This is a genomic window from Acidimicrobiia bacterium (genome assembly GCA_040880805.1).
Classification (GTDB): domain Bacteria; phylum Actinomycetota; class Acidimicrobiia; order IMCC26256; family DASPTH01; genus DASPTH01.
The window spans coordinates 45870-88110 of the sequence record JBBDHW010000019.1; the positions used below are offsets into that span (position 1 = coordinate 45870).

Genomic DNA, 42241 nt, shown 5'->3' on the forward strand with positions numbered 1-42241 from the left:
GGGTGTCCTCCATCCTGAGGACGGGGGTGTCCTCGGGCTTCTGGAAGCCGGCGTCGACGATCTCGCCCAGGAACAGCGTGTGCTCACCCACCGAGACCGACTCGCGCACCTCGCAGTCGAGGTAGGCGACGGCCTGGTCGAGGATCGGCGCGCCCGACAGGCCGTCATGGAAGGGAAAGCCGTTCAGCGTGTGCGCGGCGAGGTCGACTTCGACCGGCTTGGTGAACTTGCGCACGATGGCGCGGTCCTCACGGTCGATGAGGTTCAGGCTGAACACGCGGCCCTCGGACACGAGCTCGTGCGTCAGCGCACCGAGCTCGATCCCCACTGCGAGCATCTTGGGGGCGAACGACACCTGCGTCGCCCAGTTGAGCGTCATGCCGTTGCGGCGCTCGCCCTTGTCGGTGCAGCCCAGCACGTAGATTCCGCTCGGCATCGTCCATAACACCCGACGGCGCAACCGGTCGTACTCGTCGGGGTCCTTGCCTGCGGGAAACGGACCAACGGGTCCTTCTTGGACGGGCATGAGGCGCAGGCTACGCGCGCTGATCTCCCGCTACGGCACGACCTGCGTGTCGACGATGGTCAATCTTCGCCGAACGGCGACAAAGTCCCGTTCCCGGGCGATGCCTTCCGCCAGCGGGACGTCGAGAGCGGCCCACGCCAGCGCTTTGGCGGCCCGGACCGCTGCGGTCGGTCGGACGGCGATCCGGTCGGCAAGCTCGTCGGTGTGCGCGCGGAGGTCGGCGCGCGGCACGACTTCGTCGACGAATCCGCGCGCCAGCGCGTCGTGCGCGGGGATGCGGTCGCTGAGGAGGATCGTCGAGAGCGCGGCGCTGGTACCGACCACCCGCGGCAACGTCTGCGACGCGCCACCTGCGGGGATCATGCCGACGCCCGCCTCCGGGAGTGCGACGACACAATCGTCCGCCGCGAGGCGATAGTCGCACTGCAGTGCGAGCTCGAAGCCGAACCCGACCGCGTACCCGTGCATCGACGCGAGCATCGGCACCGCGACCGCGCGCAGCAGGCCCCACACATCTCTGCCCCATCGCGCATCGCGCATCGCCCACACTGACGGCGCGGTGCCGAACTCCTTCAGATCGGCGCCGGCGGAAAAGTGATCACCTGCCGCGCTGAACACCACCACCCGGACGCCCGGGTCGGCGATGACACCAGTCAGCACGTCGCACAGCTCGTCGCGCGTCGCGACGTCGTAGATGTTGATCGGCGGGTGATCGAAAACGATCTCGGTGATCGCACCGCGCGCGGACACGTGCAGCCGGTCAGCCACCGCGCGCCTCCACGCTGAACAGGTGCCCCACCGCGTCTTCGAGCGACACGCGCTCACGCGCGCGATCGCGACCGGACAAGAGCACGTTTGCGGCGACCAGCCCGGCAAGCAGCCCGGCCACCGGATCGGCGACCGACGAGCGCCCGAGGCGCGGCGGGTCGTACCGCGACGCCCAACCGCCGCGGCACTCCGCGGCGACCCCGTACCCCGGCCGGTCCTCGTGCGCGAACGCAGAGATCCGTACGACCGACAACGGCGGATCGGCGAGCCCGACGTTCGCGAGCACGCGGGGCGTGGTGCCGTCAACGAGGAGATGCGCGCCGTCGAGCAGCTCCTCGAACTGGTCGCGCTGGGCATCGTCGCCGAGGTCGAGCGGCACTTCCTCCTGATCGCGCATGAGCGCGTCGCGTAACGGGAACGGATCCGGACGGCTCGGATGCGTCACCCGCACGACGTGCGCACCGAGTGTCGCGAGCACGAGCCCGGTGAGCGGTGCGGCCCAGGTGGCGCCGAGCACGACGACCCGCGCACCGCCGAGTTGCACCCGCGCGTCGGGGAAGAGAACCCGTGGCGCCGCCGCAGGCGCGGCGCGCACCGCGACCGCCGGAAGGCGCCACGCACCCGCCTCGGCGTCGACCGCCTCGGCGGCGAGCGTCGAGAGATCGCCACCGAGTGCGTCCACCATCGCCGTGAAGTCGTCCCACGCGGTGGGCGGGCCCGGGTGCACCCAGCCGTCGGCGGCGCGCAGGACGATCGGCGGCGGGAGCAGGCCGACAGAACCCGGCCGTGCCGGCCGGAGCAACGGAATACCCAATGCGTCGCACAGCTCCCGCGCCGCGCGTCGCGCGATCGCGACACCGGGCTCTCTCGTGGTGAGGGCGGTCATTCGCCCTCGAACTCCGGTGGACGCTTCTCGAAAAAGGCGGCGATCCCCTCGGCTCGGTCACGCGTGGTCGAGAGCAGCAGGTTGAGATCGGACTCGAGGCGATGCCCGTCGGCAATGGTGAGGTCGCGCCCACGTAAGACGGCCTCACGCGCCGCTGCTTGCGCGCGCGGCGCGCCGGCCGCGAGCCGAGTGGCGAGCTCCTCCGCATGCGCGCGCGGGTCATTGCCACACACCGCGATCCCACTGCGCTCGAGCCCGCGCGCGTCCACCACCTCGCCGACGACGAGCATGCGGAGCGCGAGCGCGACACCACCCGCGCGGGTGAGTCGTTGGGTCCCCCCCCAACATGGCAGCTCCCCGCGCCCGACCTCGGGGAACTGCATCGTCGCCTGCTCTCCGACCACGCGAACATCGGCCGCCAAGAGCACTTCCGCGCCGGCACCGACCGCGGGACCGTCCCACACCGCGATGGTCGGTGCAGGGAACGCGGCGAGCAGCGTGGCAGGATCGGTGAGGCCCTTGGGCGTGACCGCTCGTGGCTCGTCGGTTCCCGCGCCGTTGCTCGCGTCGAGCAGCAACGCGCGCGGTGGGTCGGCAGCGAGGCGTGTCAGCTCGGCGAGCAGCTCCGCGCACGCGGGCGCGCGCACGTCGGCCAACGGGCCGGGTGCGAGCGTGATCGTGGCGACGCGCTCCACACCTCTCCCGTCCGCTCGGTCAGCCGCCGACGTTCGCGAGCTCGCGCACCTCGGCGCGCTCGGCGTCGGTGAGCACCCACGCGGTCGTGGCGGCGGCGTTGGCCTTCACCTGCTCGGGCGACGTCGCGCCGGCGATGACGCTGGCGACCGTCGGCGTGCCCGCGAGGTACGACAGCGCCAGCTCGGGGAGCGTGTGGTCGTGGTCTTTCGCGTACGCGGCAAGACGGTCGACCGCATCCATGCGCTCGTCGGAGAGCATCGCGTTCGCGCGATCACCCCACGCTGCCAGGCGCGTGCCCTCGGGCGCCGCCTCGCCACGCTTGTACTTGCCGGTGAGGACTCCGCTGGCGAGCGGGAAGTACGGCATGAACGTGATGCCGAGCTTCTGGCACGCGGGGATCACCTCGGCCTCCGGAGTGCGATCGAGCAGGCTGTAGTGGTTCTGCACGTTCACGAACTGCGGCGCGCCCAACTCCTTGGCCGCGGCAGCAGCCTCCTCGACCATCTGGGCCGAGAAGTTCGAACAGCCGATCTCGCGCACCTTGCCCGCGGCGACGAGCTTGCCGAATGCCTCGAGCGTGTCGCCGATCGGGGTATTCGCATCGGGCATGTGCAGGAGATAGAGATCGATGTAGTCGGTGCCGAGCCGCTGCAGGCTGTTGTCGATCGCCTGTGCGATCCACTCCGGGCTACCCCCCGAAACGCCCTCGGGCGCGCCGAACCCGCTGACCTTGGTGGTGATCACCGCACCGCTTCGACGGCTGCCCAGCGCGCGGCCGAGGAACTCTTCCGACTTCCCTCCCCCGTAGCTCTCGGCGGTGTCGAAGTTGTTCACCCCGGCGTCGAAAGACGCGTCGACGACGGCCTGGGTGCGCTCCTGGTCCATGCGCATCCCGAAGTTGTTGCAGCCGAGCCCTGCCACAGTTACGTCGAGCGACCCGACCTTGCGTGTCTCCGCCATCCCCGAACCTCTCTACGAATCTGGTCTACGTGTGTGGTGTCTGCGTGTCTGTTTCCATCCACGCTACCGCCGATGCCCGAGGGGGGTCACTGGTAGGGTCCGCGAGCAGGCCGTGAACAGCAAGGGGGGTCCGATGAGCATCGTGCGCGAACGCCGCGACCAGGTCGAGATCATCCGCATGAACCGGCCGGAAGCAAAGAACGCGATCAACGACGAGGTCGCGCACGGCATCGAGGAGGCCCTCGACGGCGTGGAGCACGACTCCGCCGTCCGAGTGGTCGTCCTCACCGGCACCGGCGACGTCTTCTCGGCAGGCGCAGACCTCAAGATGGTCGCTGCCGGCGACTCGCGGGGTTTCGTCACCGAGCGCGGGGGCTTCGCCGGCATCGTGACGCGCGACTTCCCGAAGCCGATCATCGCCGCCGTCAACGGCACGGCAGTGGCCGGCGGGTTCGAGATCGCACTCGCCTGCGATCTCATCGTCGCCGCAGACATCGCGTGGTTCGGACTGTTCGAAGTGAAGCGGGGCCTCTTCGCCGGCGGCGGAGGTCTCATCCGTCTCCCGCGGCGCGTCCCGCTCGCGCTCGCGATGGAGCTCGCGATCGTCGGTACCACGATCGACGCGGCGCGCGCGTACTCCGTCGGGCTCGTGAACCGGGTGGTACCCGTGGCGGAAGTGGTCGACACCGCCGTCGGCCTCGCGAACGAGATCGCCGCGAACTCGCCGCTCGCGGTCCGCAACACGCGGCAAATGGTGCGCGAAGCGGGTGATCTCACCGAGGAAGAGGGCTGGAAGCGGAGCGCGGAGCTCTCGCGGGAGGTGTACGCGTCGCCCGACTCGGTGGAGGGAGCCCGCGCGTTCGCCGAGAAGCGCGCCCCCGTCTGGCAGACCTGATCATGCGTCGCTCGCTGCGAGCCGGGATACCCGGCCCGCGGCCGCTCGCTCCTGACGTGGGAAACTGGGGCCGGATGAACGAACCCGAGATCCAGCGCGCGCGACGGGTATCGATCGAGCTCAAGTACGCGATCATCACGATCCTCGTCATGATTCTGTTCATCGCGCTGCACATTGCCGACGCGTTCTCGGGCGTGAACAACACCGTGAAGAGTGGTGTGGACTGGCTCGCCGGGCTCGGAAGCATCGGCGTCTTCTTCCTCGCACTGGTCGCCAACGCGTCGATCATCATCCAGATCCCGTACACACTTCCGCTGCTCTCGGCCGCGCTCGGAGGGGCCAGCTTCGCCGGCATGATGCTCCTCGGTGTCGCATCGGGCCTCGGCGCGGGCATCGGGGCACTTGCCGGATACAAGGTGGCCGACGCGCTCGTGGGCCGCAGCCCCACTCCGCCGGACGGGCGGGTGTTCCGTTGGATGGCAAGGAACGTCGATCGCCGGCCGCGGCTCACCACGTTCGTGATCTTCGGGATCGCGGCCTCGCCGCTCCCCGACACCACCGTCGTCATGCCATTGGCGCTCGTCCGCTACGGCATGCGGCGAGCCGCGCTGCCACTGTTTCTCGGGAAGTTCGTGCACAACGTGTTGCTCGCGCTGCTCTTCTACGGCTTCGCATCCTGGTCGGCGGAGCACGTGTCGGAGCAGGCGAGCACCGACCTCGCCCTCGCCGTCGCCGTGGTGTTCATGCTGCTGGTCCTCTACTCGGCGGAGAAGGCCCGGGCCGGGGCGGCCGGGCGCCGCAGCAGTCCGGAGACCGGCGGAGAGCTCGCCGAGCCACCCGCCTGACGTCAGGCCTCGCGCCGGGGAATTGGCTGGGGAAGTGACCGCGGGAGCAACTGCTCCTAGAATGGTTGCTCATGGAAGTAGTCGCCGGGGCCATCCGTGTGGAGGAGCTCGCCCGCCGCGCCGACGTCTCCGTCGACACGATCCGCTTCTACCAGAAGCGCCTCCTCCTCCCCCCTCCCCGCCGCGAGGGACGCGTCGCGTGGTACGACGCCGATCACGAGGATCGGCTCGGCCGCATCAAGGAGCTCCAGCGCCAGGGCTTCTCGCTCGCAGTCATCCGGCGGCTCCTCGACGGCGAGCTCGACGCGACCGACGCGCCGCTCGCAGCCGCGGTTGCCGGCGCGCAGCAGGGCGACGCCGAGCTACTCGACCTCGACGACCTCGCCACGCGCGTCGGAATTCCCGCTCCGTTGGTGGAGGCGATTGTCCGCGAGGGACTGCTCGTCCCGCAGCGGCGCGACGGGCGCACCGGCTACACCGTCGACGACGTCGACGTGCTGCGTTCCGGCCTGCGGTTGCTCGAGGCGGGCTTCCCACTGAACGACCTGCTCGCGCTCGCGCGTCGCCACCATGAGTCGACGCGTGCGATCGCGAGTGATGCCGTCGAGATGTTCGACGCGCACGTGCGTCATCCACTCCAGGCTTCGGAGCTGTCCGACGACGAGAAGGCGGAGCGTCTCGTCGAGGCGTTCCGCACGCTGCTTCCCACAGTCACCACGCTCGTCGCGCACCACTTCCGCAGCGTGCTGCTCGAAGTCGCGCAGGAGCACCTCGAAGCCGTCGGCGACGCGACCGAGCTCGCCGCAGCAAGCAACGAGCCCGGATGGGAGCAGGTATGAGCTTCATGGCCGCGCTCCGACGCGACGGCTCGTTGCCGGAGGGCGACGAGAAGCACCGCACGGTCGAGCAGATGTTCGACCGACTCGCGCCGCGGTACGACCGTATGAATCGCGTGATCTCGCTCGGCCTCGACCGCGGCTGGCGCAGGCACACCGTCTCAGAGCTCGGGTTGCCGGCGGGATCGCGCGTGCTCGACCTTGCGTGCGGAACCGGCGATCTCTGCAACGACCTTGCAGCGTGTGAACACCGCGCGGTCGGCGTCGACTACTCGGCCGGAATGCTCGCCGCTGCACACACGGGCGCCGCCCTCGTGCGAGGCGACGCCGCGCAGCTTCCGTTCGCTCAGGGCAGCTTCGACGGCGTCGTCTGCGGGTTCGCGCTCCGCAACTTCGTCGAGCTCACGGCGGTGTTCAGCGAGATCGCGCGCGTGCTCCGCGCCGGCGGCCGGTTCGTCGCCCTCGACGCCACGGTGCCCACGAACCCGCTGCTCCGCGCCGGGAACACGATCTGGTTCCGCGGCGCCGTACCACTGCTCGGCCGCGCGCTCGCACACGACCCCGACGCGTACTCGTACCTCCCGAAGTCCACGGCCTACCTCCCGTCGCCGCCCGTGCTCGTCGACGCGCTCGGCGAAGCCGGCTTCACCGAGGCGCGCAATCACACGCTCACCGGCGGCTCCGTCCTCGTGCTCACGGCAACCCGCGCATGACCACCACCCCGGCACCCGCGCGTCTGCGCGCCGTCACGAGGGAGCTCGACCCGGGTGGCGACCTGATCGCCGCGGTCGACGCCGAAGGCTTCGCGTGGCTTCACCACAAGACGCGGATCGTGGCGTCAGGTGTCGCGGCGCGTCTCGCGCCCGACGACGTCGCGGCCGCGCTCGCCGCGATCGAGACCGACGATCCACTCGGCCTCCCGGGCACCGGTGCGCTCGCGGTGGGCGGGTTGCCCTTCGACCCTGCCGCCGGCGGCGAGCTGGTGGTCCCGGCGCGGGTCGTCGGCGAGCTGAACGGCTGCGCGTGGGTCACGGAGATCGAGCCGCGGCCGTCCGACGCAGTCGACGCGCGAACCCAGCCCACACGGTTCTCGGTCGTCGCCCCGCGATCACGCGAGCAGTGGCGCGCCATGGTGCAGGCCGCGCTCGCCGCGATCGGCAGCGGGGAGCTCGAGAAGGTCGTGCTCGCGCGGGAGGTCATGATCGAGGCCGATACGCCATTCGACCTTCGCGCCATCGTCCGTCGGCTCGTGTCGCAACAGCCAGGTTGTTTCGTATACGCGTCAGAGGGCCTCGTCGGCGCGAGCCCCGAGCTGCTCGTGCGTCGCATCGACGACGAAGTCGAGTCGCTGCCGGTCGCCGGGACTGCGGTTGCCGACGGCGACGACGCCTCGCTACGCGCGTTGGCCGCATCGGTCAAGGACCACCGCGAACATCGGTTCGTCGTCGACGCGATCGTCGAAACCCTCGAGGAGTATTGCGACGAGCTCGATGCAGGCACGGTTCCCGAGGTCGCGGTGTTCGGTCACGTCGCCCACCTCGCGACGCGCGTGAGCGGACGGTTACGTGCGCCTGCTCCGAGCGCGCTCGAGATCGCACGGCGGTTGCATCCGAGCCCGGCCGTCGGCGGCACACCGAGGCAGACCGCCGTCGAAGCGATCGGCGCCCTCGAAGGATTCGATCGGGGCCGCTACGCCGGGCCGGTCGGTTGGGTCGATGCCCGCGGAAATGGAGAGTGGGCGATCGCGCTCCGCGGCGCCGAGCTCGACGGTTCGCGCGCACGTCTCGTTGCGGGCGCGGGGATCGTGACCGGATCGGAGCCCGACGCCGAGTGGGCCGAGACCCAGGCAAAGCTCGAACCGATGCTCCGGGCCCTCGTACGACCGTAACGCAACTACGCGGCGAAGTTGCCCAACCACTCGGCAGCAACCGCGTCCAGGCGGTCTACGTCGAGCGCATAGACACGCTCCCGGCCGCGACGGGTCACGGTGATCAAGCCTGCGTCGACGAGCACCCGGAGGTGCCCTGTCGTCGTCGGCCACGAGCACGCGAAGCGCCCCGCGATGTCGCCGGCCGTCATCTCACCTCCACGGGCGTGGAGCACGAGCAGGATCTGTCGCCGCGACGCGTGCGCGAGCGCGCCGAAGACCACTTCAATGTCGTCGAGCTCTCGTTGTCCGCGGGTAGTCAGGTCGTTGCCACCTGGCGGAAGTGGAGGAACTCCCACTTCGGCAGCTCGCCGCGGTCCTCGAGGCAGAGCTCCATCGGTTCCCAGATCGCGATGACCCGCGGGTGCTCGTGCGCGCGCTGGAAACCGCCTTCGGCCCACGTGAAGATCTCCACGTACGTGGGTGGCTCGGCGAGCGAGCGGTAGGCAATCGCTGGTTGGTCGGTGACCGTCCCGAGCTCGTGCAGCGTGGGCCAGTGCCGGGCAAGCAGCTCGCGGAACTCGTCCTCTCGGTCGGGACGGACGAGATAACGGCAGATGACGGTCTCTTCGGCCATGGGCCCGTTATTTAGCCATCTACCTAAATAAATGTCAACTCACGCGGTCCGCGACCGCCAACCACACCTCGCGGTGCCGGGTGACGTTGGTGGCGCGGTTGGTACGCACGAGCACGACGCGCACGCCCCCGCCCGCCGCGGCCTCACTTACCGCCGGCGCGACGTCTGCCGCTGTGGTCGCTTCCATGACCGGGAGGCCGTGCACTCGCGCCAGCGCAGCAAGGTCGATGCCGTGCGGCGTGCCGAAAAGGGTTTCGAAATGCTCGGGAAGATCGGCCTGGGATAGGAACGAGAAGATGCCCCCGCCGTCGTTGTCCACCACGACGAAGGTGGCATCGAGACCTCGGTCGCGCGCGCCGAGCAGGCCGTTGCTGTCGTGCAGGAAACAGAGGTCGCCGAGCAACCCGACCGTCGGACCGTCCGAACCGGCAGCGATGCCGAGAACCGTTGACACGAAGCCATCGATGCCATTGATGCCGCGGTTGGCGAGCAGCGTGAGCCCGGTCCGCGCCGCGGCGAAGCTCTCGACGTCGCGCACCGGCATGCTCGACGCGGCAACGAGTGACGCGCCGTCGGGAATCGCCGCCACCACGTCACGGGCGATGCGCCCTTCGAATGGTTCGTTCCAACCGTCGATGAGACCGTCGATCGCCGCGCGCGCGGACACGTCCGCGGAGCGCCACGACTCGTTCCATTCGTCGTCGATCGTGAGACCGGCAAGCTGGGGTGTGAGCGCGTCGAGGAGCAGCTCGGCGTCGGCGAGCATCCGGCCGCTCACCGCATGGTGCGGGTCGAGCCACGCGCCGTCGGGATCGACCAAGACCTGGCCGACGTCGGGGTCCAGCCACTGCATCGAGACCTTGCTGGTGAGCGGCCCGCCGATGCGCAGCACGACATCCGGACGATGCGCGCTCGCGAAGTCGCCGCTGCGGAGCAGCGGGTCGTACGTGGTGACGGTGCCGGGTACCCGCAGGTTGGAGATGGGATCGGCGAGGACGGGCCAGCCGGTCACCTCGGCGAACCGCATGAGTGTCTCCGTTCGCACGCCTGCGCCCCATCCCGCGACGACGAGCCCACGAGGCGTGGACCCGATCAGATCGGCGAGCGCGTCGAGCATCGCCGCGCTCGGTGCGCGGGTACCGGGCGCGCGTGCCGTCCACGGGCGGTCGTGGGAGCGGCCCGGTGCGTCGACGAGCGGCGCGCCGGTCGGCACGAGCGGCTCGCGGAACGGAAGGTTGAGGTGCACCGGCCCGGCGGGCGGTCCGAACGAGTCCCCTACCGCCCGCGCCGCCATCGAGCGCCACTCCGCACCGACACCCGGACGATCGTCGGGAACGCCGGCTTCGCAGAACCAGCGCACGGCGTTGCCGTAGAGCTTCAGCTGGTCGATGGTCTGGCCGGCGCCGGCGTCGCGGAACTCGGGCGGGCGATCTGCCGTGCACACGATCAGCGGCACGCGCGAGTGGTGCGCTTCGAGGACCGCGGCGTGGAAGTTGGCTGCGGCGGTCCCCGAGGTGCAGAGCACGACCGCGGGGCGGCCCGAGGCCTTGCCGCGGCCGAGCGCGAAGTACGACGCGGAGCGCTCGTCGAGATGTACGTGCAGCCGGACGCGGTCGTCGCCGGCGAGCGCGAGCGCGAGGGGCGCCGAGCGCGAACCGGGCGCGAGGCATGCGTCGGTGACCCCGTTGCGCACCCACTCGTCGACCAGCGTGCGCGCGAATGAGGTTGCGGCGTCGCGGGTCATGACAGGATCACCGCGTGACCTGGGTACTCGTACACGGCTTCACGCAGAGCGAACGCTCGTGGGGTCCGATCCCACTCGACGATGCGGCCGCGCTGCGGGTCCCCGACAACCTCGACTTCGTCGCAACCGCGCGCGCGCTGGGCGACGCAGGAGGTCATGCGAGCTACGTCGGCTACTCCATGGGCGGCCGCCTGTGCCTCCAACTCGCGCTCGATCGGCCCGCGCTCGTGGAGCGCCTCGTGCTGGTGAGCGCGTCGGCGGGTATCGCCGACGACGCCGAGCGCGCGGCGCGGCGTGAGAGCGACGAACGGCTCACGCACGAGATCGAGCGAGATGGTGTGGACGCGTTCCTCGAACACTGGCTCGCGCACCCGATGTTCGCCTCGCTTCCTCGCGATGCAGCCGGTATCGAGGAGCGTCGAGCTGCGAACACGATGGACCGTCTGACCCACCAACTCTTGGTACTGGGTCAGGGTACGCAGCCGGACAACTGGGGCAGGCTGGGCGAGTTGCCCATGCCGGTGCTGATCGTCGCCGGCGGGCTCGACACGAAGTACGTCGACATCGCGTACCGAATGGGTGAAGCAATCCCGAACGCGCGTGTCGAGATCGTCGATGGCGCCGGCCATGCGTGCCACCTCGAACGACCGGAAGGCATCGCTCAACTGCTCGCCTCCTGGTAACGCGCCAACAGCGCCGCGTCCGGCGTGACCGTGCGCACGGGCAACACGCCGTGTTCGGGCACAAGTGAATCGATCACGACGTCACCCGCGATCTGCGACAGCGTGGCCAACCCGCACGCGTACCGCAGCTCGGGCAACGCGGCTGCGAGCGCGAGGCCGGCGGCGATGCCGACCGACGTCTCCATCATCGATGAGACGATCGCGGGCACCCCAGCTTCCTCGGCAATGGCCAGTGCCGCGCGGACACCTCCGAGTGGTTGCTGCTTCAGCACGATCGCGTCGACGGCGTCGAGCGCGCGCAGTCGGCGCGCATCCTCGAGGGAGCGAACACATTCGTCGGCCGCGATCGGGACTTCGACGCGAGCACGGACACGAGCGAGGTCGTCGAGCGAAGCGACCGGCTGCTCGACCAGCTGGAGATCGAAGCGCGCCAGCCGCTCGATCACGGCGACCGCGGTGTCGACGTCCCACGCGCCGTTGGCGTCGACACGGAGCGCGACACGCGGTCCGACCGCGTCGCGCACCGCGGCGACCAACTCCACATCGCCGGGTGATCCCACCTTCACCTTCACGGCCGGGAACTCGCGCAGCATGGCCCCATCGAAGCGAGGACCGTCGACGAGCGCGTTCACCGGCACCGCATCGCGCAGCGCCGGCGGGAAGCCGAGCAGCGCAGCTTCTTCTGCGGCCCGCCGACATGCAGCGAGATCCGACGGGTAACTCGCGAGGGGTGAACACTCACCCCACCCCGCGGGGCCTTCGACGAGCGTGACCACGCGATCGCCGATCCGAAGCGTGTGCTCGGTCAGGAGAGGCACAGCCCCACGCTCACGAGAACGGCGACGACGACCTCGAGCCTCGACGTGGCGACCAGCGCCGCGACCAGGGAGGGCGGGTCGGTGCTCCGGCGCATGATCCGGACCGGCTTGATCGCGAGCGGCAGCGCCCCGAGACCGAGCAGCGCCCAGGGTTGGGTGATGCCGATCGCGACGACCGCGGCGAACGAGCCGGCATAACAGGCGACGAACAGCGCGCGTGCAGTGGGCGCGCCGACCCGTACCGCGAGCGTGCGCTTGCCGGACGCGGTGTCGGTGGGGACGTCGCGCACGTTGTTGGCAAGGAGGATGGCGCACGCGAGGAGACCGACGACGAGCGAACCCCACCACGCGGCGCCGGGTACGTACTCCACCTGCACGTATGCAGATCCCACCGTGGCGACGAACCCGAAGAACACCAGCACCATGAGCTCGCCCACACCGAGGTAGCCGAGCGGGACGGGTCCGCCGGTGTAGAGCACGGCGGCGGCGATGGCGGCGACGCCCACGAGCAGCAGCCAGGGGTTGACGACGAGTGACAGCACGAGACCGACGACCGCGGCAACTGCGAACGCGAGCGCGGCCGCGTTGCGGACCGCCTTCGGCGTCGCAACCCCGCTCGCGGTCAGTCGCAGTGGGCCTTTGCGATCGCGGTCGGTGCCGCGCACGCCGTCGGAGTAGTCGTTCGCGTAGTTGACCCCGACCTGCAACGCGAGCGCGACGACCATCGCCGATGCGAATCGCCACCAGATCACGCCGTCGGCATCAGCTACCGCCGCGGCCGTGCCCACCAGCACGGGCGCCACCGCCGCCCCGAGTGTCCGCGGCCTACTTCCTTGGACCCACTCTCCGACCGTCGTCATCTCAGACCACATCGACTCGCTGCCGCGAGCGAGCGAAGTCGAGCGAGCACCGCGGAGCGAACGGAGCGGATGGAGCGAGCTCGCGAGGGGAAGGAGCGGAGTGGGAGCGGAGCAAGGAATTAGGGCCGCTTCGGAAAACGCGCGAAGTCGGGCTCGCGCTTCTCGACGTAGGCCTGCTTGCCCTCCTGCGCTTCCTCGCTCATGTAGTAGAGGAGCGTGGCGTCCCCCGCGAGCTGCTGGATGCCGGCGAGGCCGTCGTCGGCCGCGTTGCACGATGCCTTGATCATGCGCAGCGCGAGCGGACTGTGGCCGAGCATCTCGCGGCACCATTGGACCGTCTCCACCTCGAGGTCGACGAGTGGCACGACCGTGTTCACGAGACCCATCGCGAGCGCGTCCTGCGCGTCGTACTGACGGCACAGGAACCAGATCTCGCGGGTCTTCTTCTGGCCGACCGAGCGCGCGAGCAGCCCACTGCCGTACCCGCCGTCGAACGAGCCGACACGCGGCCCGGTCTGACCGAAGATCGCGTTGTCGGCCGCGATCGTGAGATCGCACACGACGTGGAGCACGTGGCCGCCACCGATCGCGTACCCCGCGACCATCGCGACGACCGGCTTCGGCAACCGGCGGATCTGCACCTGGAGGTCGAGCACGTTGAGCCGCCCGATGCCGTCGTCGCCGACGTAGCCGTCGTCACCGCGGATGCGCTGGTCGCCACCTGAGCAGAACGCAAGCGGACCCTCACCGGTGAGCACGATGACGCCCACGTCGCGGTCGTTGCGCCCGCGCTCGAAGGCGTCCTGGAGCTCGTAGAGGGTCTTGGGTCGGAACGCGTTCCGAACCTCGGGCCGGCAGATCGTGATCTTGGCGATCCCGTCCGCGAGCTCGTAGCGGATGTCGCCGTAGCCGGCGTCGACCACCTGCCAGTCGGCGCCCGATTTGATGACGGTATCCATGGGCGTCTCCACTCTCGGAGCAATCACTCCAACAAACATGCTCACGGTAGCGGTTTGACAGCGCCGGGCCGCCATGTGAAGGTGTTCACAAGGTTATGGCAGTTCCGAACGTCCTGTTTGGCCGGATGCACGATCCGGCGGCGCACACGATCGAGCGGTACCTCGCGACCGACGGCTATGCCGCCCTGCGACGCGCCGTGCACGACATGACCCCCGAGCAGGTCCTGGCCGAGGTCCAGGCATCGGGTCTCACGGGGCGCAGCGGTGGGAGCGCCTTCACCACCGCGCAGAAGTGGGGGCTCCTGGCAGACGAGCGGCCCGCCTACGTCGTGGTGAACGGCGACGAGTCGGAGCCGGGCACGTTCAAGGATCGTCAGTTGCTCGAACGCGATCCGCACCAGCTCCTCGAAGGCGCGCTGCTGTGTGCGTACGCGGTGGGTGCCGACTGCGTGATCGTGTACGTGCGCGGCGAGTCCGCGCTCGCGTACGACCGAGTGCGCGATGCGCTCGCCGATGCGCGGCGTCATGGCGCAGTAGGCGATCACATCCTCGGCTCCGCGTTCTCGTGCGAGGCCATCGCGCACCGCGGCGCCGGCGCGTACGTCGTCGGCGAAGAGACCGCGCTGCTCTCCAGCCTGGAAGGTGAGCGCGGGATGCCACGCGTGCGGCCGCCGTACCCCGCGGCGCAAGGGCTGTACGCGCAGCCGACGATCGTGAACAACGTCGAGACACTGTCGACGGTGCCGTGGATCGTGCGCAATGGAGGCGCCGCGTTCGCGGCTCTCGGGGGCGCGCGGTCGACCGGTACGCGGGTTTTCTCCGTTTCGGGCCGCGTTCGTCGTCCCGGGAACTACGAGATCGAACTGCATCACACGACGTTCCGCGACCTCATCTTCGATCCCGAGCTCGGCGGCGGCATCGTCGGCGACCGCGCCTTCACTGCCTTCTTCCCGGGCGCGTCGTTCCCCTGGCTCTGGCCGGAGCATCTCGATCTTCGCCTCGACATCGACGACGTCGCGGCCGCCGGCTCGTCACTCGCGTCGGGGCTTGTCGTGCTCGACGACACAGTGTGCCCGATCCGTGTTGCCGCGCGGCTCGTGCGGTTCTTCGCCGAGGAGTCGTGCGGCAAGTGCACGCCGTGTCGCGAGGGCGCGCCGTGGCTCGAGAAGATCATGTACCGGATCGTGCACGGATACGGACGGCTCGAGGACCTCGCGCTGCTCGAAGACGTCGGCAAGCGCATGGGCCCCGGAACCACGATCTGCGCGCTCGGCCCGTCGACCGTTTCACCCATCAGCTCCACGCTCACGCGCTTTCGCGACCACTACCTCGCGCACGTAAGTGTTGGTGCCTGCCCATTGGAGGCGCCGGCGCGCGCGGCGTAGCGTCTGCTCCATGGCTGTCACCGAGGACGAGACCTGGGCGATCATCGCGAGCGAGCGACGCGACCTCGCCGACGCAATGGCGAGGTTCACCCCCGAGCAGTGGGCGACGCCGAGCCTCTGCGAGGGTTGGACGGTGCGCGTCGTCGCCGGGCACCTCACGATGCCGTTCGAGATGAGCCTGCCCAAAGCGATGATCGGCGTGATCCGGCACGGCGGAAACTTCGACAAGTTCGCCGACGTCACGTCGCGGCGGTTGGCGGAGCAAACCACGGACGCTCTCGTGCACCAGATCCGCGACAACGCCGACAACCACTTCAAGCCCCCGGGCGGCGGCGCGGGCGCGCCGCTCACCGACGCGGTGGTGCACGGGCTCGACATGAAGGTGCCGCTCGGCCTTCCCACCGAGCGTCCCGCCGACCACGTGAACGCGGTCCTCGACTACCTCATGACGAGGGCAGCCACGCGCGGCTTCGTCAAGAAGGGCCGCGTAGACGGTCTCCATTTCGTGACGACCGACACCGGATGGGCCTACGGCGAGGGTCCGGAGGTATCCGGCCCCGGCTGGGCACTCGCGCTCGCGCTCACCGGGCGCCCGGCGGGTCTCGAGCCGTTGATCGGCGACGGTGTGGCTGCGTTCCGGCGGCGCGTCACGGCTTGATGGCGTCTCGCGCGAAGGAACCGCTGCGCGACTACCGCGAGAGGCGCGACTTCGCGAACACACCCGAGCCGGCGCCCGTGCCGACGAAGCCGCGCCGAGCTCGCAAGCCGCGCTTCGTCGTGCAGGAACACCACGCGCGCCGCCTCCACTGGGATCTCCGGCTCGAGCACGAGGGTGTGCTCTGGTCGTGGGCGGTGCCGAAGGGCATCCCGATGCTCAACAAGCCGAACCACCTCGCAGTGCGCACCGAGGACCACCCACTCGAGTACCTCACGTTCCACGGCGAGATCCCGAAAGGGCAGTACGGCGCGGGCTCGATGACGATCTGGGACGCGGGGACGTACGAAGCTGAGAAGCTGCGCGACGACGAGGTCATCGTCACGCTGCACGGGAAGCGCGTCGACGGCAAGTACGCGCTGTTCCAGACCAAGGCCAGCCAGTGGATGATCCACCGTATGAGCCCGCCCGCCGACCCCACGCGCGAACCCGTGCCGCGTGACCTCCGCCCAATGCTCGCGACCGCCTCCATCACGTTGCCGCGAGACGACGAGAACTGGGCATTCGAGATGAAGTGGGACGGCATGCGCGTGCTCCTCACGATCGACGGCGGCCGGCTCACGCTCACGTCGCGCCGGGGCAACGACGTCACCGCGCGCTTCCCGGAACTGCGCGCGCTCGCGGACCTGCTCGCGCAGACCGAAGCGGTGCTCGACGGCGAGATCGTCGCGCTCGACGACGACGGACATCCGAGCTTCGAGCAGCTCCAACCGCGTATGCACGTCGGCAACGCGTCGGTTGCCCGCCGCCTCGCCGCGGAGTGCCCGGTCGTGTGCATGCTCTTCGACGTGCTGTGGCTCGACGGGCACTCCACCTGCGAGCTCCCGTACCGTGACCGGCGGAAGCTGCTCGAGCGGCTCGCGCTCGCCGGCCCCAACTGGCAGACCCCGCCCACAACCATCGGCGACGGCCACGCCGTGTTCCGCGCGGCCGATGAGCTCCACATGGAGGGCGTGGTCGCCAAGCGCCTCGACAGCACCTACCAACCCGGCCGCCGTTCCGACTCCTGGCGCAAAGTGAAGACCCATCAGGGTCAGGAGCTCGTCGTGGGCGGATGGCTCCCCGGCGCCGGACGCCTCGACGGCCGGCTCGGCTCGCTGCTCGTCGGCTACTACGACGACGCCACGCTGCGGTATGCCGGGCGCGTCGGATCCGGCCTCGACGAACGCACACGCACCGAGCTGGAGACGAAGGTCGTCCCGCTGGCGCGCGAAACGAGTCCGTTCCACCAAACGCCGAAGCTCCCGCACCCGCGCTGGGTCGAGCCTGAACTCGTCGTCGACGTCCGCTTCCAGAACTGGACGGGCGCGGGCATGCTCCGCGCGCCGCGCTACCGCGGGTTGCGAGACGACAAGGACGCGTCGGAGGTCGTGCGCGAGATCCGGTAGCGCACGTTGCGGGGTGTGGTGACTGACACGATCTCGTCGAGACCGATCGTGTCGAACCCGAACTGCAGCGCCGCTCGCGCGCCCTCGCTCGCATATCCCTTGCCCCAGTGGTCGCGGGCAAGGCGCCATCCCACTTCGACCGCGGGTGTGAACGGGGCATCGAAGGTCGCGAGGTCGAGCCCGATGAACCCGATGCACGGCGCGACTCCCGGAACTTCGACCGCCCAGAGCCCGTATCCGTGCTCGTCGAACCGCTCCTCGAAGATCGCGATCTCGGACTCGCATTCTTGGCGCGTCATGGTGCTCTGAAAATGCTCCCGCACCTCAGAGTCGGCGTTGAGGGCGGCGTACGGCTCGAGATCGGCGGGCAGCCAGCGTCGCAGCAACAACCGATCGGTGCGGAGTTCCGGCGCGCGTCCCACGGTTCGAACGCTACCGTCCACTCGTGACCGATCTCGCGCTGCTCGACGCGACCGCACAAGCCGAGCTCGTTCGCTCGGGCGACGTCACACCACTGGAGCTCGTCGACGCCGCGATCGCGCGCATCGAGCAGCTGAATCCCACCCTCAACGCGGTGATCCACCAACGCTTCGAGCGTGCGCGCGAGGAAGCACCGCACGCCGCCGGCCGCTCGTTCCGCGGTGTGCCGATCTTGGTGAAGGATCTCGACGGGCCGCTCGCCGGCGAGCCGTACCACCTCGGCAACCGGCTGCTCAAGGAGATCGGCGCCACCCCCGACCACGACTCGTATCTCATCGCCAAGCTGAAGGCGGCGGGTTTCGTGATCGTCGGCAAGACGAACTGCCCGGAGTTCGGACTGCTCCCGACCACCGAGCCCACCGCGTACGGGCCCACCCGCAACCCGTGGGATGCCGAGCGCAGCGCGGGTGGTTCGAGCGGCGGCTCCGGGGCCGCCGTGGCATCCGGCATGGTGCCGCTCGCGCACGCGGGTGACGGCGGGGGCTCCATCCGCATTCCCGCGAGCATGTGCGGGCTCCTCGGACTCAAGCCCACACGGGGACGCGTGTCGTTGGGCCCGGACGACGGCGAGACGTGGGCGGGCCTCGTGGTCCGGCACGTGATCACCCGAAGCGTGCGCGACTGCGCGGCGGTGCTCGACCTGCTTGCGGGCGCGATGCCCGGCGATCCGTATGCGGCGGCACCTCCATCTCGGCCGTTCCTCGAAGAGGTAGGCGCCGAAGTCGGGCCGCTTCGCATCGGCGTACGCGCGGCAACAGCCCCTGGTGAGCTCGCCGAGGTCACATCGGTGTGCACGGACGCGGTGAACGACCTCGCTGCCGTACTCCAACGAGAGCTCGGTCACGAGGTGGAAGTGGCGAGTCCCGATGCGTTCGACGACCTCGCCGCGCTCGTTGCGTTCACCACGATCCAGGCGACCACGACCGCACACGATGTCGACCGCCTCTCGGCGCGTGCCGGACGTGAGATCGGTCCCGACGACGTCGAGACCCTTACCTGGACGCTGTGCGAGCGCGGCCGCAGCATCAGCTCGGCCGAGTACGTAGAAGCGCTGGAGACCGCGAGGGCATGGTCACGGCGCATGGCCCGTTGGTGGGACACCGACGGCGACGGCTTCGACCTGCTGCTCACCCCGACGCTGGCGGAACCCCCACCGCTCCTCGGCGACATCGACAGCGACGCACCCGACCCGTCGCACGCGCTGGCGCGCATCGTGCCCTTCGGTGTGTTCACGGCTCCGTTCAACATCACCGGGCAGCCCGCGATCTCAGTGCCGACCTGGCCCGTGAGCAGCCTGCCGATCGGCGCTCAGCTCGTGGCTGGGACCGGACGAGAAGACTTGTTGTTCCGGGTGGCGGCCCAGCTCGAACAGGTACGGCCCTGGGCAGATGGGGCACCGCCGGTGTTCGCAGGAGCCTCATCGCCACAGTCCGTGACGCTGCCGCCACGGAGAGAGTAGTCTCTCGGCCACATGTCCGGCCCACGCCGGAACGGCGGAGGGGTGCCGCCAGGGTGCACAACTCACCACCACTCGCAGAGTCGCCGCCAGCCCTCAAACCGATCGTGAGCTGGTGGTTCGTCGCGCTCGGCTGCCTCGCCACCGGTTTGGTGATGCTCGACTCGTCCGACGCGGGTCGTTCGTTCGCGTTCGACGCGCTCGCCCTGATCGCCGCAGGTGGCGCGGTGTACGGCATCCTGCGAAACCGTCCCGACCGCCGGTTCTCGTGGCTCTTCCTCGCGATCGGACTCGTGCTCTTCGCGGCCGGCGACGTGGTCTGGGACCTCGCGACCCGCGGCGCGGGTGCCAGCACGGCATATCCGTGGGCCGACGTCCTCTACCTCGCCGCGTATCCGCTGCTCGCGTTCGCGCTCTACCAACTCGCGCGACGCCACTTCCGACGCGACACCGTGGTCGACAGCGCGATCGTCGCGCTCGCGGTCTCCGCGGTGATCTGGCAGTGGGCGGTCACCCCGGTGATCCAGCACTCCCAGGGCGCGACGATGGAACGGATCGTCACGGCTACATATCCGATCATGGACGTCGTCCTCGTCGTCGCCATCGTGCACGCAGTGTTCACGCTCCCACGTTGGACGCCTGCGGCCTGGTTCCTCTTCGGAGGGCTGACCGTCCTGATGATCTCCGACACCGTCTACGCCCGGCTGGTGGCCGACGGCACGTACACCGAGGGCGGTGTGCTCGACGCGTTCTGGCCGATCTCCTACTTCCTCCTGGCGGGCGCGATGCTCCACCCCTCGATGCGCGAACTGTGGCTCACGAAGAACACCGGGCTGGTTCGGCACAGCCGCGCGCGCATGCTCGTGCTCGGCGCGGCGCTCTTCTCGGTTCCGGCAGTCGTCGTGCTCGACGCGTCGGGCAGCCGCGAGGCGGTCGCGCTCACCGCCATCGTCGGGCTCACCGCTGCGCTCGTGGCGTGGCGGATCGCTCGCTTGGTATCGGAGACCGACCGCGCGCGCGAAGTGCTCACCGACAGCGAGGCACGGTTCCGCGCGTTCGTCCAGCACTCCACCGACGTGGTGGGGGTGATCGACGTATCCGGAACGATCACCTACGTCAGCCCCTCGGTGATGGACGTATTCGGCTACGAGCCCGATCAGATGGTCGGACACAAGGTCGTCGAGTTCGTCCACCCCGACGACGTCGACGAGACGGTCTTGGCCATCACCGCGCTCGCCGACCGTCCGTTGGAGAGCGAGCTCGTCGAGTTCCGGTGTCGGCACGGCGACGGCGCATGGCGGTGGACCCAGGCGACGTGCACGAACCAGATGTACGAGCCCGTGGTGCGAGGCATCGTGGGGAATCTCCGCGACATCACGGAGCGCCGGCGCGCCGACGCCCTCGGAGCCGCGGAGACCGACGTTCTCCAGCGCATCCTGGGCGGCGCGCCCATCCCGGAGACACTGCGCGTGGTGCTCGAAGCCGTTGAGGAGTACCTCGGCGACGCGTCGGCGACGATCCGCCTGCTCGATGCCGAAACCGGCGAGTTGCAGCGCGTCGCGGCGCCGTCGCTCTCCCCGGCGTTCATCGACACGATCGACGATCGCCTGGCCGCGCAGGTCGGCGACGCCGAGGAGGCCTACAACGCTCGCTTCGAGCCGCTCGTCATTCCCGACATCGACGACGAGCTCAGGTTCCCGCACATTCAACCGCTGCGTGAGTTGACACGAGCGGAAGGCTTCCGAGCATTCTGGTCCCTCCCGATCCGCACACCCGACGACGAGAGGCTGTTGGGCATGCTCGCGATCTACGTGCGTACCGCGCGTGAACCGTCCGAAGCCGAGCGAGCGATGATGGATCGCGTCAGAAGCCTTGTGGGCATCACACTCGACCGCGCTGCGCATACGCGCCAGCTGGGACACCTCGCGCTCCACGACACGCTCACCGAGTTGCCCAACCGAGCGCTCGCAGTCGAGCGGCTCGACGCTGCGCTCGAACGGCTGGTGGATGGCCAGGCGATGGTGGCGGTGCTCTTCCTCGACCTCGATCGCTTCAAGGTCGTCAACGACGGACTCGGCCACGACACCGGCGACGAGTTGCTCGTGGCGGTCGGCCGCCGGCTCGCCGCATCGGTCCGGCGCAACGACACGGTGGCCCGGTTCGGTGGCGACGAGTTCGTCGTCGTCTGCGAGGACCTCACCGACGAGCACCAGGTGGAGGAGCTGGCCGACCGCGCGATCCACGCGCTCAGCGAGCCGTTCGCACTCGAGCGCGCCGAGGTAGTCGTCACCGCGAGCATCGGGATCGCCGTCACCCGCCGATCCTCGGATCGCGCGGCGAGCCTGCTGCGCGACGCGGACGCCGCGATGTACCGCGCCAAGAGCCGCGGCGGTGCGCGGTACGAGTTGTTCGACCAGGACATGCACACGCAGGCCGTCACCCGCCTCCTCACAGAACGAGGGCTGCGCGAGGCACTCGAGCGCGACGAGCTCCGCGTGCTGTTCCAGCCGCAGTTCGAGCTCGCGTCGGGCGAACGCGTGGCCGACGAGGCGCTGCTCCGCTGGGCACATCCCGTGCGCGGTCTCATTGCACCGGGAGACTTCATCGACGTTGCGGAAGAGACCGGAATCATCGTGCCGATCGGCGCGTGGGTCCTCGAGCAGGTGTGCGAACGAGCGAGCCGGGCGCGGAGTGAGGGACCCGCCGACGGCCAGCTGTGTGTGTCCGCGAACATCTCCGCTCGCCAGCTGCTGCGCCCCGACTTCCCGCGCGTGGTACGTGCGGTGCTCCCCGGGTTCGACCTCGACCCGTCGGCGCTCTGCCTCGAGATCGCGGAGCACGTGCTGCTCGACGATCTCGAGACCACGAGCGGCGCGCTCAACGCGCTGAAGGAGATAGGCGTCCGGCTCGCGATCGACGACTTCGGCACCGGCGGGTCGTCGCTGACCTATTTGCGCCGTTACCCGTTCGACGAGCTCAAGATCGACCGCGCCTTCATCGCCGGCCTCGGCAAGAGCGCCGCCGACGACGCCATCGTGGCGGCCACCATCGACATGGCGCACGCGCTCGGCATGGTCGTCGCCGCGGAAGGCGTCGAGACCGAGGTGCAGCGAGCTCGCCTGGTCGAACTGGGCTGCGACCGCGCCCAAGGCTACTACCTCGCACCGCCGGAGGCAGTGCCGGCGCGCCGCCTCGAGCTCCTGAAGCAGCAGCCGGCGTAGTCACCGCGCGGCGACGCTGGCGAGCGCAGCGAGCTGAGTCGCTCGCGAGCGAGCGCACGGCCGCGGCGCAGGTATCCTGCGCCGCAGGAAGCGAGCGAATAGAGAGGGAGTGTGCGCATGTCGCTGCTCGACAAGATGAAGGAAACGGCCCAGAAGGGCGTCGACAAGACCAAAGAAGCTGTCAGCACCGGCCAGGAGAAGATCGAACAGCGCAAGCTCGAGAAGAAGATCGGGGAGCTCAAGGAAGAGCTGGGTGGGCTGGTCTACGGGCAGAAGATCGGCAGCCCGGCCGAGAACGCCGACGCCGAGATCGAGCGGGTCGTCGGCGAGATCAAGGAGACCGAGGAAGAGCTCGCCAAGACCGAGGACTGAGCTCTACGGGCGCGTCACGCGCCCCTCTCCCCTGGCGTTCGGTTGTATTACGCGCTCGCTGCTCGCCGGGATACCCGGCTCGCGGCCGCTCACTCGAAACCGCTGCCCGAACGGACCGACGACCGGAAGCGGGCCAGGACCATCAGGGCGCCGAGCATTGCGTAGACGAGGAGGCCGGCTTCCGGCTCTGGGCCCCACCAGTTCGAGAGATCGGCCCCCCACCAGACCGCCGCGGCCGCAATCCACAGCGGGCAGACGAGCACGATCGTGAGCGCCGGGTTTCGCCGAATCAGGGTCACGACGAGGGCGAAGACCACTGCGATCGGCAAGAAGGGCGGGAACACCGACGCGAACGATCCACCTGCCGTAGCGACGCCCCTTCCGCCGCGGAACCTTGTCCACGCAGGCCACACGTGGCCCGCGATCGCGGCGGTGCCCGCCGCGTACGCGGCGGCGTCGCCGATCGCGAGGCCGGCGAACCCGGCGACCGCGCCCTTGAGCGCGTCGAGGAACATCACGAGGCCGCCCCACCCTTTGCCCAGCACGCGCATGGTGTTGAGTCCGCCGGGGTTGCCGCTCCCCTCCTGGCGGATGTCGACGGATCCGCGGGTCACCGCGCGCGTCACGAGATCGGCCGACGGGAACGTCCCGATCAGATACCCGACGAACACGCCGAGCAGGACCTCTCCCACCTCCGACACGGCCGGAGACTACGACAGCGCGCTTCCGCCGCGCGCGATTCGGCGGATCAGCCGCCGGAGACGTCGCGCGGGCGGGCTTTGCCCGCGCCGATCCACGGCATCATGCTCCGCAGCCGGTCGCCCACCTCTTCGATGGGGTGCTCCGCCGACTGGCGCCGCAACGCGTTGAACACCGGCCGACCCGCTTGGTTCTCGAGGATCCACTCCTGGGCGAACTTGCCGGACTGGATCTCACCGAGGATCTTCTGCATCTCCGCGCGCGTCTCGTCGGTGATGATGCGCGGGCCGCGCGTCATGTCGCCGTACTCGGCAGTGTCGGAGATCGAGTAGCGCATATTGGTGATGCCGCCCTCGTAGATGAGGTCGACGATGAGCTTCACCTCGTGCAACGTCTCGAAGTACGCAGACTCGGGCTGGTAGCCCGCGCCCACGAGTGTCTCGTAGCTCGCCTTGATGAGCTCGACGAGTCCGCCGCACAGCACGACCTGCTCGCCGAAGAGATCGGTCTCGGTCTCCTCCTCGAACGTGGTGTCGAGCACGCCTGCGCGGGTCGCGCCGATCGCACGCGCGTACGCCAGCGCGGTCTGCTTCGCCTTGCCGGTCTCGTCGGCATTCACCGCGACGAGCGCGGGCACGCCGCCGCCTTCGTCGAACGTGCGGCGCACCAGGTGGCCGGGCCCCTTCGGCGCGATCATCCACACGTCGACGCCCTTCGGCGGGCGGATCTGCCCGAAGTGGATGTTGAACCCGTGCGCGAACGCGAGCGAGTCGCGCTCGTCGAGGTTCGGCTCGATGTCTTCGCGGTAGACGCGCGCCTGATCGGTGTCGGGCAGGAGCACCATGATCACGTCGGCTTCCTTGCACGCCTGCGCAGTGGTGACGACACGCAGGCCGGCCTCTTCGGCCTTCGCCCACGACGACGATCCGTCGCGCAGGCCGACGCGCACGTCGACACCCGAGTCCTGCAGGTTCAGCGCGTGCGCGTGCCCCTGCGAGCCGTAACCGAGCACCGCGATCTTGCGCCCGTCGAGCAGCGCGAGGTCGGCGTCAGCGTCGTAGTAGATGGTTGCAGGCATTGCTCTCTCCTGTGTCTCAGGCCAGTGTCTGGGCCGGTCGCGATCGTACGGCACGGAGCTTGGCGGGTTGGCGGGCGAGTTTGGGCAGCGCGATACGGCCGGTGCGCTGGAGCTCGACGATGCCGAACGGCGTGAGCAGGTCGGTCATCGCGTCGAGCTTGTCGGGTGTGCCCGCTACCTGGATAGTCATCGCGTCGTGCCCGACGTCGTCGATCCTCGCCTGGAAGATCGACGCGAGCTCGGTGATCTGCGACCGCGCCTCGGGCGTTGCCTTCACCGTCACCAGCATGAGCTCACGCTCGACCGCCTGATCGGGCGCGAGCTCGGCGATCTTGATCACGGGGATCAGCTTGTTCAGCTGCTTGGTGATCTGCTCGAGCGGTGCCGACTCGGCGTCGACCACGATCGTCATCCGACTGAAGCGCTCGTCCTCGGTGGGGCTCACCGCGAGCGACACGATATTGAAGCCGCGCCGCGCGAACAGGCCGGAGACCCGCGAGAGCACTCCGAACTTGTTCTCGACGAGCACGCTGAGGATGTGATGCTGACCTTCACTCATGGTCGACTCCGCTCCGTCGTCCCGCTCGTCCGAGCACTCCTCCGCTGCGTCTCCGTATTCATGCTTATCGAGCTCCGTAGGTGTCGTGTGCGGGGTCGAGGATGATGTCGTCGTTCGACATGCCGGCCTGGACCATGGGGTACACCTTCTCCCGGTAGTCGGTACGGAAGTCGATCACCACCGGCCGGTCGTCGATCTCGTTCGCCTTCTCGATCGTGGGCACCACGTCGTCGGGCGTGTCCACGCGAAAGCCGGCACACCCCATCGCCTCGGCCCACATCACGTAGTCGGGCAGGTCGGGCGACAGGTACACCTCGCTGTAACGCTCCTCGTAGAAGAGCTCCTGCCACTGGCGCACCATGCCGAGGTACGCGTTGTTGAGGATGGCAACCTTCACCGGAATGCGCTCCGCGCTCGCGGTGACGAGCTCCTGCGCCGTCATCTGGAAGCAGCCGTCGCCGTCGACCGCCCACACCATGCGCTCGGGCTTGCCGACCTTGGCGCCGATCGCGGCCGGCACCGCGAACCCCATCGTGCCGAGCCCGCCCGAGTTGATGTAGGTGTACGGGTAGTTGAACGTCCAGCGCTGGCTGGTCCACATCTGGTGCTGGCCCACGCCGGCGACCACGATCGTGTCGTCGGGCGTGTTGTCGCGGAGCATGTCGACGCAGTACTGCGGCTTCAGCGGACCATCTTCCAACTGCTCGTAGCGCAACGGGTAGCGCTCCTGCCACTCGCGCAGTTGCCGGTGCCACGTTTCGAGCGACGGCCACTCGCGCTTGTTGCGCTCGGCCTTCACCGCCTTCACGAGCTCCTCGATCACGAGGCGGCAGTCGCCGACGATGGGCACGTCGGGGCGGCGCACCTTGCCGAGCTCAGCGGGGTCGATGTCGACGTGGATGATCTTGGCATCGGGCGCGAAGGTGCTCACCTTGCCGGTGACCCGGTCGTCGAAGCGCGACCCGAGCGCGATCAGCAGGTCGGCTTTCTGCATCGACGTGACCGCGGTGTAGTTCCCGTGCATGCCCGGCATGCCGAGGCACAGCTCGTGGTCGTCGGGGAACGAGCCGCGCGCCATCAGCGTGGTGACCACCGGGAACCTGGTGAGTTCGACCAGCTCCTTCAGCGCCTCCGCCGCGCGCGCCTTGAGGATCCCGCCACCGGCGTAGATCACCGGCCGCTCCGACTCACCCATGAGGCGCGCGGCGTCCTTGATCTGCTTCGGGTGCCCCTTCATGTTCGGCTTGTAACCGGGAAGGTCGACGGCGTCGGGCCAGTGCCAGTCCATCATCTGGTTGGACACGTCCTTCGGCATGTCGACGAGCACGGGGCCCGGGCGTCCGGTCGTCGCCACGTGGAACGCCTCGCGGATCACGCGCGGCACGTCGTTCGCATCGGTGATCAACCAATTGTGCTTCGTGACCGGCATCGTGATGCCCACGGTGTCGCACTCCTGGAACGCGTCGGTGCCGATCACCGAGTACGCCACCTGGCCGGTGATCACGACGATCGGGATGCTGTCCATGTACGCGTCGCAAAGCGGCGTCACGATGTTCGTGGCTGCGGGGCCGCTCGTGACCATGGCCACGCCGGGCCGCCCGGTCGCGTGGGCGTAGCCCTCGGCCATGTGGCCCGCGCCCTGCTCGTGGCGCACGAGGATGTGGCGGATCGACGAGTCGATGAGAGGGTCGTAGACCGGGAGGATGGCGCCACCCGGGAGGCCGAACATGACCTCCGTGCCTTCCATCTCGAGGCTCTTGATGAGGGCCTGGGCTCCGGTGAGTTGCATCGCGTTCTCCGCTGGTCGGTGGGACGGGCTGTTCGAGGGCACAAAAAACCCCTCGCCGGGCGAGGGGTAAGGGCGCACGGGCGCGAAGGCGCTCCGAGCGCTACATAACTACGAGGATGCCGGTGAGCACGGTCATTGGCCGACCATTGTGGCGCATTCTGTGCTTCGGCGCAAGTCGCCCGGGATGGCTAGAGCTGATGGACCGGGCACGAGTAGGTGGTGCGGCCGCCGATCGTGCGACGGAGCAGCGACGCGCCGTCCTTCGGGCAGTGCGCGCCCGGCTCCCGCTGTGACGTGAGGTCGCCCGTATGCGAGCCACCGCGGCGGCCCAGGATCCGGAGCGTCTCGCGAATCGCTCGGTGTAGACGCCGGGTGTCGTCGCCATCGAGCGTGTCCGCGGCGCGCTCCGGATCGATGCCGGCGCGCCAGAGCACCTCGTCACACAGCAGGTTGCCGAGGCCGGCGATGCGCGACTGGTCCATGATCACGGCCTTGATCGGCGCGCGGCTGCGCGCCAGCACGCCGCGCAGGTACGGGAGCGTCACGTCGAACGCGTCGGGGCCGAGGCGATCTTCGTCGGGATCGAGCTCCACCGCGCCGAGGCGCCGCGGGTCGCGCAGGTAGAGGCTGCCGCCGTCGGCGAACGACAGGCCGAAGCGGTGCCACGCCGAGACGGCGCGGTTGCTCGCGTAGATCAGCGGGTCACCCGCCGCCTCGCCGTCGATCAACACGCGTCCGCTCATGCCGAGATGGAGGCCGAGCACGGGACCGCCGTCGGTATCGACGAGGATCAGCTTGCCCCGCCGGCGCGCGGTCGTGAGCTCCAGGCCGCGCAATGCGGCGCGCACCGCGCGAGGCGTCAATCCCCGCTTCAGGAACCATGCGTCGGGTGCGTGCACCTTCTCGATCGTGCGGTGCAGCCCTCGCACGCCGATCAGCTTGCGTGCGGACTCGACTTCCAGGATCTCGGGCACCTGAACCCTTTGTCGCGCTCACTCGGCGGCGGGGTACCCGCCGCCGCCCTACGGGTCGTTCGCCGCTCCGGCGAGCTTGCTCGCTTCGCTCGCTCGCCGCGCGCCGCTCAGAAGTTTGTGATCGCGCCGCGCTCTGCCCCCTGCGCCAGCTTTGCGTACTTCGCCAGGAACCCACTCGTGTAGCGCGGTTCCATCGGCTTCCATGTGCGGCGCCGACGTTCGAGCTCCGCATCGTCGACGAGGAGGTCGATGGTGTGCGCGGCCGCGTCGATCACGATGCGGTCGCCTTCGGCGACGAGCGCGATCGGCCCGCAGTCCACTGCCTCGGGTGCGACATGGCCCACACAGAAGCCGTGCGTGCCACCCGAGAAGCGGCCGTCGGTGACGAGCGCGGCATCCGCGCCGCGTCCCGCGCCCTTCATCGCGCCGGTCACCGCGAGCATCTCGCGCATCCCCGGGCCACCTTTGGGACCTTCGTAACGGATGACGACGATGTCGCCCGGGTCGATCTTGCCCGCAAGGATCGCTTCCATCGCGAACTCCTCGCCGTCGAAGACACGCGCGATCCCCTCGAAGCGTGGGTTGTTGTCCATACCCGCGATCTTCACGACGCCACCGTTCGGTGCGAGTGAACCGCGCAACACCGCGATGCCACCCTGCGCGTGGATCGAATCGGTGAGTGGGTGGACGACCTCGCCGTCGGGCTCGGGCGGATCGAGATCGGCCAGGTTCTCGGCCATCGTCTTGCCCGAGACCGTGAGGCAGTCGCCGTGGAGCAGGCCGTGGTCGAGCAGCTCACGCAAGACAACCTCCACGCCGCCGACGCGGTCGAGGTCGGTCATGTGGTACTTCCCGTGCGGCTTCATGTCGGCGATGTGCGGCACGCGCGCGCCGACTCGGTTGAAGTCGTCGAGCTCGAGCTCCACACCAGCCTCGTGCGCGATCGCGAGCAGGTGCAGTACCGCGTTGGTGGAGCCGCCCAGCGCCATCGTGACCGCGATCGCGTTCTCGAACGCTTCCTTGGTCATGATCTGGCGCGGCCGGATACCCAGCTCCAGGAGGCGCACCACCGCCTGACCCGACCGGTAGGCGAAGTCGTCACGACGGCGGTCGACCGCCGGAGCCGTCGAACTGCCGGGCAGCGACATGCCGATGGCTTCGGCGATCGCGGCCATCGTGTTCGCCGTGAACATCCCGGCGCACGAGCCTTCCGTGGGGCACGCGCGCCGTTCGATCTCACCGAGCTCGTTTTCGGTGATGGTGCCCGCCGCGCACGCCCCCACCGCCTCGAACACGCTCACGACGTCGAGCGTCTGGTCCTTGTAGTGGCCGGGCAGGATCGAACCGCCGTAGAGGAACACCGACGACACGTTGGTACGCGCCGCGGCCATGAGCATGCCGGGCAGGCTCTTGTCGCAGCCCGCCAAGGTGACGAGCGCGTCGAGCCGCTCGGAGTGCACCATGCACTCGACGGAGTCCGTGATGATCTCGCGGCTCACGAGCGAACCACGCATCCCTTCGTGGCCCATCGAGATGCCGTCGCTCACCGCGATGGTCACGAACTCCATCGGGAAGCCGCCCGAGGCCCGGACGCCGTCCTTGGCGCGCTTCGCCAACCGGTCGAGCGGCATGTTGCACGGCGTGACCTCGTTCCAGCTCGACGCCACGCCCACCTGGGCCTTGCCCCAGTCGTCGTCGGTCATGCCGACCGCTCGCAGCATCGCCCGCGCGCCGGCGCGCACCATACCGTCGGTGACCTCGAAACTGTGCGGTTTCATCTGGTCTGCCATATGGAAGGAGCGTACCCTCGTGCTATGAGCGTTCTCGTTGCCACTTCCGACGGATACCACATCTTCACGTCGTCGGGGAAGCACCTCACCGCGCTGGAGGGCCGCTCGCTCGGCACGCTCGCGCCCGGTCCGGGCCACACGTGGCTCGCGATCGTCGACCGCCGCGAGGTGTGGCAGCACGCAGCCGACGGAAGGTGGAGCCCACTCGCAACCTCCGACGTCGACCTGTCGTCGTTGGTCACGGTCGCAGGTGTGGTGTTCGCGGGTACCTACGACGCTCGGCTCCTGCGTCTCGACGGCGGGCATCTCCTGCCGGTCGAGAGCTTTGATCACATCGCCAATCGTGACGAGTGGCACCAAGTCGGTCCCGCGCTCAACGTGCGGTCGATGTCAGCAACATGCGACGAGCAGGTGTTCCTCGCCAACGTGCACGTCGGTGGCATCCAGCGGTCCACCGATCTCGGCGAGTCGTGGGAGCCGACGCTTCCCGTCGACCACGACGTGCACGAAGTACGCGCGCACCCGACCCTGCCGAATGTCGCCATGGCCGCGGCTGCCGTCGGGCTGTGTGTGAGCGACGACGCCGGTGCCACCTGGTCGGTGGTCGTCGACGGGCTCCCCACCACGTACGCGCGGGCCGTCGCCTTCATCGACGACGACGTGCTGGTGAGCATCTCCGACGGGCCCCGTGCCACTCGTTCGGCGATCTACCGACGCCCCCTCTCCGGTGGCCCGCTCGAGCGGATCAACGAGGGGCTCGGCGATCGACTCCAGGGCAATGTCGACACCTGCTGCCTCGCTGTGGGCAAGGGCCACGCGGCGCTCGCCGACGCCGCCGGAAGCGTGTGGGTGTCCGAGACGGGGATCGAAGGCTGGGAACTCGTCGCGGACGGTCTGCCTGCCGTTTCCGGCGTGGCCGTGGCCTGATCCGGGTACTCCGGTCAGGTGAGGGCAACCCAAGTACGCTTCCCCGCCGTGACCACCAAGCCGTTCGGCATCGGACTCGTCGACGGTCCGGGAGTTATGCCCCGCACGTTCGCGTGGAGCGGTGAGCCGACCGGCGACCGGATGCAGTGGTTCGCCGACGGCCTGCGCACGGCCATGCTCGACCAGGGCTACACCGAGGTCGCGCAGGCCGGGCCCGAGGTGGCGGTCGTGCTCCACTTCCTCGACCCCGACGCGGCACGCCCCTACCGGCGCAAGAACGCGCCCACGTTCGTGGTCGCGCTGGCCGAACTGCCTGCTCCGCCCAACGACATCCTGCGCACGGGCTACCCGCTGCTCGTGCGCGGGTTGGCGAATCTCTGCGTGATGGTGAGCCCCGACCCTGAGGGTTCCATCGCGCACTTCGTCACGCTCGAGCAGGGCACCTACGCCGTCGACACCGGCGCGGGTGACGACCAGTTCTTCTTCAAGACCGTGTTCTCACGCGTCGAGCCGCTCGCGACTTCGCGTCTGGTGATCGGCAACGAGTTCACACCCGACCTCCCGCCCGAGCTGTGCCAGGGCGACGACATCACTCGCCAGATCACACGCGCAGGCGAGCGTCTCGCGGCTCTGGACCTTCTGCCGGCTGCGTTCCCGATCGAGGAGATCCTGTCGCCGCGCGACCTGCGGCACGTGAAGCTGCTCTACGGCATCGGTGGGCTCAGCTACGGGAACGTGAGCGCGCGTCGGGTGGTGTCGCCCGGCGAGCCCGAGCCGCAGTACTGGATGAGCGCGAGCGGTGTCGACAAGTCGTCACTGCACGAGATCGGCCGCGACATCCTGCTCGTCACCGGTCACGACACCGACCGCGACGTGATGCTGCTGCGCGTGCCGCCGGACGTGGAGCCGCGCCGGGTGTCGGTCGACGCGATCGAGCACTGGATGATCTACCGCGAGCACCCCGACGTCGGCGCGATCCTCCATGTGCACGCGTGGATCGAGGGCACCTCGGCCACGGAGATCAACTACCCGTGCGGCACAGTGGAGCTCGCGGAGTCGGTGGCCGAGCTCGTACGCCAGGCCCCCGATCCGTCGCGCGCGGTCGTCGGCCAGCGCAACCACGGCCTCACGATCACGGGCCACAGCCTCGACGAGATCTTCGATCGGATCGACGGCAAGATCGTCCGCAAAGTCCCCATGGACTGATCGTCCCGGGCATCGCGATTCACTGCTCCGTTCACCCGACATTGTCAGGTCCAGGGTCCAATGAATCCTGCGACGCGTGGAGCCGCCGGATCCACCGAATAACGCGCTCCGGCTCGCGCCGACAGACCTCCCACGTCAGCGGCAGTATCCGCCAGTCGACCGACACGAATTCGGCGAAGCGCTCGCGGTCCTTTCCCCACGCGGTGCGACCACCATGGTGCTCGAAGCCCTCGCACTCGATTCCGAGCTCGAGCTCGGGCCAGGCGAAATCGAGGCGGTAGCGACCGCCCGGCAACGCGACCCAGTGCTGACGCTTCGGGAGTGGCACGCCGCTCCGGCAGATGATCGGCCAGGCGAGCGTCTCGAGCGCCGACTCGAGTGGCCGGCCATCGCCACGGGCGTCGAGCAACGCTTCGAGCCGACCGGCGCCTGGTCGTCCCGACGTGCGAAGCGCGCCGAGGCGAGCAAGCAAACGGTCGGCTGAGACGAGCTTCCGGCGGATCAGGTCTTCGGTGAGCGCGAGGAGTCGGTGATCCTCGAGCCGACCGGCGACATCGATCAACGTGCGGGTCGGCGTCGTGATCGCGATCGGACCCAGCATCGTCCGGTCGGCCCGGTCGAGCCGGGTGCCTCGGTGTACGACGACAGAGTTGGACCGCAGCCGACGGCCCGACGGCACCCAGAGCTCCATCTTGCGGGCGCGCACTCCCTCGAAGTCCCAGAGCACGCCCGCCGCGCTGTGCGACACGAGCACGCCGTCGCCGGCCCAGAGCACCGCCGTCATCGCCGACTGTTCCCGCGAATGAGTGGCACCGCCGATTCGGTACACGCGCAGCATCGGCGTGTCCCAACGACCGGTCGCCAGCCGATGCTCGATCTGCGCTCGCGTTCCCTTGAGCGTCAACACCTGCGCTCTCGAGAACACTCCGAACTGCTTGCGCGCAAGCTCGGCGAGTTCCTTGTCGAGTTCACTGCTCCGTGCGCCCGGCATTGTCGGGTCCATGGAGCAATGAAATCGCGGGGGTGTGTCAGCTACGGGTCCAGACGCTCCTGGATCAAGCGTTTCAGTAGCTGCGGGTTGCCCTGTCCTCGGGTCGCACGCATCGCCAGACCCATGAGGGCATTCAACTTCTTGTCGCGCTCAGGGCCGTCGGCGGCTCGGTACTCGTCGACCAGCGCCGGATTCTCGGCCAACACCGTGTCAACCACGGCACGGAGCTCGCCAACGTCACTGACCTGCGCCAGCCCGCGCTCTGCGACCACCTGCTTCGGGCGCTTGGGCTCGCGCAGGCATTCACCCAGCACATCCTTGGCTTGGTTCCGCGACAGCGTGGCGTCGGCGACGAGACCGACGAGCTCGGCGAGCCCGTCGGGTGCGAGCGGGAGGACCTCCGGCGAGAGGCCGGTCTCGTTGAGGTAGGCGAGCACGTCGCCGACGCACCAGTTGACGACATCCTTGGCAGTGCCCGCGTGGAGCGCGACCTCCGCCGCCTCGGCGTAGTCGGCGAGCCCCGGCGTGGCGACCAGGATGCGCGCGTCCAACTCGGTGATCCCCCACGCGGTGGCGAGCCGCGCCCGACGCGCTGCCGGCAGCTCGGGCATCGACGATCGGACACGCTCGCGCATCTCGTCGGTCGGCGCGACCGGGACGAGGTCGGGCTCCGGGAAGTACCGGTAGTCGGACGAGCCTTCCTTCGTGCGCATCGAGTGCGTGCGGCCGTCGGCTTCGTCCCAGTGGCGCGTCTCCTGTACGACGCGCTCACCTGTGCCGAGCACCGCGATCTGGCGCTCGACCTCGTGGTCGATCGCGCGGCCGAGCGAGCGCAGCGAGTTCATGTTCTTGACCTCGACCTTGACGCCGAGCTCGGAACTGCCCCGCGGCCGCACCGACACGTTGGCGTCGACGCGCATCGATCCCTCTTCGAACTTCACGTCGGACGCGCCGATCGCCTGCAGCACCGCTCGCAGCTCCGACACGTACGCACGGGCCTGCTCCGCGCTGCGGATGTCGGGCCGGCTCACGATCTCCATGAGCGGCACGCCGGCGCGGTTGTAGTCGACGAGCGAGTAGTTCGCCTCGTGGATGCGGCCACCGCCACCGACGTGGATGGTCTTGCCGGTGTCTTCCTCGAGGTGCGCGCGCTCGATGCCGATGCGCGCGCCGTCGATCTCGATCCACCCGTCGATGGTGATCGGTTCCGCGTACTGCGAGATCTGGTAGTCCTTGGGCATGTCGGGATAGAAGTAGTTCTTGCGTGCAAAGATCGAGTGCGCGGGTACGCGCAGGTGCACGGCCTCGGCGAAGCGCAACACGAGCTCGACGGCCTGCGCGTTCAGCACCGGCAAGGAACCCGGGAGCCCGAGACACACCGGACAGACATGCGTGTTCGGCTCGGCGCCGAATTCGTTCGCGCAACCACAGAACATCTTCGTGGCGGTAGCCAGCTCGACGTGCACCTCGAGCCCCATGACCGGCTCGTAGTCGGTGACGACGCCAGTGGTTGTGTCGGTGCTCACGCCACGCTCGCTTCGAGCACGCGTGCGGTGCGGAACATCACGGGTTCACCGAGCGCGGGTGCGAGTACCTGAACGCCAATTGGCAACCCGCCAACGCCTGAGCCGTACGGCACGCTCATTCCGGGATGGCCGGCGAGGTTGGTGGGAATGGTGCAGATATCGGAGAGGTACATCGCCAGCGGGTCGGCCGTCTTCGCGCCGATCTCGAATGCCACGGTGGGCGACGTGGGCGAGAGCAGCACGTCGAAGTGTTCGTAGGCGCGGGCGAAGTCACGGATGATCAGCGTACGAACGCGCTGAGCCTGGCCGTAGTACGCGTCGTAGTAGCCGGCCGACAGCGCGTACGTACCGAGCATGATGCGGCGCTTCACCTCGGTGCCGAAGCCTGCGTCGCGAGTGCGCGCGTTCATGGTGGCGACGTCGTCACCGTCGACGCGCAGCCCGTAGCGAACGCCGTCGTACCGCGCGAGGTTCGACGACGCCTCCGCGGGCGCGATCAGGTAGTACGCCGACAGGCCGAACACCGCGCTCGGCACGCTCACGCGGTCGACGGTGGCACCTGCCTTCTCGAGCGCCAGTGCCGCCTGCTCCACCGCCGCGACGATTTCGGGCTGGATCCCCTCTGCATCGGTGAGCTCCTCGACGATCCCGACGCTCAAGCCCTCGACACCGTGCTCCACGACGGGCAGGACCGCCTCGCGCGCGTCCGGGATCGACGTGGAGTCGGCCGGGTCGTGACCGGCGATCACGTCGAGGAGCAGCGCCGCGTCGGCGACGGTGGTGGCGAACGGACCGATCTGGTCGAGCGAGCTCGCGAACGCCACGAGCCCGTACCGCGACACCGAGCCGTAGGTGGGCTTCACACCGACGACGCCGCAAAGCGCGGCGGGCTGGCGGATCGAACCACCGGTGTCGGAGCCGAGGCCGAGCGGCGCGTACCCCGCGGCGACCGCGGCGGCCGAGCCTCCGCTCGAGCCACCCGGCACGCGCGACAGATCGTGCGGGTTCCGGGTGGGCCCGAACGCCGAGTTCTCCGTAGACGATCCCATCGCGAACTCGTCGAGGTTGGTCTTCGCGATCGGGATCGCGCCCGCGCCGAGCACGCGCTCGACGACGGTCGCGGTATACGGCGGGCACCAGCCCTCCAGAATGCGCGACGAGCAGGTGGTGGGTACGCCGCGCGTGCAGAGGTTGTCTTTCAACACGATGGGGACACCCGCAAGTGGTCCCGGATCGTCGCCGCGTGCGATCGCGCCATCGATCGCCGCCGCAGCCGCTCGCGCCGAGTCGCCGGTGACGAGGTTGCAGGCATGGAGCTCCGGCTCCTGCGCGGCCACGACCGCCAGGTGCTCCTCCACGATGTCGACGGCAAGCCGATCGCCCGCGCGCACCGCGCCGGCGAGCTCGAGCGCTCGCGTCATGGCGCGTCGAGGATGCGGGGGACGCGGAACCGTTCGTCTTCGGTGGCAGGCGCCATCGCGAGCACCTCGTCGCGGTCGAGGCTCGTGTGCGGCTCGTCGGAGCGCAGGACGTTGACGAGCGGCAACGGGTGCGCAGTGGGTGGCACGTCGTGGGTGTCGAGCCCTGCCACCTGCTGGGCGTGCTCGAGGATCACCCCGAGCTCGCGGGTGAACTGCTCGATCTCGTCGTCGTCGAGCGCGAGACGAGCGAGTCGCGCGACGTGCTCGACGTCGGCGCGTGTGAGCTGAGCCATTGGACGAGTCTAGGGATCGCTACCATGCCGCCGTGCCTGCATACCCCTTCCTGTCCGACGAGTGGCTGGCCGAAGTGCGACGCATCGTCGACGAGCAGAACATCGAAGTGCCCGCGGGCACGAACATCACGATGAACCTCCTGGTGACCGGCACGCCATTCCCTGAAGACCGTCGCCTGCACATCGCGATGCAGGAGGGCACTGCGGATTGGAGCGGCGGTCACGCGGACGGCGCCGACCTCACGCTCACGACCGATTACGTGACCGCTCGGGACATCCTCATGTCGGGCGATCCGCAGGCGGCGCTCCAGGCGTTCATGGAGGGCAAGGTGAAGATCCAGGGTGACCTCACGAAGCTCATGGCCGCGCAGGCCACGGGCGCCGCCCCCGGTGGACCCGGCCTCGCGAGCAGGCTCACCCAAATCACGGAATAGGGATCAGGGAGTGACGGCCGGGTCGACCACCAGGAACCGCGCCGGCTCGAGTGGCCCCGCCGCCGCGATCGGCACCCGTGGCCCGGGACGCCCGACCGAGCGCCCGTAGCCGTTCCCAGGACCACGTGGACCGGGCCTGGCCGTCGCACCACGAGATGGTCGCCGCATCCGCTTCCTCCCGTTCGCGGAGAGCCGCCGCTCACCGTCCCACCGTGAAGACGCAGAAACACGTCGCGTGTCACACGCGCGCCGAGAAAGTTTCAGAAGACCAGCGTGACCTTCGTGCCCTTCTTGACGCTCTGGTTGGCGGCGGGAGTCTGGTCACGGACGAGGCGGCCGGGAAGGTAGCCCACCGTGTCGACGTCGAGCCCGAGCGCCACGAGCTGCGCCTGGGCCGCCTCGAGCGTCCTGGTCTTCAGGTCCGGGACAGTGATGAGCTCTTGGCCCTTGCTCACCACGATCTGCACCGACGATCCGCGAGCGGCAAGCGTTCCCACCGGCGGGTTGGTACCGATGACCTTGTCGACGGGGACGGTGTCGCTGAAGTCGTCGCCACGGGTCACCGTGAAGCCCTTCGCGGTGAGCGCCTGCCCGGCTTGGTCATAGCTCTGGTTCGACACGTCGACGACCTGCACGGGCGCGGGACCATTGCTGACGAGCAACGTGATCGCGGAGTCGCGCAGGGCTGTACCACCGATCGGCGGATCGGTGTCGATGACACTGTTGTACGGAACGGTCTCGTCGTACTGCGGTTTCGCCGTGACGACGAAGCCATCTTGCTCGAGCCGCGCCTGCGCCTCGTCGGGCGAAAGCTCCCGCACGTCGGGAATCGGTACCCGGGGTGGTCCGCGCGAAACGACGAGCTGCACTTTGCTGCCGTCGCTCGCGAACGAACCGCTCGCCGGGCGTTGCGCAATGACCACTCCCGCAGGGTCGTCGGCTTTCCGTTCGACGATCGTGAAGAGGAGGCCTTCGGTCGCGATGCGGTTCGTCGCGTCGTCCTTGCTCAAGCCCACGACCGACGGCACCGCGACCGTGCCACCACCCGTGGTGACGATCGCGACACCGGCCGCCACGAGTGCGGCGATCACCACGAACGCGACGACCAGCGGCACGAGCCGCCGCGAACCTGGCGCGCGCGTGGCGTGGAGCGACACGGGGACGGGTTCGTCCGGGGCGTCGTGGGGCGCGTCCTGGTCGAACAGCCGCGTCGAGACACCGATCTGCGTGGGATCGACGACGCCGCTGTCGGCGCCGAGCCCGGGGAGCGCGAGCGGCTGTGCGCGCGGGAACGCACGCGCAGCATCGGCGAGCGCCGCGCCCATGGTGGCCGCATCGGGGTAGCGCTCGGCCGGATCCGGACGGCCGGCGCGTTCGACGACAGCCCCGAGGCGGCCGAGCTCCGCCGGCGCGAGCAGCGGTGTGTGCTGGCGCGCCGCGAGCGTGCCGATCGCGGTGTCGGCCATCGCGGGCACGGTGCCCGTGACGGATTCGGCGAGCACCACCGCGAGTGCGTAGAGGTCGGCGCGGCCGTCGAGCGGCGCGCCGGTGGCCTGCTCGGGCGCGGCGTACCGCGCGGTGCCGACCACCGAACCCGCGGGCTCCGTCCAACTCGCTTCGGCGAGCGCGCGCGCGAGACCGAAGTCGGCGACGCGGAGGATGCCGTGCTCGTCGAACAGGAGGTTGGCAGGTTTGATGTCGCGGTGGACGATCCCGCGCACGTGCGCGTACTCGAGCGCGGCCGTGACCTGCCGCCCGACGTGGATGGCCTGCGCGGGAGTGAGCCGTTCGCCGGTGTCGAGCAGGCCGCGGAGGCTTCCGCCCCTCAAGAGCTCGAGCACCATGAACGGCAGGTCGTCGTCGCCCCAGTCGTAGACGGCCATCACGTTCGGGTGGTTGAGCGAGGCCGCCACCTGCGCTTCGCTGCGGAACCGCCGCAGGAAGCCGGCGTCGTCCGCGAGGGCGAGGTGGAGCACCTTCACCGCGACCCGGCGCCGGAGCCGAACGTCGTCGGCCACGTAGACGCGACCGCTCGCGCCCGCGCCTATCGGCGTGAGCAGGCGGTATCGGCCGGCGAGGACTCGGCCGGTGAGATCGGCGACGCCACTGATCGCCATTCGGTCCAACGTACCGGCCACCACGACGCTGAACGTGGCACCCCCGAGCGTTACCCTCGGCGAATGGCCGACGCGAAGCGCGCGCGTGTGTTCGAGCACCCGGGCCGCGTCGCAGTGATCGTGATCGCGCTGATCGTGGTCCTCAACCTCGGCTACTTCTTGCTGCGCGACACCGACACGAGCACCGGAGGCACCCGTCCCGAGCTTCCGTCCACGATCGAGGCGATCGGCCCCGAACGCGGCGAGCTCACCGGATTGATCGACGACGTCGAGGTAGATCTCCAGGACCAGTACACCGGGGTCCTGGAAATCGACGGCAAGGAGATCCCGGAGGACCAGCTCGACCGCATCGAGCAGCTCGGGGTGATCGCGTTCCGTCCCGGTCCGGGGAAGGAGCTCACCCGTTTCAACACCGGCGACAACTTCGCCGTCGTGCACTACTGGCTGAGGACCGACCCGCGCCCGGCCGAGCCGTTCACCTTCTCCTGGCGCTTCCGCGCCGCTGCGTAGGTCGGGTCAGCTCACCTGCAGCACCGCCGCGCCCCGCACGCGGTCCGACGCGATCGCCGCGAGCGCGCGGTTCGCATCCTCGAGTGCGTAGGTCTCGTACGCGACGCGGATTTCCGCCTCGGCGGCGATCGCCATGAACTCCTGCGCGTCGCGCCGCGTCATGTTCGCGACCGAGCGGAGGCTTCGCTCGCGCCAGAGCAGCGAGTAGTCGAATGCGGGGATCGTGCTCATGTGGATACCGGCGAGGCTCACGGTCCCGCCAGGGCGCACGAGTTGCAGCGCAACCGGTACGAGCTCGCCCGCGGGCGCGAAGATCACGGCGCGGTCACACGTTTCGGGCGGCAGCTCCGCCGCGTCCCCGACCCACGATGCGCCCATCTCACGCGCGAGCTCGCGATGACGCTCCCCGCGCGTGAGAACGACCGCGTCACAACCCCAATGGTGCAACACCTGGATCGCGAGATGCGCCGACGCACCGAATCCCATCAACGCGACGCGTTCTCCCGGCCGCACCTCCGCGCGCCGCAACGCGCGATAGCCGATCACGCCCGCGCAGAGCAGCGGCGCCGCTTCGAGGTCACCGAGCGCGTCGGGCAGCTGCACCGCGAAGGCCTCGGGCACCGTGAGCGCGTCGGCGTACCCACCGTCGACGGTCCATCCGGTGAATTCGGCGTGCTCGCACAGGTTCTCCTCGCCCCGCCGGCAGTACTCGCAGACGCCGCAGGTGCGGTGCAGCCACGGCACGCCGACACGATCACCCAGGTGCAGCAGCTCACAGCCGTCGCCGAGCGCGTCGACCCTCCCGACGACCTGATGCCCGGGAACCACGGGAAGGTGTGGAAGGTCGAGGTCCCCCTCGACGATGTGGAGGTCGGTGCGGCAGCACGCGCAGACCGTGACCCGCACCCGCGCCTCGCCGGGACCCGGCTCCGGAACCTCGCGCTCGACGAGTTCGAGCGGTCGCGACGCGATCGGAGCCGAACGACGCAGCTCGAGCGCGCGCATCACCGCCCGAACTTACACTCGCGCCGTGGTCGACCTGCCTACCGGCACCGTCACGTTTCTCTTCACCGACCTCGAGGGTTCGACGCGCCTCTGGGAGGAACATCCCGAGGCGATGAAGGACGCGCTTGCGCGTCACGACGCGATCCTCGACCATGCGGTGGACACCCACGACGGGCATGTCGTGAAGCGCACCGGCGACGGCGTGCACGCGGTCTTCGCAACCGCGGACAGCGGCGTGCGTGCGGCAACCGACGCGCAACGTGCGCTCGCCGGGGAGGAGTGGGGACAAACCGGTCCACTCCGTATTCGGATGGGTCTGCACAGCGGCGCCGCGCAGCTCCGCGACGGCGACTACTTCGGATCGGTCACCAACCGGGCCGCGCGTCTCATGGCCGTCGCACACGGCGGTCAGGTCGTGGTGTCGCACACCACGGCGGAACTCGCGGGCGACGCGCTCGTCGACATGACGTTCCTCGACCTCGGTGAGCACCGCCTCCGCGACCTCGAACGACCCGAACGCGTGCTGCAGGTCTGCCACGAGGATCTCGAACGCGAGTTCGCGCCGTTACGATCGCTCGACGCGTTCCCGAGCAACCTACCGCTCCAGACCACCGGCTTCGTCGGGCGCGAGCGCGAGGTCGCCGACGTCGCGAGCGCGCTCGCCAACGCTCGGGTCGTGACGCTCACCGGAGTCGGCGGCGTGGGGAAGACGCGGCTCGCGACGCAGGTCGCAGCCGACGTGCTCCCGCGCTACCGCGACGGCGCGTGGCTGTGCGAGCTCGCGTCCGTCGCGGAGCCGGAGGTAATTCCCGAAGCGCTCGCCGCCGGGCTCGGCGTCCAGCCCCGCATGGGTCAGACCCTCGACGAGACCGTGCTCGACTTCCTGCGCTCGAAGGAGCTGCTGCTGGTCCTCGACAACTGCGAGCACCTGCTGGATTCGGTCGCGCTGCTCGTCGATCGCGTCGTGCACACGGCCGCACGAGTCACGGTGCTCGCGACGAGTCGGGAGGGTCTCGCGCTGTCCGGCGAGCGCATGATCGCGCTGCCGTCGCTCGGCCTCACCGATGACGCCGTCACGCTGTTCGCCGAGCGTGCAGCAGAGGCGCGGGCGGACTTCGCGCTCACGACCGAGAACGAAACCGCCGTCGCGCAGATCTGCGCGCGCCTCGACGGAATACCGCTCGCCATCGAACTCGCCGCGGCCAGGGTCCAGGCGATGACCCCGGCCGAGATCGCGGCGCGCCTCGACGACCAGTTCCGCCTGCTTTCGAGTGGGCGCCGCACCGCGGTGGAACGGCACCAGACGCTTCGGCGCGCCATCGACTGGTCGTACGAGCTGCTCACCAACGTCGAGCGTCGCGTGTTACAGCGTCTTTCCGTCTTCGCGGGCGGGTGCACACTCGACGCGGTTGAAGCCGTCGTGACGGGCGATGACATCGACGCGCTGGACGCGCTCGATCATCTCGCCGCCCTTGTGCGTCGGTCGCTGGTCGTGGCCGACCAAGTCGGAGAGCAGACCCGGTACCGACTCCTCGAGACGATCCGGCAGTACGCGCAGGACAGGCTCGAAGAATCGGGCGAGACTGACATCGTCGGACGGCGACATGCCGGGCACTACACCGCGCTGGCCGAGGAGGCCGGGCCGCACCTCAGAGCGGCCGACCAACTCGCATCGATCGCGCGGCTCTCGCCGGAACTCGACAACCTGCGCACCGCGCTCTCGTGGGCCCTCGACCACGATGAACTCGACCTCGCGCTACCGCTCATCCTCGCGGTCTGCGTGAACGGGATCGACGTCGGTTATCTCGCGCTCGCGTGGGCCGAGCTGGCAGCAGTCGCGCCGGGCGTCGACGAGCATCCACTCGGGCCGGCGCTGCTCGCGCAGGCGGCGTGGAGCGCGGTCATGGGGGGGGGGGGGGGGGGGG

Annotated in this window: 41 protein-coding genes; 17 read left to right on the forward strand and 24 right to left on the reverse strand. The window is 69.3% G+C overall.

The annotated features are described in order from the left end of the window. The 5 genes from WD271_03630 to WD271_03650 all read right to left on the reverse strand — a co-directional run. The coding region (locus WD271_03630) for a flavin reductase family protein (protein ID MEX1006916.1) at positions 1-526 on the reverse strand (526 nt) is incomplete at its 3' end. Positions 527-556: 30 nt separating this feature from the next. Further along, entirely contained in the window at positions 557-1294 is a 738-nt protein-coding gene (locus WD271_03635; GenBank protein MEX1006917.1) for an enoyl-CoA hydratase/isomerase family protein, read from the reverse strand. Next, a complete protein-coding gene (locus tag WD271_03640; GenBank protein MEX1006918.1) occupies positions 1287-2180 on the reverse strand; it encodes a CoA transferase in 894 nt (297 codons plus the stop codon). The genes WD271_03635 and WD271_03640 overlap by 8 nt, the downstream gene beginning before the upstream one ends. Then, positions 2177-2875: an enoyl-CoA hydratase-related protein gene (locus WD271_03645; protein MEX1006919.1), complete on the reverse strand. Its 699-nt coding sequence runs from the start codon at positions 2873-2875 to the stop codon at positions 2177-2179. The genes WD271_03640 and WD271_03645 overlap by 4 nt, the downstream gene beginning before the upstream one ends. Before the next feature lie 19 nt (positions 2876-2894). After that, on the reverse strand, positions 2895-3836 hold the full coding sequence (locus tag WD271_03650; GenBank protein MEX1006920.1) for an aldo/keto reductase: 942 nt from the start codon (positions 3834-3836) through the stop codon (positions 2895-2897). A 133-nt stretch (positions 3837-3969) separates the two neighbouring features. Here WD271_03650 and WD271_03655 point away from each other — a divergent pair, with 133 nt between their 5' ends. The 5 genes from WD271_03655 (at position 3970) to WD271_03675 (ending at position 8300) form a co-directional block, all read left to right on the forward strand. Continuing rightward, positions 3970-4731, forward strand: a complete 762-nt coding sequence (locus WD271_03655) for a crotonase/enoyl-CoA hydratase family protein (GenBank protein MEX1006921.1) — start codon at positions 3970-3972, stop codon at positions 4729-4731. Between the two features lie 74 nt (positions 4732-4805). Further along, positions 4806-5576, forward strand: coding sequence for a hypothetical protein (locus WD271_03660; protein ID MEX1006922.1), 771 nt, complete (start codon positions 4806-4808; stop codon positions 5574-5576). 71 nt (positions 5577-5647) lie between these two features. Beyond that, positions 5648-6415: a MerR family transcriptional regulator gene (locus tag WD271_03665; protein MEX1006923.1), complete on the forward strand. Its 768-nt coding sequence runs from the start codon at positions 5648-5650 to the stop codon at positions 6413-6415. After that, positions 6400-7125 carry a ubiquinone/menaquinone biosynthesis methyltransferase gene (locus tag WD271_03670; protein MEX1006924.1) on the forward strand — a complete coding sequence of 242 codons (726 nt, stop codon included), beginning with the start codon at positions 6400-6402 and terminating at the stop codon, positions 7123-7125. Before WD271_03665 ends, WD271_03670 begins: the two co-directional genes overlap by 16 nt. Then, positions 7122-8300 carry an isochorismate synthase gene (locus tag WD271_03675; protein ID MEX1006925.1) on the forward strand — a complete coding sequence of 393 codons (1179 nt, stop codon included), beginning with the start codon at positions 7122-7124 and terminating at the stop codon, positions 8298-8300. The genes WD271_03670 and WD271_03675 overlap by 4 nt, the downstream gene beginning before the upstream one ends. 5 nt (positions 8301-8305) lie before the next feature. Here the strand turns inward: WD271_03675 and WD271_03680 are convergent, their stop codons facing one another. From WD271_03680 to menD, 3 genes are read right to left on the reverse strand one after another with little or no spacing between them, the layout of a single operon-like run. After that, positions 8306-8638 (reverse strand): metalloregulator ArsR/SmtB family transcription factor, encoded by a 333-nt coding sequence (locus WD271_03680; GenBank protein ID MEX1006926.1) that lies wholly within the window; start codon positions 8636-8638, stop codon positions 8306-8308. Continuing rightward, the gene (locus tag WD271_03685) at positions 8599-8916 is read right to left on the reverse strand and encodes a hypothetical protein (protein MEX1006927.1); all 318 of its coding nucleotides are present in this window, start codon (positions 8914-8916) and stop codon (positions 8599-8601) included. Before WD271_03685 ends, WD271_03680 begins: the two co-directional genes overlap by 40 nt. A gap of 34 nt (positions 8917-8950) precedes the next feature. Then, entirely contained in the window at positions 8951-10660 is a 1710-nt protein-coding gene (gene menD, locus WD271_03690) for a 2-succinyl-5-enolpyruvyl-6-hydroxy-3-cyclohexene-1-carboxylic-acid synthase (protein MEX1006928.1), read from the reverse strand. 14 nt (positions 10661-10674) lie between these two features. On the opposite strand from menD, the gene WD271_03695 reads away from it, so the two are divergent. Then, positions 10675-11343 carry an alpha/beta fold hydrolase gene (locus WD271_03695; protein MEX1006929.1) on the forward strand — a complete coding sequence of 223 codons (669 nt, stop codon included), beginning with the start codon at positions 10675-10677 and terminating at the stop codon, positions 11341-11343. Here the strand turns inward: WD271_03695 and WD271_03700 are convergent. The 3 genes from WD271_03700 to menB all read right to left on the reverse strand — a co-directional run bounded on the left by WD271_03700 (position 11322) and on the right by menB (position 13980). Continuing rightward, entirely contained in the window at positions 11322-12161 is an 840-nt protein-coding gene (locus WD271_03700; GenBank protein ID MEX1006930.1) for an enolase C-terminal domain-like protein, read from the reverse strand. The two genes, WD271_03695 and WD271_03700, sit on opposite strands and share 22 nt — an antisense overlap. Then, positions 12149-13021: a 1,4-dihydroxy-2-naphthoate polyprenyltransferase gene (locus WD271_03705; protein ID MEX1006931.1), complete on the reverse strand. Its 873-nt coding sequence runs from the start codon at positions 13019-13021 to the stop codon at positions 12149-12151. The genes WD271_03700 and WD271_03705 overlap by 13 nt, the downstream gene beginning before the upstream one ends. A gap of 119 nt (positions 13022-13140) precedes the next feature. Continuing rightward, positions 13141-13980 carry a 1,4-dihydroxy-2-naphthoyl-CoA synthase gene (gene menB / locus WD271_03710; GenBank protein ID MEX1006932.1) on the reverse strand — a complete coding sequence of 280 codons (840 nt, stop codon included), beginning with the start codon at positions 13978-13980 and terminating at the stop codon, positions 13141-13143. 95 nt (positions 13981-14075) lie between these two features. On the opposite strand from menB, the gene WD271_03715 reads away from it, so the two are divergent. The 3 genes from WD271_03715 to ligD are packed head-to-tail and all read left to right on the forward strand — an operon-like array spanning position 14076 to position 17468. Beyond that, entirely contained in the window at positions 14076-15365 is a 1290-nt protein-coding gene (locus WD271_03715) for an NADH-ubiquinone oxidoreductase-F iron-sulfur binding region domain-containing protein (GenBank protein ID MEX1006933.1), read from the forward strand. A gap of 10 nt (positions 15366-15375) precedes the next feature. Next, positions 15376-16023 (forward strand): maleylpyruvate isomerase family mycothiol-dependent enzyme, encoded by a 648-nt coding sequence (locus tag WD271_03720; GenBank protein ID MEX1006934.1) that lies wholly within the window; start codon positions 15376-15378, stop codon positions 16021-16023. Next, a complete protein-coding gene (gene ligD / locus WD271_03725) occupies positions 16023-17468 on the forward strand; it encodes a non-homologous end-joining DNA ligase (GenBank protein MEX1006935.1) in 1446 nt (481 codons plus the stop codon). The genes WD271_03720 and ligD overlap by 1 nt, the downstream gene beginning before the upstream one ends. Here ligD and WD271_03730 read toward each other — a convergent pair. Continuing rightward, positions 17411-17890: a GNAT family N-acetyltransferase gene (locus WD271_03730; protein MEX1006936.1), complete on the reverse strand. Its 480-nt coding sequence runs from the start codon at positions 17888-17890 to the stop codon at positions 17411-17413. The two genes, ligD and WD271_03730, sit on opposite strands and share 58 nt — an antisense overlap. A gap of 23 nt (positions 17891-17913) precedes the next feature. Here WD271_03730 and WD271_03735 point away from each other — a divergent pair, with 23 nt between their 5' ends. The 3 genes from WD271_03735 to WD271_03745 all read left to right on the forward strand — a co-directional run bounded on the left by WD271_03735 (position 17914) and on the right by WD271_03745 (position 22997). Further along, a complete protein-coding gene (locus tag WD271_03735; GenBank protein MEX1006937.1) occupies positions 17914-19407 on the forward strand; it encodes an amidase in 1494 nt (497 codons plus the stop codon). Positions 19408-19511: 104 nt separating this feature from the next. Next, positions 19512-22625: an EAL domain-containing protein gene (locus WD271_03740; protein ID MEX1006938.1), complete on the forward strand. Its 3114-nt coding sequence runs from the start codon at positions 19512-19514 to the stop codon at positions 22623-22625. A gap of 117 nt (positions 22626-22742) precedes the next feature. Further along, positions 22743-22997, forward strand: a complete 255-nt coding sequence (locus tag WD271_03745) for a hypothetical protein (GenBank protein MEX1006939.1) — start codon at positions 22743-22745, stop codon at positions 22995-22997. Positions 22998-23086: 89 nt separating this feature from the next. Here WD271_03745 and WD271_03750 read toward each other — a convergent pair whose 3' ends face one another. The 6 genes from WD271_03750 to ilvD all read right to left on the reverse strand — a co-directional run bounded on the left by WD271_03750 (position 23087) and on the right by ilvD (position 29886). Beyond that, the gene (locus tag WD271_03750) at positions 23087-23698 is read right to left on the reverse strand and encodes a glycerol-3-phosphate acyltransferase (protein ID MEX1006940.1); all 612 of its coding nucleotides are present in this window, start codon (positions 23696-23698) and stop codon (positions 23087-23089) included. 47 nt (positions 23699-23745) lie between these two features. Beyond that, positions 23746-24774 carry a ketol-acid reductoisomerase gene (gene ilvC, locus WD271_03755; protein ID MEX1006941.1) on the reverse strand — a complete coding sequence of 343 codons (1029 nt, stop codon included), beginning with the start codon at positions 24772-24774 and terminating at the stop codon, positions 23746-23748. A gap of 16 nt (positions 24775-24790) precedes the next feature. After that, entirely contained in the window at positions 24791-25333 is a 543-nt protein-coding gene (ilvN, locus tag WD271_03760) for an acetolactate synthase small subunit (GenBank protein ID MEX1006942.1), read from the reverse strand. A 64-nt stretch (positions 25334-25397) separates the two neighbouring features. Continuing rightward, positions 25398-27164, reverse strand: a complete 1767-nt coding sequence (locus WD271_03765; protein ID MEX1006943.1) for an acetolactate synthase large subunit — start codon at positions 27162-27164, stop codon at positions 25398-25400. A 146-nt stretch (positions 27165-27310) separates the two neighbouring features. Next, on the reverse strand, positions 27311-28096 hold the full coding sequence (locus WD271_03770; protein ID MEX1006944.1) for a DNA-formamidopyrimidine glycosylase family protein: 786 nt from the start codon (positions 28094-28096) through the stop codon (positions 27311-27313). Between the two features lie 107 nt (positions 28097-28203). Next, positions 28204-29886: a dihydroxy-acid dehydratase gene (ilvD, locus tag WD271_03775; protein ID MEX1006945.1), complete on the reverse strand. Its 1683-nt coding sequence runs from the start codon at positions 29884-29886 to the stop codon at positions 28204-28206. Positions 29887-29910: 24 nt separating this feature from the next. Between ilvD and WD271_03780 the strand changes: the two genes are divergently transcribed. Together WD271_03780 and WD271_03785 are read left to right on the forward strand one after the other, a co-directional pair. After that, positions 29911-30813, forward strand: a complete 903-nt coding sequence (locus WD271_03780; protein ID MEX1006946.1) for a hypothetical protein — start codon at positions 29911-29913, stop codon at positions 30811-30813. 96 nt (positions 30814-30909) lie between these two features. Next, on the forward strand, positions 30910-32019 hold the full coding sequence (locus WD271_03785) for a class II aldolase/adducin family protein (protein ID MEX1006947.1): 1110 nt from the start codon (positions 30910-30912) through the stop codon (positions 32017-32019). A 31-nt stretch (positions 32020-32050) separates the two neighbouring features. On the opposite strand, the gene WD271_03790 is transcribed toward WD271_03785, so the two are convergent. Genes WD271_03790 through gatC form a run of 4 tightly spaced genes read right to left on the reverse strand, consistent with a single transcriptional unit; the run spans position 32051 to position 36250 of the window. After that, positions 32051-33022, reverse strand: coding sequence for a hypothetical protein (locus WD271_03790; protein MEX1006948.1), 972 nt, complete (start codon positions 33020-33022; stop codon positions 32051-32053). 29 nt (positions 33023-33051) lie between these two features. Next, complete coding sequence (gatB, locus tag WD271_03795) at positions 33052-34536, reverse strand: Asp-tRNA(Asn)/Glu-tRNA(Gln) amidotransferase subunit GatB (protein ID MEX1006949.1); 1485 nt, start codon at positions 34534-34536, stop codon at positions 33052-33054. Then, a complete protein-coding gene (gatA, locus tag WD271_03800) occupies positions 34533-35957 on the reverse strand; it encodes an Asp-tRNA(Asn)/Glu-tRNA(Gln) amidotransferase subunit GatA (protein MEX1006950.1) in 1425 nt (474 codons plus the stop codon). Before gatA ends, gatB begins: the two co-directional genes overlap by 4 nt. Then, the gene (gene gatC, locus WD271_03805) at positions 35954-36250 is read right to left on the reverse strand and encodes an Asp-tRNA(Asn)/Glu-tRNA(Gln) amidotransferase subunit GatC (protein MEX1006951.1); all 297 of its coding nucleotides are present in this window, start codon (positions 36248-36250) and stop codon (positions 35954-35956) included. Before gatC ends, gatA begins: the two co-directional genes overlap by 4 nt. Before the next feature lie 32 nt (positions 36251-36282). On the opposite strand from gatC, the gene WD271_03810 reads away from it, so the two are divergent. Continuing rightward, a complete protein-coding gene (locus tag WD271_03810) occupies positions 36283-36684 on the forward strand; it encodes an SCP2 sterol-binding domain-containing protein (protein ID MEX1006952.1) in 402 nt (133 codons plus the stop codon). Between the two features lie 260 nt (positions 36685-36944). Here the strand turns inward: WD271_03810 and WD271_03815 are convergent, their stop codons facing one another. Further along, the gene (locus tag WD271_03815) at positions 36945-38801 is read right to left on the reverse strand and encodes a PASTA domain-containing protein (GenBank protein MEX1006953.1); all 1857 of its coding nucleotides are present in this window, start codon (positions 38799-38801) and stop codon (positions 36945-36947) included. A 63-nt stretch (positions 38802-38864) separates the two neighbouring features. Here WD271_03815 and WD271_03820 point away from each other — a divergent pair, with 63 nt between their 5' ends. Next, positions 38865-39311, forward strand: a complete 447-nt coding sequence (locus tag WD271_03820; protein ID MEX1006954.1) for a hypothetical protein — start codon at positions 38865-38867, stop codon at positions 39309-39311. A gap of 6 nt (positions 39312-39317) precedes the next feature. On the opposite strand, the gene WD271_03825 is transcribed toward WD271_03820, so the two are convergent. Next, a complete protein-coding gene (locus WD271_03825) occupies positions 39318-40316 on the reverse strand; it encodes a zinc-dependent alcohol dehydrogenase family protein (protein MEX1006955.1) in 999 nt (332 codons plus the stop codon). A gap of 25 nt (positions 40317-40341) precedes the next feature. On the opposite strand from WD271_03825, the gene WD271_03830 reads away from it, so the two are divergent. Then, a partial coding sequence (locus WD271_03830; protein ID MEX1006956.1) for an adenylate/guanylate cyclase domain-containing protein occupies positions 40342-42241 on the forward strand: 1900 nt, incomplete at its 3' end.

Excerpts from the sequence above, each read along its gene's own strand:
- WD271_03820 (MEX1006954.1), top strand. The coding sequence starts at position 38,865 with ATGGCCGACGCGAAGCGCGCGCGTGTGTTCGAGCACCCGGGCCGCGTC.
- WD271_03745 (MEX1006939.1), top strand. The coding sequence starts at position 22,743 with ATGTCGCTGCTCGACAAGATGAAGGAAACGGCCCAGAAGGGCGTCGAC.
- WD271_03790 (MEX1006948.1), bottom strand. The coding sequence starts at position 33,022 with ATGGACCCGACAATGCCGGGCGCACGGAGCAGTGAACTCGACAAGGAA.
- WD271_03785 (MEX1006947.1), top strand. The coding sequence starts at position 30,910 with ATGCCCCGCACGTTCGCGTGGAGCGGTGAGCCGACCGGCGACCGGATG.
- WD271_03705 (MEX1006931.1), bottom strand. The coding sequence starts at position 13,021 with ATGACGACGGTCGGAGAGTGGGTCCAAGGAAGTAGGCCGCGGACACTC.
- WD271_03655 (MEX1006921.1), top strand. The coding sequence starts at position 3,970 with ATGAGCATCGTGCGCGAACGCCGCGACCAGGTCGAGATCATCCGCATG.
- WD271_03665 (MEX1006923.1), top strand. The coding sequence starts at position 5,648 with ATGGAAGTAGTCGCCGGGGCCATCCGTGTGGAGGAGCTCGCCCGCCGC.
- WD271_03650 (MEX1006920.1), bottom strand. The coding sequence starts at position 3,836 with ATGGCGGAGACACGCAAGGTCGGGTCGCTCGACGTAACTGTGGCAGGG.
- WD271_03780 (MEX1006946.1), top strand. The coding sequence starts at position 29,911 with ATGAGCGTTCTCGTTGCCACTTCCGACGGATACCACATCTTCACGTCG.
- ilvC (MEX1006941.1), bottom strand. The coding sequence starts at position 24,774 with ATGCCTGCAACCATCTACTACGACGCTGACGCCGACCTCGCGCTGCTC.
- ilvN (MEX1006942.1), bottom strand. The coding sequence starts at position 25,333 with ATGAGTGAAGGTCAGCATCACATCCTCAGCGTGCTCGTCGAGAACAAG.
- ligD (MEX1006935.1), top strand. The coding sequence starts at position 16,023 with ATGGCGTCTCGCGCGAAGGAACCGCTGCGCGACTACCGCGAGAGGCGC.
- ilvD (MEX1006945.1), bottom strand. The coding sequence starts at position 29,886 with ATGGCAGACCAGATGAAACCGCACAGTTTCGAGGTCACCGACGGTATG.
- WD271_03660 (MEX1006922.1), top strand. The coding sequence starts at position 4,806 with ATGAACGAACCCGAGATCCAGCGCGCGCGACGGGTATCGATCGAGCTC.
- WD271_03685 (MEX1006927.1), bottom strand. The coding sequence starts at position 8,916 with ATGGCCGAAGAGACCGTCATCTGCCGTTATCTCGTCCGTCCCGACCGA.
- WD271_03640 (MEX1006918.1), bottom strand. The coding sequence starts at position 2,180 with ATGACCGCCCTCACCACGAGAGAGCCCGGTGTCGCGATCGCGCGACGC.
- WD271_03715 (MEX1006933.1), top strand. The coding sequence starts at position 14,076 with ATGGCAGTTCCGAACGTCCTGTTTGGCCGGATGCACGATCCGGCGGCG.
- gatA (MEX1006950.1), bottom strand. The coding sequence starts at position 35,957 with ATGACGCGAGCGCTCGAGCTCGCCGGCGCGGTGCGCGCGGGCGATCGG.
- gatC (MEX1006951.1), bottom strand. The coding sequence starts at position 36,250 with ATGGCTCAGCTCACACGCGCCGACGTCGAGCACGTCGCGCGACTCGCT.
- WD271_03675 (MEX1006925.1), top strand. The coding sequence starts at position 7,122 with ATGACCACCACCCCGGCACCCGCGCGTCTGCGCGCCGTCACGAGGGAG.
- WD271_03670 (MEX1006924.1), top strand. The coding sequence starts at position 6,400 with ATGGGAGCAGGTATGAGCTTCATGGCCGCGCTCCGACGCGACGGCTCG.
- WD271_03815 (MEX1006953.1), bottom strand. The coding sequence starts at position 38,801 with ATGGCGATCAGTGGCGTCGCCGATCTCACCGGCCGAGTCCTCGCCGGC.
- menB (MEX1006932.1), bottom strand. The coding sequence starts at position 13,980 with ATGGATACCGTCATCAAATCGGGCGCCGACTGGCAGGTGGTCGACGCC.
- WD271_03720 (MEX1006934.1), top strand. The coding sequence starts at position 15,376 with ATGGCTGTCACCGAGGACGAGACCTGGGCGATCATCGCGAGCGAGCGA.
- WD271_03825 (MEX1006955.1), bottom strand. The coding sequence starts at position 40,316 with ATGCGCGCGCTCGAGCTGCGTCGTTCGGCTCCGATCGCGTCGCGACCG.
- menD (MEX1006928.1), bottom strand. The coding sequence starts at position 10,660 with ATGACCCGCGACGCCGCAACCTCATTCGCGCGCACGCTGGTCGACGAG.